Below are 56,818 nucleotides of genomic sequence, written 5' to 3'. Positions count from 1 at the left end.
ATAGGTGGGCAAACCTGCAGGGCCGAGTCCGCGTGCGCGTGCCCAGTGCTCAGTCACCTGCACTGCTTGCCGACGACGTCATTACCACCGGTGCCACCCTCGCCGCGAGCATCGCCGCCCTGCGGGCCGCGGGAGTAGAAGTCTGCGGGGCATTGGTCTTTGCGGATGCCTAGATAGGGGTGGTACCCACCCTCGAGGTAGGGGAGTTGCCTAAAAATCTCTCGCAAAGGTCATAACCAGTGCTATCATGAGGAGTGTCACAGAGAGATAGTTACTGTGATTAATTCTAGTCCCCACTACTCAAGGGAGGCATCTCAATGTCCCAGCCAAACAAAGCTCAGGTAACGATTACGGGCCGCAATGTCGAGGTCCCCGATCACTTCCAAGAGCGAGTCAATGACAAGCTGGCCAAGATTGAACGCCTTGACCCCACCCTGACCTTCTTCCATGTGGAGCTACAGCACGAACCAAACCCGCGCCGTGACTCCGAAGCGGAGCGCATCCAGATCACCGCTACCGGTAAGGGTCACATTGCCCGCGCTGAAGCCAAGGAAGATTCCTTCTACGCAGCGCTCGAAACCGCCTTGGGCAAGATGGAGCGCTCCCTGCGCAAGGTGAAGGTGCGCCGCGAAAACGTCAAGAGCGGTCACCGCGCGCAGAAGGGCACCGGTGAGATTGCCGCTGAAATGGTAGCTCAGGCCGAGGCTGAGCGTGCAAAGGAAGAGCGCTACGTTGACCCTTATGCTGAGACCGTTGAGGACATTCGGCCAGGCCAGATCGTCCGTACTAAGGAGCACCCGGCTACCCCGATGAGCGTGGATGATGCCTTGAGCGAGATGGAGCTGGTGGGCCACGACTTTTTCCTCTTTATTAATGAGGAAAACAATAAGCCGTCCGTGGTGTATCGCCGCCACGCCTACGACTACGGCATTATCTCCCTCTCGGAAGACGCCGAAGCTTAAAGAAGCTTCTACTTCTCTTAGTTAATGACCCTGCTGCGTGTATGCAGCGGGGTCGATTTTTTGGTTAGGGGAGGGGCGCCGGCAAGCAGGTTCCGGGGATATACAGGCTGAACGGAGGCTGTGTGCCTGCCTTATGTGCTAGGCGGGAGGTGCTTTGTGAAAGCGAGTGAGTACAATAGCGACGAGTTAACTTTATTGTCGCGACTAGAAGGACTAACTAACCGTGTTTGGACTTTCCAAGCTGCTGCGCGCGGGCGAGGGCCGTACGGTCAAGCGCCTGGGCAAAATGGCAGACGATGTAATTGCCCTTGAGGATAAGTACGCGGAGCTTTCGGACGACGAACTTAAGGCAAAGACCGACGAGTTTAAGACTCGCCTGCGAGACGGCGAAGAGATGAATGACATCTTGCTCGAGGCCTTTGCCACCGTCCGTGAGGCTGCCTGGCGCGTCCTCGATCAGAAGCACTACCGCGTGCAGATCATGGGCGGTGCGGCCCTGCATTTCGGCAACGTCGCCGAGATGCGAACCGGTGAGGGCAAGACCCTGACCTCGCTGCTGCCGGCCTACCTCAATGCCCTTGATGGCAAGGGTGTCCACATCGTCACCGTTAACGATTACTTGGCAAAGCGCGACGCCGAGATGATGGGCCGTGTCCACCGCTGGCTTGGCCTGTCCGTGGGCGTCATTCTGTCCGAGATGCGCCCACCAGAGCGCAAGGCTGCCTACGATTGCGACATTACCTACGGCACCAATAATGAGCTCGGCTTTGACTACCTGCGCGATAACATGGTCCGCTCCCTCAACGATGTGGTGCAGCGCGGCCACAACTTCTGCATCGTGGACGAGGTTGACTCGATTCTTATCGATGAAGCCCGTACCCCGCTCATCATCTCCGGTCCGGTAGATGGTTCCTCCCAGTTCTATGGCGTCTTCGCCCAGCTGGCCCCGCGCATGCGCGAGGGTATCCACTACGAGGTGGACCACAAGAAGCGCACCATCGGCGTGCTGGAAGAGGGCGTGGAATTCGTAGAGGATCAGCTCGGCATCGATAACCTGTACGCCCCCGAGCACTCCCAGCTGGTGTCTTACCTGAACAACGCCCTGAAGGCCAAGGAGCTGTTCACCCGCGACAAGGACTACATCGTTCGCAATGGCGAAGTCATGATCGTGGACGGTTTCACCGGCCGCGTGTTGGCCGGACGCCGCTACAACGAGGGCATGCACCAGGCCATTGAGGCCAAGGAGCAGGTGGAGATCAAGAACGAGAACCAGACTCTGGCTACCGTTACCCTGCAGAACTACTTCCGTCTGTACGAGAAGATCTCCGGAATGACCGGTACGGCAGAAACCGAGGCTGCCGAGCTGCACTCCATCTATGGCCTGGATGTGGTGCCGATTCCTACCAATAAGCCGAATCAGCGTGCTGATCACTCTGACCGCATCTACAAGACGCAGGAAGCTAAGTTCGCTGCCGTAGTGGACGATATTGCAGAGCACGTCGAGTCCGGCCAGCCAGTTCTGGTCGGTACCACCTCCGTGGAGCGTTCCGAGTACCTGTCCCAGCTGCTGTCTAAGCGCGGCATTAAGCACAACGTGCTCAACGCTAAGCACCACGAGGAAGAGGGTCAGATCATCGCCCGTGCGGGCCGTCCCGGCACCGTTACCGTGGCTACCAATATGGCCGGCCGTGGTACCGATATTGTGCTCGGTGGCAACCCTGAGGTCATCCTCGATGAGAAGCTGCGCGAGCGCGGCCTCGATCCATTCGAGGATGAAGAGAAGTACCAGGAAGCCTGGGAAGCAGAAATCGATTCCGAGAGGGAGCGCTCCAAGAGGCTTGGTGACCAGGTACGCGAGGCCGGTGGCCTCTACGTGCTGGGTACCGAGCGTCACGAGTCCCGCCGCATTGATAACCAGCTGCGTGGTCGTACCGGCCGCCAGGGTGACCCGGGTGAGACCCGCTTCTACCTGTCCATGCGCGATGAGCTGATGGTGCGCTTCGTGGGCCAGTCCATGGAAAACATGATGAACCGCCTCAACGTGCCGGACGATGTCCCCATCGAGGCCAAGATGGTCTCCAACTCCATCAAGGGCGCCCAGGCGCAGGTGGAGAACCAGAACTTTGAGATGCGTAAGAACGTCCTCAAGTACGACGAGGTGCTTAACGAGCAGCGCAAGGTGGTCTACGCTACCCGTCACGACATCCTTGATGCCGGCGATATTCAGGACAATATTCGCGGCATGATTGATGACACCGTGTCCGCTTATGTCGCCGGTGCTACTTCCACCGGCTACGTCGAGGACTGGGATCTAGACGCACTGTGGAATGCGCTGGATTCCCTCTACGGCCCCACCATTTCCCATGAGGAGCTGGTGGAAAGCTCCGAGTATGGTTCCCCAGGCGAGCTTTCTGCCGAGCAGCTTCGCGACGCCCTGGTGCAGGACGCCAATAATGAGTACGACAAGCTCGAAGAATCTGTGACCGCTATTGGCGGCGAACAGCAGATGCGCAATACCGAGCGCATGGTCATTCTGCCGATTATTGACCAGAAGTGGCGCGAGCACCTCTATGAGATGGACTACCTCAAGGAGGGCATTGGCCTGCGTGCGATGGCGCAGCGTGATCCGCTGGTGGAATACCAGAAGGAGGGCGGCGAGATGTTCAACGCCATGAACGATGGCGTGAAGGAAGAGACCGTCCGCCAGCTGTTTATGCTGCGCAAGCAGTTCAAGCAGCAGGAAGAGGAGCAGGCCGGCGAATCCGCTGCTACCGCTTCCGGCAACGGTGAGGGCACCGTAGAAGCCTAGGCCTCGGCGTCCTTCCTCCCAACCCCGCCTCGCCCCCGCTTGTGATAGTGGGAGCGGGGCGGGTTTCTTTTCAGGAAAAAATGAGTAGAATATAAGGAACCTGTCCATCCTGCTTATTTCCTGTGAGGAACTCCACTGACGATGCGCCGCCGCTCTTTGCGTCTCGGTATTACGACGCTCCTGTCTGCCACCTTGCTCGGTGGCGCCACGCCGGCCGTGGCCTATGAGGTGCAGCGTGATTCTGCCACCTCGTTGCGCATCATTTTGGATTCGGGCGAAAAAATTGAGCAGGATAACGCAGCTGCGGCCATCCTGGCCATTGCTACCCAGCGCAAGGAAGCATTGGTGGCCGATGGAATTTTGTCCCAGGATAAGGCGGACGCCGCCTTCGAGTACTACTTTGGCAAAGCCCGGCTCAATACCGCGCGCACCGATGGCAATATCTATTCCACGCCGCTGGACTTCCCGTGGGAGCCAGAGGAGCGGACGCAATCCCTAGACGGCAAGCAGTACACCGAAGCGGCCGTACTGGATTACCTCGACATGCTGGGCGCCAATTACGCCCAGGCGGTAATTCGCGCCGAGCTGGGTGAATTCACCAAGGATGTGCCGCAGGCCCCCGCCGGCAAAGCAGCGCCCTCTCCGCGTGCCCAGCTGCCGACCATCGGGGATACAGGCTCCGCGTTTCCAGATGAGTTTCCGGCCTATGCGGCGGCGCTGCGCGATATTGTCACCATCACCAAGCAGGTCAATGCGCCTCTGGAGCAGGCCGCCGCATCGCACCGTGATGCGGGAACCGTGCCCGCGGATGCGACGGCGAACGAGCATTCCGGTCTATCCGCCCTCGAAGGCGGCCTCCTGGCCACCGGTTTGGCGGCACTGACCAGCGCCGCCGGCTTCGGATGGTCCGCACTCGACTGGTCCGAGATCCTTGCTCACTTGGGCCAGTTCTTTTCCTAGGCGTTAAGCCCTGCCCGCAGGGCTAGAGCAAGCGGAACGACGTTAAACCGGTGGGGCTCGCCGAACCCGTAAATGCATGCTGTTGTTGGCCTATGTAGGCGGAGCCAAAGTACTCGCCATTGGGCCGCGCGTGCAGGCTAGTCAATTGCAGTCTGTCTGTGGCATAGGGGCTTGTGCGCCGCCGCACCCACGATCCAATGTGCAGGCGGATGGCATCGGAATAGCGCGCGGAATTGAGATGGGCTAGCGGGCGATAACCGGCGGCTACCTCGAGCGCAAAGACTACCCAGCCTTGGATGCGGTGTTGGGCGGCGACTTCCGCGGACGTCGGCAAGCGGCCATAGCGCACGCGGTGGGGCGCAATGAAGAGTTTGAGGTGCGAGTAGCCGGGGATGGGCTCGTACATGGTGGGGAAGTAATGCTCCTGCATAAGGACAGGAGGCGGACGCGTGATAATTGTCTCATGCCCGCCCCAACCCCGCCATTTCTGAGGGTTTCCTGAAAGGGGTGGGCGCGAATGCGCGCGCGGTTCGCTATACTCTCGGGGAGTTAAAGAGAATCGTAACCAAAGGATTTAAGTACATGCGTGGTCTAATCGTTGACTATGTCGGCGTCCTTGACGGCACCGAAGAAGACAACCGCCGCTGGAAGGCGCTGCTGGCCGCCGCCAAGGCAAATGGCGCAGCAACCGCCATCCTGTCCAATGACCCAGGCGGACCAGGCGCGGAGCACATCCGCGAGTGGGAGTACCGCGGAAATGTCGACGCAGTCGTTCTCTCCGGCGAGGTGGGGGCGGAAAAGCCAGAGGTTGCAGCCTTCCAAGCGGCAGCGGATGCCCTTGAGTTGCCGCTCAATGATTGTGTCATGGTTGATGATTCCATTCTCAACGTTCGCGCGGCCGTAGAGGCAGGCATGGTCGGCTTCTTGTACACGAGCTTCGACCGCGTGTCCGTAGAAATTCAGGCAGTCTTCGATATTGAAGGTGAGTTTTAGTGGCTAAAGCCCGCGTTTACATCCCTGCTACCTACGCCATGCTGGCGGAGCTGGAAGAAACCGGCTCCCTGTCCGCGCGCTCGGGTTGGGGCTTTATGGTAACCCCTGCGCTGCAGGAGTTTTATACCGAGGGTGATGAAGAAGAAATTGCCTACTCGGCTTTCCTTGAGGCTTCTATGGCCTCCATGCGCCTTTTGGCCATTGGCGATGAAGAGAAGTTCCCGCACCGCCGCGTGGTTATCTCGGTAGACCTGGATGATTCTGTCCTCACCCCGCGCCCGGATATGGGCGAGCCGGTGGTAGAGCTCAAGCCAGCGCAGATCAGTAAGGATGACCTAGCAGCCATCCACGTGGATATTGCGGAGTCCGAGGAAACCACCGCGAAAGCCATCGAGGCTATCGATACCGCAGACCTTGGCGATGAGGATGCGGAGCTGGCTGTAGGCGATGCACTAGATAAGTTCATGGCTTTTTATCACCCCACCGAGCTGCCGTTCCTCGTAGAACTGCTCTAATTTCTTAAGGAGACAATATGACTCAGCGCTTCAAGAACCTCGCTGCGGCCACCGTTACCGCAGGCGCAGCCCTCAGTGCCGCGCCGGCCGCCCTGGCAGATACCACCCCAGCTGCGGATGCGGCTGCCGACGCCGTGCCCACCACCCCGTGGCTGGCGCTGCTAGAGACTTCGTCCCAGGGCACCTGGGGCCAGATCCTCGATGTATTCTTCGGCATCGTGGATGGCATTTTGGGTGTTATGGCCGATACCGGCTTCCACCTCTAATTTTCCCACTCCACGTTGGTGCGCAGGGCCTCGAGTAGGCCGCGCACCGCGTCGCGCCGCCGCGCACTGGCGGTATCAGGGGGAATCAGCGCAGGATCATCGAGGCCGCATTCTGGGTCCGCAGGCGGGCCCATATGCGTACAACCGCGGGGGCAGTCCTCGATGGCGGCGGCAAGGTCTTCAAAGACGCCAAGCACGTCATCGGCATCCACGTGTGCGAGGCCAAAGGAACGGATGCCTGGGGTATCGATAATCCAGCCGCCGGTGAATGCATCCTCGGCGGGGAGGGGGAGCGCCACCGATTGGGTGGAGGTATGCCTGCCCTTGCCGACGCCCGATACTTCCCCCGTTTCCCTATCCGCATCCGGTACCAGCCGGTTGACCAGGGTGGATTTGCCCACGCCGGAATGTCCGATGAGCGCGGTGACGTGGCCGTCGATGTGGTTGCGCACCGCCTCAAGTCCGTCTTCGACGCCGGCTTCCACCACCGTGATATCGAGATCGGCGAATTCGGCCGCGAAGGGGGCAGGATCCGTGAGATCGGTTTTGGTCAGGCACAGGATGGGGTGGATATTGCCCACAAACGCAGCGATGAGGGCGCGCTCGACAAACCCAGAGCGCGGCGGCGGATCGGCCACGGCGGTGACGATGAGCATCTGGTCCGCATTAGCCACCACGATGCGCTCATAAGGGTCGGTGTCATCGGCCGTGCGCCGGAGGACGGAGGTGCGCTCTTCCAGCTTCACAATGCGCGCTAGGGTGTCCTTCTTGCCGGAGGTATCGCCCACCACGCCCACGCGGTCGCCTACCTCGATGGCGGTGCGGCCCAGCTCGCGGGCGCGCATGGCGGTGACCCGCGGGCCGTCGTCTAGCGCTACGCCCCAGCGCCCGCGGTCCTTGGTGATGACCATGCCAAACTTGGCATTTTTGTGCTTGGGGCGGTCCTTAGTACGCGGCCGCGAGCCCTTGCCGGGGCGCACGCGCACGTCGGATTCATCGAAAGAACCGAAACGCCTAGCCATTGCTCTCCTGTTGCTCGGGGTCCACCATCGTCTCCCACATGCGGTCGAAGCCGGGCAGGGTCTTCGCAGTGGTGGAAATGTCTTCTACCTCTACGCCCGGTACCCGCAGGCCGATAATCGCGCCCGCGGTGGCCATGCGGTGATCCGCGTAGCACGGCCACTCCCCGCCGTGGAGAGGGGCGGGGTCGATGTGCAGGCCGTCGGCAAGCTCGGTGACCTTGCCGCCGAGGGCGTTGATATTATGCGCCAGCGCCTTCAAACGGTCGGTCTCGTGCCCGCGCAGGTGCGCAATGCCGGTCAGAGTAGAGGGGGTGTCCGCCAGGGCGCACAACGCCGCGACGGTGGGGGTGAGCTCGCCAATATCGCCCATGTTGCGCTCGATGCCCTGCAGCGCGCCGTCTTTGGAGCCCTTGGCAGTGACAAAGCCCGGCTCTTGGGTGACCGTGACGCCCATATCCACCAAAATATGGCGGATGGCGTCGCCCGGCTGGGTGGTATTGGCAGGCCAGCGCTTAATGGTTACCCGGCCGCCGGTGACGGCAGCGGCGGCAAGGAAGGGCGTGGCATTGGAGAGATCTGGCTCGATTGCCCATTCCCGCCCGGCAATCGGGCCAGGATGCACGGTCCACTTATTCTCGCCGGAATCCACGCGTACGCCGGCTTGGCGCAGCATGCCTACGGTCATCTCCACGTGCGGCATGGAAGGCAGGGGACCGCCCTCGTGGGTGACGGTGATGCCTTGTGCAAAGCGCGCACCGGCCAGCAGGAGTCCGGAGACGAACTGCGAGGAGCCAGAGGCGTCGATAGTAACCTCGCCGCCTTCCGGCACTCCATGCGAGCGGACGGTAAAGGGCAGGCTATCGCCGTCCACCTCGACGCCGAGCTGGCGCAGTGCATCCAGGGTGGTGGACATGGGGCGGGCGTAGGCCTGCTCGTCGCCGTCGACAAGCACGGCGCCGTCCGCCAGGGCCGCAACCGGCGGGATAAAGCGCATGACCGTGCCGGCTAAGCCGCAGTCCACCGTGGCGCCCTTAAGCGGGCCGGGGGTGACGTGAATATCCTCGCCTTCGTGCTCGAAGCGCACGCCCATAGATTCCAGGGCCTTTTCCATCAGCTGCGAATCGCGGGAGACCAGCGGCGCGCGCAGGGTAGAGGGGCCATCGGCCAACGCCGCCAGAATGAAAGCGCGGTTGGTAATAGACTTCGAGCCCGGCACGTGCTGGGCCCACGTAATGGGGCCTGCCGCTTGCGGGGCGGACCAAGGTTGAGACATATCGTCCATAATAGAGGGCATGTGCGGAAGATTCGTTCTTTTTACCGAGTCCCTTCTCGATGAAGTGGGCGCGCTGCCCGGAGTTACTGAGGTCCACGCCCCACAAGGCACCCCAGGCCCGCGCTACAATATTGCACCCACCCAGCCGGTGGCGATGGTGCGCGTGCACGAAAGCCTCGCCCAAGTCGACCCTGCGCGGTGGGCACTGCTGCCGCACTGGAAGAAGGACCTGGACGGCCCGCCGCTGTTTAACGCCCGGGCAGAGACGGTGGCCACCAAACCCTCCTTCCGGCATGCCTTTAAGGGGCAGCGCTGCCTTATCCCCATGAACGGCTACTACGAGTGGCATCAAGAAGAAGGCGGCAAGCAGCCCTATTACGTTCACGCGGAAGAGGGCCTGTTGTGGGCGGCAGGCCTGTGGGACATCGGCCTGGACCGACTTTCTGCCACGATTGTCACCACCGCCGCCACGGAAGAAATGGAGTGGCTGCACCACCGCCTGCCACGCTTCTTGGCGGCCGAAGAAATGCGTACCTGGCTGGAGGGCAGCCCCGAGGAAGCCGCTGAGCTGCTCTTGCCGACGCCCCTGCGGGGCTTCCACACCCACCCCGCCGACAAGGCTGTGGGCAGCGTATCCAACGATTATCCGGAGCTACTCGGCGAGTAGATCGGCAAAGCTGGCAGAGCACAGCTCTGCGAGGTCCTCCGCATTGAGTTCGATATCGAGTCCGCGGCGCCCGCCGGAAATAAAGACGGTATCGAAAAGGACGGCGGTTTCTTCAATGACCGTGGGCAGCGGGTTTTTCTGGCCCAGCGGGGAAATGCCGCCGGGAATGTATCCGGATGACTTGGATGCGTCATGCGGATCCGCCATGGCGGCCTTAGAAACGCCGTGGGCGGCCGCGGCCTTCTTGAGGCTCAGGTGGTGGGTGGTAGGGATAACGCAGACTGCCAGCTTGCGCTTTGGTCCCTTGCCCGCAGTTAAATCGATGACCAGGGTTTTGAGCACGCGATCCGGCTCTACCTCTAGGGCAGCCGCGGCGTGATCACCGAAGTGATCCTTGCCCGCCTCAAAGGTATACACGTGGTGGTCTACGCCGGCATCTTCCACTACTTTGAGCGCTGGGGTAGCTGCATGCGGGGACTTTTTAGACATGCCTGGGATTCTAACGCTACGCGTTAGGATAGAAATTGTGGCTAAAGAAACAATCAGCGAAAAGGAGCTGCAGCGCCGCTTCGAAGCGGAAGCGCTGCCCCTGCTAGACCAGCTCTACGGCGGTGCCCTGCGCATGACGCGCAACCCGCAAGATGCTGAGGATCTCGTGCAGGAGACCTACCTCAAGGCCTATAAGTCCTTTCATTCCTTCAAGCAAGGTACAAACCTTAAGGCTTGGCTGTATCGCATCATGACCAATAACTACATCAACTCCTACCGCAAGGCGAAGCGCCGCCCCACGGAGTCCTCGGCCGATGACTTGAGCGATTTTCAGCTCTATACCACTGCTGGGCACGATTCCACTGGCCTGGAATCCGCCGAGGTATCAGCGCTTAAAGACATGCCGGACGCCACCATTTCAGAGGCCATGAATGACTTGCCAGACGACTACCGGATGGTGGTGTACTACGCGGATGTAGAAGGCTTGGCGTATAAGGAAATTGCAGAAATCATGGATACTCCGCTGGGTACGGTGATGTCCCGATTGCACCGGGGAAGAAAATTGCTCCGGAAAGCGTTGAAAGACGTGGCACGAGAACAAGGCATTGGATTAGAACACCCAGACATGGAGGAGAAGTAATGGACCGCGCAACGGAACACAACTGTGGTGCGTGTAGCTCCCCAGAGGTACAGGCCCTCCTGTGCGAGCTTCTCGATGAATCAACCACCTATGCCCGCGCACTCGCCATCCGCGAGCACATCGCCCAGTGCGATTTCTGCCAACAGCGCCTCGAGAGCGAGGAGATTATCCGCTCCCTGGTGCGCAACTGCTGTAACGGCCAGGCCAAGGCGCCGCAGGCGCTGCGCCGCCGCATTTCGGTAGAGATTACCCGCATCGACACGGCGTGGTAGGCACTGTTGCTCACCCGCTGTGGTGGGGTCTGGTCTCATGATCTTCCAACTTTTTGCTTGAGCCCATACTGATCGGGCCGAATTGAGGGCGGAAGGGCCGAATTGAGACCCCAATGTGTTCAATTCGGCCCGATCACATTGGACTTAAGGCACGGAGAGGTCAAGCGGGGAGCTAGGAGACGACATCGATGTGCGTCTGACATAGCAAAAGCCCGGTTCTACGGTCGAAGTGACCGAGGGAACCGGGCTTTGAGTAATGCTGTGCGTTATGCGCCAGGACGCTTGCCGTGATTAGCGGACTTCTTGCGGCGATCCTTGCGCTTGCGACCACGCTTGCTCATTGCGCACTCCTTCGTTGAGGGTATCTGAACTTTATTCAACTGTAGCGGCTAAGGGCGCCGAAACGAAAATTGGGGGCTGCTTATTAAGCGGAAACGCGAGCGCGGCCACGGCCGCGGTTGCGGCGGCGCTTGAGGGCGCGGCGCTCCTCTTCAGACAGGCCGCCCCAGACGCCGGCGTCCAGGCCGGATTCCAGTGCCCACTTCAGGCAGGAAGAGGCAACAGGGCAGCGGTTGCAGACCAGCTTGGCCTTAGCGATTTGGGTAAGTGCGGGACCAGAATTGCCTACTGGGAAGAACAGCTCGGGGTCTTCGTCGCGGCAAACAGCTTCGTGGCGCCAATCCATGATTGATATCTCCTAACAAAAATTCGACAGCAGTAAGCACAAGCGCTTTTCATGAGAAATGAAAAGCAACCAATGCCAGGGTGGGTGGTTGTGTGAACTGGTCTGCGTGCAGTGGGGCCCGGTCTCGAGGTCGGGCCAGCGTCGCCGCCGCCAATGGTTCACATTGTGGTTGCTTGAAGTTTCCTTCAAGTTAAGAAGAGGTTTACGTCCTCTTTCTTTTTGCTACCCCAGAATCATGACATGTTTACTCAGACTCCGCTAGGGGTAGAGGCGAAATTGTGGTCAACCTCACTTGAATGAAACTGGTGTGGGGGTCATTTGGGTTCACGATCGAGTTGAAAGAAGCCTGTGAGAAACGCGCTGAACTGGCGTATTGTCCAAAAAACATTGAGTGCGGTGACTGAAGAGGCGTCAAATCTACCCGGCTAACCCCTGCCCCCGCGAAACCTGAGTGGCGCACAAGGAAATGCCCTTGACCGGTGAGTAGACTGTGGGTTTGTGTCTAAGCAGAAGAAAAAGCAGGTAAACAAAAAGCAAAGTACGACCTCGGCGCAGCCGGCGCGTGAAGCGAAGACCCAGCAGGGCGCGCCACAGCCGGTCCTGGTGGCCGCAGCGCTCGCCGTGGTTCAGTCCATCGCCGTCATCTGCTTCGGTATCTTCCTGATTGTGCGCGAGGTGACCGGCGCAGAAAATGGTTCCATGGTGTCGGATTCGGGCTCCGGAAGCTTTGTAGGGCTGGGCACCGCACTATTTATCTTTATTGTCTTTGGCTTTGTCATCGTCGGTGCTTGGGCCATGGTTAAGGGAAAGCGCTGGGGTAGGGGAGCCATTATCCTGGTGGAGCTCATCTTGGCAGCGAGCTCCTTCCAGATGTTCAGCGGCGGATCGCCGCTACTGGGTGCGGTGACCTTGGCGAGCGCCGCAGTAGTCATTTTCCTGCTGATGTTCGTCCGCGCTTCCACGGAGTGGGCGGCAGCAAACTTCTAAATTCGCTGCCACGCACAAGGGCCGCGCCCCGGATAAATCCGGAAGGCGCGGCCCTTTCTGTAGCGGAGGGTGTTAACCGGCGCTTAGGCCCACGACCTGATCGCCGCGGGTTTCCACGATGGTCTCGCCCGCCAAGGTGAGGTAAACGGGACCGCGGTAGCTGCCGCGATCAACCGGGATGGTTCGCAGAGTTTTGCCGGTGGACCAATCCATGACAGCAATGCCTTCTTGGGTAGGTACCAACATGTGCTCGTCGACGGCGATGGGGGTGCCGATGGCATCGTCTACCACGTGATCCACTGCGAGGTTGCTCGGCTTGAAGAGGTAGAGGCGGGAGCCATCAAACCAGGTCATATGGTGTGGCAGGTCCGCGGTTGCCGGGGCGAATGGGGAAGCACCTGCGTCAATATCTGGAGAGGGCTCTGCCGAAGTAGAGTCCAGCTTTTCGCCCTTATTGTCGTAGGACTCGATCGTGGGATTCGGGCCTGGACGGTAGACGGCGGCGGCCTTTTGCCCCACAGCGACAAGCCGGGCGCCGTCGGTGGCTATGTCCACATCGGCGGCGATATCGGGCTCACGGGAATCATCAGGGGTGGTGTCCTGGAAGCGCAACCAGGTGGTGCCCGGCTTATCGGGGCAGGACTCGGTCAGTGCCAAATTCTCGGTACGGGTAAGGGCGGAGCTAATGGTGCAGTCTTCATGCGGTTGCTTGTCCGGCTCCTGTTTAGCCTCCACATCACCGTATTCCACGGTGCGCACCATATCGGAGCGCCACAGATCGATGCGGTCGGTGGAGACCGTTCCTACCCGGTCATTGGAGGAAACGGGTACTACCTCTTCCGAGCTGACGGCGCTGCGGGTGCTGTCATACTCGCCAGTTGCGGCGTTTATCGCCACGGTATCCCCGCAGCCCACGCCGGTTTTATACGACGCCACGATCTTGCCCCATGCTGTAGACAGCGAGCACAGATCCGCGTCCGTGCGCTCATAAGTCCACGCCTCGGAGCCGTCCGGGTTGGTGGCAGTGAGCGTGTGATCGGCGTGCGTGATGGTCAGGCCGTGTGCTGAAACCGCCCGGTATTGGCCAGGCACCGGTTCGTTGGGGAGGCTGAAGGACTCGTGGAGTGCCTCGGGGACGTCGGCAAGCGCGGGTGCATCCTTATCCCCAGGAACGGCCGCTTGGCTAAGATGCGCTTGATTAATATTGGCGGTGATAGCCGCGCCGCCGACCGCGATGGCGCAGACCACGGCAATAACGCCGGTAGCCTTCCAATCGGTGGGCGTCGAGCGCAAAATGGGAGCTTTAGTCATCGGCGGCCTCCTCGCCGGCGCCGGGAGCTGCCGCGGCGCGCGGTGGTACGGGTGGGGGATTTTTCGCGGACAGGCACCTGGCCCACGACCTTGGTCTCAGGGCCGACAGTTTCCTCTACCTCCGCGGGGATGTCTAGCGCCTGGGCCAGCTCCGGGGACGTGGAGAACCACTGCGGCGGATTCGGCTCACCCAAATCCAGCTCATCATTAATAACCTGCCATTTGGCCAGCTCATCATAGCCCACCATGGTGATAGCGGTGCCGGTATGGCCGGCGCGACCCGTGCGGCCGATGCGATGGACAAAGGTCATCGGATCATCCGGAACCTGATAGTTGATGACGTGGGTGACATCATCAACGTCGATGCCGCGGGCGGCAATATCAGTGGCGACCAAGATATCCACCTGGCCGGTGCGAAAAGCATGGAGCGACTTCTCGCGCGACTTTTGCCCCAGATCGCCGTGGACCGCGCCCACATGGAAGCCGCGCCGGGCTAGGTCATCGGCCAGCTGGGCGGCCGCGCGTTTGGTGCGAGCGAAGATGATGGTGCGTCCGCGGTCGGCGGCCTGTAAGGCGTGGGCGACAACGGCAACCTTATCCATGCGGTGGGCCTGGAAGGTGACCTTGCGAGTGGAGGAATGGGTGAAATCCTGCTCGCCGGATTCGGCGCGGATATGGATGGGTTTTTCCATAAACCGGCGGGCGAGCGTCAAAATTGCGCCCGGCATCGTGGCGGAAAAGAGCATGGTTTGGTGGGCATTGCCATCGAGTGCCTTGAGGATGGCCTCCACCGAGGGCAAAAAGCCCAAGTCCAGCATCTCGTCGGCCTCATCGAGCACCAAGATAGCCACGCGATCGAGCTGCAGATCGCCGCGTTCGTGGAGATCGATCAAGCGGCCGGGCGTGCCGATGATGACATCGACGCCCTTGTTGAGCTTTTTGATCTGTTCCTCGTAGGGACGGCCGCCGTAGATGGAGGCTAAGCGCACGGGTAGGTGGGCGGCAGCCACCTGCAGGTCCTCGGTGACCTGCTGGGCAAGCTCGCGGGTGGGGACCACCACGAGGGCGCGCGGGGTGCCATCGAGCTCGTCGATATCGGCGTCATCAAAGACGCGGTCCAAAAGCGGCACGCCAAAGCCATAGGTCTTGCCCATGCCAGTGCGCGCTTGGCCAATCAAGTCCTGGCCAGATAGCGCGATGGGCAGGGTTAATTCCTGGATTGCAAAAGTACGCGTGATGCCACGAGTGGCGAGACCATCGCAGATTTCGGCCGCAACGCCGAGTTCCGCGAAGCTCGGTGGCTGGGATTTTATGTCAGACACACCTTGATAGTAGCCGGGATGGTTATAGTGGGGCCATTGACAATAAAACTCTAGTTAGAGGAGGAATCTTCATGGATATCAAGTTTGGCTTCGCGGATACCGCTCGCGAGCTGGTCATTAGCGCTGCAGGTGACCAAGCCGAGCTGACGCAGAAGATCAACAGTGCCCTGGCGGATAACTCCACCTTGGAATTGGAAGATGACAAGGGTCGCAAGTACCTCGTGCGCACTGACCGCGTGGTCTACGTCGAGGTCGGCATTGCAAAGAAGCACGCCGTGGGATTCGCCGGCGCCTAAGGCGAGCACATAGGGCTGCTGATTCAGCTTTTTTAAATACAAGCGGGTAACCTAAGGCCCCATGGAAAAAAGGGAGATTCGCCACGCCCACCGGAGCCAGGGCCATTCGCCGGACGACCCCAATGCGGTGGTCCGGTTTGCGCGTCAATATGGCTGGTGGCGCGTGGTGGCTATCCCCCTCATGATCGCGCTGACCATTTGGTTCATCGTCGATATTGCTACCGGAAATTCCCCTGAAGAAAAGGCGGAAGCCACTAGCGAGGCTGCCCCAACGAGTACGGAGAAGATGGGCCCTGATCCTGCCGATTCTGCAGCGGTCAAGCGGGAAATCAGCGAGATGCCGCCCGGTGGTTCCTATACCAAGCAGGGAAAGGGCACCTTCCACGAGGTAGGTGAGCCTGGCGCCGTCACGGGTAAGGGCGGCAAGCAAAAGGTGCGCTATTCCATCGAGGTAGAAGATGGCCTTAATACCGCACCGTATGGCGGCGATGAGTCTTTTGCCGCCATGGTGGAGGCCACCTTGTCTGACCCGCGCGGCTGGACCGCGCATAAGGACTTCGAGTTCGAGCACGTGGCCGCTGATGCGGAACCGGATACCCGCATCCAGCTGACTTCGCTCGGCACCGCCGCAGAGCGCTGCGGCGAGAAGATTGAAACGGAAACCTCCTGCCACACCACTATTACGGGCGAGTCCACCACGATCATCAATGAGGCCCGCTGGGTGCGCGGCGCCACGCCTTTTGAAGGCGATTTGGGCAATTATCGCCAGTATGTCATCAACCATGAGTTGGGTCATGCCATTGGCTATGCGGCCCACCAGCCGTGTGGTGGCCAGGGCAAGCTAGCGCCGATCATGATGCAGCAGACCTTGGACCTTAACAACAAAGAATTGCACGATCGCAAGCCCAGCGAGGTCTATCCTGATGAGGACGTGACCTGCTCACCAAACCCGTGGCCTTATCCGAATCCGGATAATAAGGATCCCCACCAACCCGAATAGGAGTTAAGGATGCCGCTTCCCCCAGAGCATGTTTTAAGCGCCTTCCACGCGGAAACCGGTGCCACTGGTACCCGCCGCGCGCAGGGCGATCAATTGGGCCCGGTGTGGGATAACGGCATCAAGGTGGGCGACGTGGTCTATTCCCAGGCCGGTCCGTTTGCCGCCTGGTCCGCTAAGGTGCGCGAGCGCCTCAGCGTGCAGGGGGCCCGCGTTTCCCGGCCGGTACTGTCTAGCGATGGTCGGCACACGGCCGCAGGGTGGAAAGCTACCCAGTTTATTCCGGGCCAAGTACGCGGGCGAATTGATGAAACCGCACAGATGGCGTTGCGCCTCGACGCGGCTATAGCCGAGGTACCCCTTCCCAACGGGCAGCGTAGCGATGCCTTCGCTCGTGCAGAGCGCGCCGCCTGGGAGGAAACGGGCGAGGCTTATCGCCCAGCCCTGCTTGCCGACGTCCCCCTTATCCCCGCCCACACCGCTCTTCTCACCACTACGGTTTACCACGGCTCCAACCCGCCGGGCATTGTGGACATTGTGCCGAGCGGATCCCCGCGCCCAGCCGGCTGGACGGCCGCTTTGGTTATTGTGGATGGGCTCATTGGCCAAGCGGTCGATGATGGGATCTGCCAGCGCTTTAGTCATGTACCCGGTATGCCGGAATTGCTATTGCGCGCTGTGTCGTATCGCCGTCATGTCAATGACCTGCACCCCGCGTCGCGTTCAAACACGCGTTCGCACATTGAGCGGGTGGAGCAGCATCTGGTGTCGCGGGCATCTGCCATACTGGAGCGGTGAGTTACGACCCCCATTCCACCGCGCGTGCGGGAGTGGTCCTTCCACCGTCCCCGCAGGTGCGCCTCGTTCCCCGTACCCAGTCCGCCACGACCCGCAGTTGGCCTGTTGACCTGCCCGAATCCGGCACCTGGAAGGTAACCGGTGCCGCCGGCACCGGCGTGTCCAGCTTCCTTATCGATACCGTCATTCATGCCTTGGATAAAGCCCGGGAGACCGGCGCGGATCCCTCCGGCATCCTCGTTATCGCTCCCTCGAAGGAATCCGGCGCCCGGCTGCGCCGCGAGCTCTCTGAGCGCCTCGAGGATTACGCCGCACAGACCTCCATGGTGCGTTCCGTACACTCCCTAGCATTCGCGTTGCTGCGCACAGCGGCCGAGGAGGAGCTGCGACTTATTACCGGTGCCGAGCAAGACGCCGTTATCCGCGAGCTGCTCACTGGCCAAGCAGAAGACGGACACGGCTCGTGGCCCGCGGAGATGCGGCCCGCGCTGGAATATGTGGGATTCGCCCGGCAGCTGCGCGATTTCCTTTTGCGTTCCATTGAACGCGGCCTGGGTCCGGGCGACCTAGAGCGCCTCGGCGCCGAGCACGGCCGCCCCATGTGGTCCGCGGCGGGTGAATTCCTGCGCGAGTACGAACGCGTGCAGCTCCTTTCCCGCGCCCATTCCTATTCCGCTGCGGAATTGGTTACCGCGGTTCTTCAGCGCCCCCAGCTACTGCGCGAGCACCCCTTCCACACCATCATTGTCGATGATGCGCAATTGCTCGATCCCACTGCGGGCAAGCTCATTCGCGAAATGGCCCCGCAGGCTAATCTCGTGGTGGTGGGTGGCGATGCCGATCAATCCGTCTTTGCCTTCCGTGGTGCTAGCTCGCGTTTCCTGCGGGACTTCCCAGCTGACCACGACATTGAGCTTACCGAGCCTCACCGCACACCCGCTCCGGCGTGCATCTCCATCGTGGATTCGGACGGCAGGCTGCGTGACGTCGTAGCCAATACCGTGCGGCGCCGTCACTTAGAAGACGGCGTGCCCTGGCGCGATATCGCCGTCATCGTTCGTTCAACCGGTGATATCGGCCAGATGCGCCGCACCCTTTTGTCCGCCGGCGTGCCCGTGCACATTAGCCCTACCGACGTCGTCTTAGCCGAACAGCGTTTGGTTTCCGCCGTGCTGCTCGCCCTGCGTGCCTTGGAAGAAGACCTATCAAACTCGGAGTTGGAAGAATTACTCACCGGCCCCGTGGGTGGCGCTGATCCCGTCACCCTGCGCCGCCTGATCCGTGGATTGCGCCGCTGGGATTCCACTACCCGGGGCATCGATAGCCTGCGCGGTCTTCTCTACGGCGAGCTCCCAGACTTTAATGGACAACTCACTGAGCGCGAATACTCCATCCTGGAGCGTGTACGCGCGGTTCTAAGCGCCGGCCGGGACGCACTCGCCTCCGGGGACTCTGTGGAGGAGATCCTCTGGGCCGTGTGGAGCGCAACTGAGCTTGATAACCGCCTGCAGGCTTCGGCGCTGCGCGGTGGTGCGACCGGCTCGCAGGCCGACCGCGACTTGGATGCAATGATGGCGCTTTTTGACGCCGCAGGCGACTACGTCGAGCGTCGCCCTGATTCCTCGCTGCGTGCCTTCCTGACGCATATCACCGAACAAGAACTTCCCACCGGTGTGCGTGACCGCCGCACCGCCATTCCGCAGGCAGTAGAGATCCTGACCGCACACGGTGCCGTGGGCCGCGAATGGGATACCGTCATCGTGGCCGGCGCGCAGGAAGGAAGCTGGCCTTCGCTAGGGGAGACCGGCTCCATCTTTGGGCAAGAAGATCTCATCGATCTCCTCGACCACGATATTGATCCCGATACCCCCGTCAGCCACGTTGCCTCCCGCTTGGCAGAGGAGCGACGTCTCTTCCACGTCGCTACCACGCGCCACCGACAGCGCCTTCTCATTGCCGCCGTGGAAAACCCAGAGGGCGATACGGTCTCTGAGCCTTCTCGCTTCATCAGCGAATTCGCCGGCCGTGGCGTGGACGTGCCTGGCCAAGCTGCGCGTCGGCAAGCAAAGCGGGCGCTGCGCCGCACCCAACTCCCGCGCGAACTGGGCCTCGATGTGCCCGAACCCGCACCCGTGTCATTGCGCGATGGGCTCGAAGTGGATCCCCTTGATGTGGCGGTGCTGTCCGTGCCGGCCTTTGTCGCACAATTGCGCCGCGTAGTTACCAATCCGGAATCCGGTGAGGTTGAGCGCAAACAAGCAGCGCGCCAGCTCGCTCGGCTAGCGGCAGCCGATATCCCTGGCGCCCACCCGGAGCAGTGGTGGTCTGCGCGCTCCGTTGCGGCTGAAACGCCGCTGCATACCAGCGGTAGTTTGTCGCCTTCCCGTGTGGAAGCATTGCTCAACTGTCCGCTCAAGGCCGTGCTCGGCAATGTAGCCGAGGACCCAAGCACCGAGGAACACCTGCTCCGCGGTACGTTGGCGCACGCCTTCTTTGAAGCCCTTGGCCGCGGCATGGACGCGGAAAAGGCCAAGCTATTGGTGATGGAGGCTTTCGAGCGCATTCAGGATGTACCGCAGTGGCAATTGCGATTCAAGCTCGATGAGTTTTCCACCCTGTTGGACCGCGCCCGGGAATGGGCGCGCCAATCCGAGGTCAATCAAGAGCTTGCCGGTGTGGAAATCCCCGTAGGCGTACGCGTCAGCGAGGAGGTGCGCATCGGCGGCTATATGGACCGTCTGCTTCGCGATGAAGAGGGCAATTACTTGGTGGTGGACCTCAAGACAGGTAGAAGCATGCCGGCTAAGAAGGAAGGCGAAGACCATGTGCAGCTGATGACCTATCAACTCGCGCTTGCCCACGGCGCATTTGACGGCCACCAGGTTCACGACGGCGAAGGCATGCCGCGCCAGGGCGGTGTGCTGGTGTATCCGGGGGTGACCACCAAAAAGATTGGTGAGATTTGGCAAAGCGATAAGTCGCCGGAGGCCCTGGAAGAATTCGCCGCACTTCTACCCCCGCTGGTGGAGGAGATGCGTGGCCCGCGCATCACTGCGCGCACCAATAAAGACTGCGATAAATGCCCAATTCGCTCTATCTGCCCCGTGCAGGAAGAAGGAAGGATGACCACCGATGCCTAAGAGCAACTTTTCCCCACAGCAGATCGCTGCAGCCTTGGGCAAGGACTTTCCGCCTACCGAGGAACAAGCCCACGTCATCGAAGGCCCATTTAGCCCCAAACTCGTGGTTGCCGGCGCTGGTGCCGGCAAGACAGAAACCATGGCCTCGCGCGTGGTCTATCTTGTAGCCAATGGCTATGTGCGCCCGGAGCAGGTTCTCGGCCTGACCTTCACCCGTAAGGCCGCGCAGCAGCTGGAGCAGCGCATCCGCCGGCAGCTGATTAAATTGCGCGATTCCGGTCTCATCCCACCAGGCGGTGAGGTGGCAGAAGCGCTAGAAAACATTGCGCCGAAGGTAGCCACCTATGACTCCTACGCGGGAGAACTCGTTCGCGAATACGGGCTCTTGGTTCCAGTAGAGCCCACCGCACGCATCATCACCGAGGCCGAGCGCTATTCCTTGGCCTACGATGTGGTGCGCAATTACACCGGCCAGCTGGAAGACGACCGCGCCCTAGCCACGATTACCGAGACCTTGCTGAAATTCAGCCAGGACATCGATAACGGGCTCAAGGACACGAGTCACATCGCCCAGCATGCCCGCGATTTTCGGGCGGACATCGATAACCTCGATAAATCCCAAAAGAATGGCCCCGAATACTCGCAAAAGTTGCTGGAATATATCCAAACACAGGAACGCCGCGTGCAGTACGTGCCGCTGCTGGAGGCCCTGAAAAAGGAACAATCTGAGCGACAAGTCATCACCTTTGGCGAGCAAATGGCCGTCGCCGCCCGCGTCGCGCGCGACCATCCTGTGGTGGGAAAGCAGCAGTCCCAGCGCTATAAGGTCATCATGCTAGACGAGTACCAAGACACCTCCTATGCCCAGCGCGTGCTTCTACGCAGCCTATTCGGAGGGGACCAAGAGGACCTGTCGGTTACGGCCGTGGGCGATCCAATGCAGGCCATCTACGGGTGGCGTGGTGCTACCTCTGAAAACCTCACTGCCTTCGTGGAAGACTTCCCAGTCGCGCCGGGCACACCCGCCCCGAAGGACCAGTTGACCACCTCTTGGCGCAACCCCTCTGGTGCGCTGGATTTGGCTAACTCAGTGGCGGAGGGAGTATTCGAAGGCGTTGAACGTCCCGTGGACGAGCTGTCTGCCGCCCCGCATAAGGGCGAAGGCGATATCCAGTTGGCGTACTTCGACAGCGAGGTTCGCGAGCGTGAATTCGTTGCCGAGTACCTGAAAGAGCAGTGGGAAAAGCGCGAGGGAGATACCTTCAGCGCGGCGGTTTTGGTGCGCAAAAATAGGCACTCCGCACCCATCGCTGCGGCCCTCGACAAAGCGGGCGTACCCAATGAAATCATCGGTCTCGGTGGCCTGCTGTGGCAGCCAGAAATCCAGGACCTCGTAGCTATTGCCACCATGCTCGTGCGCCCAGAAGACTTGCCTGCGGCAGTGCGGGTGCTGGCAGGGCCGATTTGTGGCCTGGGAATCAGTGATATTCAAGCGCTCGCTTCCCGCCAACGAAACCTGGCCGGCGCGAGGGAGGAGCGCTTGCGCTGGGAGCCGGGGATGGACCCGGAAGAATACTTGCGTGCGCAGCTGGAGGATGTCACCGCTGAGGAGCCGGATCAGCGCGTCGGCCTTGCTGACGCCCTGGCAGATTTGGGTGAAAGAGACCGCTATACCCCGCAAGGCCTCGCCCGTATGGAAGAGGTTTCTGCCAAACTGCGACACCTGCGTACTTATTCTCTTTCCAAACCGCTGGTGGACATCTTCGCCGATATTGAAGCATTGTTTAATATCCGCACCGAGGTACTAGCTCGTGGAAGCGCAGGGGGCGCGACACATCTGGATAAATTTGCCGATATCGTCGCAGGCTTCCACGGTGATTCCTTGTATGCGCTCTTGGATTACTTTGCGTTAGCGCTCGAAAAGGAAGATGGCCTAGACCTCGGCGAGGTTCCCGCCGCCACTGACCGCGTGCAGATTATGACCGCGCACAAGGCCAAGGGTTTGGAATGGGAACACGTCTGCGTGGTGCATGCGGATTCGTCTAGTTATAGTGCGAAAGCAGAGACTTTCCTGTCCAGGATCGACAAGGTCCCAGGGGACGATGACTATATTGAGGTCCCGGAGGATGCCCAAAAGCGCTCGCATTTTCAAAACGCGTGCGAGGAGTTTAAGAAGGCAGATAGCGCCATCAAGGCGGAAGAATCGGCGCGCCTTTTTTATGTGGCGCTGACGCGTACCGAATCCACCCTGACCGTTACCGGATCGGGCACCAATAACGCTCCCGGAAAGAACAAGAAGGCTCCCTATGAATACCTAGAGCGCCTGAAAGAGCAATTCCCGCAGTACGTGGTGGAGTGGTCCGTCCCCGACGAGCCTTCCGAGGATGATTTTGGGGAGAGCGCACAATTCCCAGCGCTTGAGGCTAGCCCAGAGGCAGTCGCCGGTGCGGACCTAGTCCTTGCAGCAATGGAGGAACTCCCAGATTTGAGCCGGGGTGAAACCTTTGAGTTATGGGAGCAAGAAGCTGGCGCGCTCATTGAGGAGTACAAGGCCCTGCAACAGCCGGTGGTAGACGTTGAGCTACCCAGCGAGCTGACCGCCTCCGACATGGTTGCGCTGCGGGCAGACCCGCTTCAGTTTGCCCGCAGGCAGCGCCGCCCCGTGCCGTTTAAGCCGAATTCCTATGCCAAGCGCGGTACCGCTTTCCACGCGTGGCTGGAGGACCGCTTCGGCAGCCCGGCGCTATTGGGCGAGGAAGAACTTCCGGGAATCGATGAGCCGGAGGACTTCGATTTGGAAGAGCTCAAGGAAGCCTTCCTGAACTCCGAGTGGGCCGAGCGTCAACCGGAGCACGTGGAAGCGCCCTTTGAGATCACCATCGGTGAGGCCGTGGTGCGCGGGCGCATGGATGCGGTATTCCGCTTGGAGGATGGCACCTGGATGGTGGTGGACTGGAAGACCGGCCGCCCACCCCAGGGAGAAGCCATGGATGCTGCCAAGATACAGCTAGCGGTGTATGCAGAGGCCTGGCGCCGCATCCACGGCGGGGAAAAGATTCGTGCCGCATTTTATTATGTGCACGATGGCTATACCTTCGAGCCTGCCCGCCTGCCGCGTGGGGAAGAGCTGAAGAAACTCCTTGAATCGTCAGTAGAGCACCACAAGGGCTAAGGTATGTGGGCGGTTGCGTAAGCGCGCAATCTCTTGAGCAATCATTCGAGATCAGAAAAGAAGGCTGGGCTAGTGGGCAAAAAACGTGCGCAGGCAATGAAGTCACGCTTTAGAAGTCGCTTCTTGCCGCAGGTCGAGCTGTCCTCGCAGCCGGACCACGCGCTCATTGATGTCATTACGGTGCCGAGGGATGAAAATTCCAGCCCGTGGCGTCAGTTGGGCAAGCGTGTGCTGTGGGCTTTTGGCATTGTTGTCTTCGTGACCATCGTGGTCTATGTGGACGGCGGTGGGTATAGCGAGGACATGTCGTTATTGGACTCCGCCTACTATGCGGCGGTGTCGCTGACCACTGTGGGTTACGGCGATATCGTGCCCGTGTCCCCGCAGGCCAGGCTCATTAACTTAGTGCTTATTACCCCTGCCCGCCTGATCTTCCTTGTTTTATTGGTTGGCGCGACCTTGTCCGTGTTGACGGATAAGGCCCGCCGTACTTTCCAAATCCAGAACTGGAGAAAGCAATTGCGTAACCACACCGTCGTTATCGGTTATGGCACCAAGGGTGCCGGAGCCGTGGCCGCGCTGCTGGCCGATGATGTTCCGTCCTCCCAGATCGTGGTCATCGATACCAACCGTGCGTCCCTCGCTCACGCCGAGCACCACGGATTGGTCACCATCTTTGGTTCCGGCACCAAGCAGGACGTGCTAAAGATCGCTGGGGTAGAGCACGCCAGCTCCATCGTCGTTACCCCATCTACGGACGATACCGCGGTGCTGTGCTGCCTCTCCGTGCGAGAGCTTGCGCCCAAGGCCAAGATCGTGGCGTCGGTGCGCGAGTCCGAAAACCGTCACCTGTTGCTCCAATCCGGTGCAGATTCCGTGGTCACCTCCGCTGAGACGGCCGGCCGACTGCTAGGCCTGGCCACCGTCACCCCGACGGTGGTGGAGATGATGGAAGACCTGCTCTCACCCAACGAAGGGTTCTCCGTAGCCGAGCGCGCCGTGCGCGAATTCGAGGTGGGCTCCAACCCACGCCACCTGGCAGATATCGTGCTGGCTGTCCTGCGCAATAACGAGCTGCACCGCGTGGATACCGCGGATGCCTCCGCGCTGAAGCCGGGTGATCGCCTGCTCTACATCAAGCATGAGATGGAACAGCCCATCGAGGTCATGGACGATGATGATGAGGATTAAATGTTCCTCCCAGTAACCCCCCACGGCCAGGTTCCGGTTACGGCAGCGGGGGAACCGGTGCTGGTGGAGAAGGTTCCCGGGGGCGTCGGCAAGCACGCAGTAGTGGACCTAGGTACCCTGCAGGCGTGCGCGTATCCGGAGGACGGTGCTAGCGAGCTGGGCCGGCTAGAAAGCGCAACGTTCTTTGCGGACCAGCCGGTGATTTTGCAAGCCATTGCGCTGATCCGCAATCGGCGCGAGCAGCGCTTTGATCCGCGAACTGGCCACAAGCTGGATTACCCAGCACCGGGAATCGTTGGGCGCGATCCCTTGGACGAGCGCCGGATGGTTTTCCCACGCCTAGATCCTGCCGTCATTGGGCTTATTCGCCTCAGCGGCACCGACCGGATTTTGCTGGCGCGCAATCGCCGCCGCACTAGCTTCTTTTCGCTGATCGCCGGCTACGTTGAGCCGGGCGAGACCGCAGAGGCTGCTTTTGCACGCGAGGCCCTGGAAGAAACCGGGCGCAAGGTGGAAGATATTCGCTATTGGGGCTCGCAGGCGTGGCCGCCGAGTGGCTCTCTTATGCTGGGCTTTTGTGCGCGCACGGCTGATGTCCACCCCACCTGCCATACTGATGGGGAATTGGAAGAAATCCGGTGGGTGGAGCGCGCCGAGCTGCCTGAGCTTAAGCTTCCTCGTCCGGGTTCAATTGCACACACGATGATTATGGAGTGGTATCACGGTGACTAAGCCGGATTTGTCCCTGCTGGATGAAGATCAGCTGCGCGCGGCCACGGCGCCGCGCGGGCCCGTGTGCATCTTGGCTGGCGCGGGTACGGGCAAGACCCGCACTATTACCTATCGCATTGCCAATTTGGTGGACCAAGGCTTTGTGAGCCCGCAGCGCGTGCTTGCGGTGACCTTTACGGCGCGAGCGGCCGGAGAAATGCGCGATCGCCTTCGCACCATGGGCGTGGCCGGCGTGCAGGCGCAGACCTTCCACGCGGCGGCGCGCCGCCAGTTGAAGTATTTCTGGCCGCAGGTAGCAGGAGATCTTCCGTGGCAGCTGCTGGATAATAAATTCCCGCTGGTTGCCCGCGCGGTGCGCTCGGTGGGGCTGGATAATTCCAAGGACATGATTCGAGACGTCCTGGCGGAGATCGAGTGGGCTAAGTCCGCGCTGGTCAGCGCCGAGGATTATGAGTCCGTGATCGCCAATACGGACCGCAGTGCGCCGGCCGATCCTGCCAAGGTGGCAGAGGCCTTCCGCCGCTACGAGCAGTCCAAGGCCACGCCGGACATGATGCACTTGGACTTCGATGACCTGCTCATGCACATCGCAGGTGCCATCGAGAATGTGCCGGCGATTGCGGAGACCTTCCGCGAGCAGTACCGCACCTTTGTCGTCGATGAGTACCAGGATGTTACCCCGCTGCAGCAGCGGGTGCTCAACGCGTGGTTGGGAGAGCGCGATGACCTTACCGTGGTGGGCGATGCCAACCAGACCATCTATTCCTTCAACGGTGCCTCCCCGGACTACCTGCTCAATTTCTCCCGCACGTACCCGGATGGCACCGTGGTCAAGCTGCAGCGCGACTATCGCTCCACGCCGCAGGTAACGGACCTGGCCAACCGGGTCATTGGCAAGGCCACCGGCCGCGCGGCGGGCACGCGCTTGGAGCTGCAGGGCATGCGCGAGCCCGGCCCAGAGCCCACCTTCAAGGCCTATGAGTCCGAAGAAATTGAGGCCCAGGAGGTGGCCGGCCAGGTCCTTACTCTGCTGGATCAGGGTGTGCCGGCCTCCGAGATTGCCATCCTTTATCGCATCAATGCCCAGTCGGAGCAGTTTGAGCAGGCGCTTGCCGACGCCGGAGTGGTCTACCAAGTCCGCGGCGGCGAGGGCTTTTTCCGCCGCCCGGAAATCCTGGAGGCGATCCGCGTGCTCATCGCCGCGACCCGCCGCGAGGACCTGCCGGATGACCCGGTGGCTATTGCCCGGGCCGCGTTTGTCGAGTTGGGATTGAGTTCCACCGAGCCGCAGGGCGCCCAGGCCCGCGAGCGCTGGCAGTCCCTCAACGCACTGGTTGGGCTCATTGAAAAGATTGTGGAATCAACTCCTGGCATCGATCTCAACGGGGTGCTGGGGGAGTTGCGCCGGCGCTCTACCGATAAGCAGGCCCCGGCCATGGAAGGCGTGACGCTGGCTACCGTGCACGCCGCCAAGGGCTTGGAATGGGACGCGGTATTCCTCGTGGGGCTGACAGAAAAGCTCATGCCCATCAATCACGCCATCAAGGCCGGCGACGAACAGGTGGAAGAGGAGCGCCGCCTGTTTTACGTCGGCATTACCCGCGCCCGTGAGCACCTCGCGCTGTCGTGGGCGCTGGCGAAGACTACCGGCTCGCGTGCCTCGCGCGAGCGCACCCGCTTCCTCGATGGCATCGTCCCGGCGGCCGAAGATGCCTCCGGCGGTGGGTCTCGCTCGCGCCGCCCGAAACGCTGCCGCGTGTGCTCCGGCCCGCTGGGAACACCGGCGGAAAAGGTCATCGGCCGCCATGAAGATTGTGAAGGCGGCGGCGATGAAGAGGTCTTTGCCGCTTTGCGCTCGTGGCGCTCCCAGGTTGCGCGTGAGGAAAAGGTGCCGGCTTATGTCATCTTTTCCGATGCCACCCTGCAGGCGATTTCGGAGGAATTGCCCTCCGATGAAGCAGAGATGCTCTCCATCTCCGGCGTAGGCCCGAGCAAACTGGAGCGCTACGGTGCCCAGGTGCTAGAGGTTATTCGTTCGGTTCGCAGCTAGCCAGGTTGGTCTTGCCGCCGAAGCACACCGGGCAGCGTGGATGCGCTATGACGGTGCGCTTTTGGTGGTGTCCGTAGATATCGACCTCCCATTGCTGTCCGGGGCGCGGCTTGGCGGTTGGCGCGCCTGGCGGCAGCGGGCGCCCCATCAGTCGCCGGATAGTCACTTGCGTATGTGCCGCAACTGCATCGAGCACCACGGTTTCTGGCGTGCGGCGCACGCGGGTGAGCTGGGTGCTGATGATATTCCAGAGTGGGTCCATATCCACGCGCGCCAAGTGCGCACACAATGGGCATGGGCCTTGGCCGCGGATACGTACCGGTCCAATGACGCCACGACTGTCCAGCAAAGACACCGGAATCCACGTGGTTGCTGTGCCCGCGAGTGCATTCGCGCAATCCAGCGGGCAGTGCAGCTGGTCCACGGCGAGGACCGGATACATGCCGTCGAGGTCGTGGATATAGGAAAAGGCATTGTCCTCCTCCAGCGGGATGCGCACTTGGAAGCCATCCGCCTCCAGGCGCGCGCGAAGGCTGTGCGCCAGGGTGGATTCTCCCATGAGGACAATGGTGTCTGTCTTTTCGGCGGCCTCCCTGTGCGGCCAGAGGATGCCGTAGTCCAGCGCGTCTTCAATCAGGCTCAGCGCCGCCGCCTCCTCTAATCCTGCTGCCCGCAACCGGTCAGACAGTTCTTGTGGGGACACTGGCTCGCGAGCGGTGTTGAAAGCCGTCGCGATGGCGAGCGCGCTTCCTGTTTCCGCAACCCCAACGCGGGTGGCATCCATGCCAAATTGGATCACCGTTTCCTCGCGGCAAAACACTGCGCTGCCGGGTGCTAAGACCACCTGGGTGGCAGAAATCCCCACGCCTTTAACCCCTTCCCCCGAAGTATGTGGTCTCCATTGCACCACAGGTACAATCACCTGTCATGTCGAGCACGCAGCCAACCGCACCGCAGCCCCCGGAGGTCAAAGTCATTCGCTCTGCCAAGCGGAAGAAAACCGTGCAGGCGCGTATGGTATCCGGGGTGCTCGAGGTACGCATTCCCGCGTGGATGTCCGCGCGCGATGAGCACGAAGCAGTCGCAGACATGTTGGCGCGGGTGGAAAAGAAACAGGGCAGTGGCCGCCGCACGGACGCCCAGCTCGAGGAACGTGCGCGGCGGCTCAACGCGGCGTATTTAGATGGTCGTGCGACCATCGGCTCTATTCGGTGGGTGAGTAATCAAAATACGCGGTGGGGTAGCTGTACTACCTCCACCGCGGATATTCGGCTGAGCGACCGGCTGCAACACGTGCCGGACTATGTGCTGGATTCAGTAATCATTCACGAGCTCACCCACACCTTCATCCCGCGCCATGGCCGGGATTTTTGGCAGTGGGCGGACAGGGCGCCCCACGCCGAGCGGGCGAAGGGCTATCTTGAGGCCTATCAGCGCTGGGGCTGTTAGTTCTCCTCGTCCTCGTTGCCCTTGTCCTTCTTCTCGTCCTTGCCTTCCGGATTCTCGGGCTCCTTGGACTCGTCATCCTGTGCCGCAGAAGAATCCTCGCCGTTCTTCAGCATTTCCTCCAGCTTGGCAAACTCTTCTTCAAAGCCCTCATCTGGGCCTTCGTCCAGCAGGGAGTCGATAAAGGCGGCCGGGTTATCGAGGTGCTCTGCAGTGGGCAGGAAGTCTGGGTGATCCCAGGCCTTATCGCGCTTGTCCGCGCCCACGGCGACGGTGGCGCGGCGCCATAGCTCAGCGGCCTCAGAGACCTTCGGGGCATTAAGTTCGATGCCGACCACCTTGCTGAAGGCGTTCTCGGCGGAACCGCCGGTGTTGCGGCGATGTGCCCATGCCTGGGTCAGCTTCGAGGTCGACGGGATGCGCTCGCCCAGTGCCTCAGTAACGACGTGCTCGGCCCAGCCTTCCACGAGTGCCAACAGGGTCTCGAGGCGGGATGCGGCCGCAGTGTTCTTGGAGGTAATGCGCGGGGAGAGGTCCATGCCCTGCAATTTGCTCATCGCGTCCTGGATCGCCTGTGGATCGCCGGACTCGAGGTTGAGCTCGCGGGTGACTTCCTCCAGGTGGGAGGTATCAATAACCAGGCCGATGGCATATTCCTCCACGGAGGAGACGATGCGCTCTACCAGCCAGGGCACGTGCTTGAACAGGCGCTGGCGGGCAGCCTCGCGGGCGGCAATATAAACCAGCACTTCCTGGCCAGGAACATTAAGCTCGCGGGCGACCTTCTGGATGGTCTGTGGCAATAGTGCCACAGTATTGGCTGGGGCGATGGGCAGGCCGAAATCGGAGCCGGTCAGCGCCTGGGAGGCCAAATCGCCCAAGGCGTGGCCAAGCTGCATGCCAAAGTTCATGCCAGACATCTGGTTCATCATCTTGGTCATGGGGCCCATCATCTCGCGGGCCTCTTCCGGCATGGAGTCCAGCTGAGCATCATTCATGTGCTCTGCCACCGGGGTGACCATGCGCTGCCACGCCGGCATGGTCTCTTCCAACCACTGCTTGGAATCCCAAGCCTTGGCCGTGCCGGAGGCGGTGGGCAAATAGGTGGCGTCATCAAGCCAGAGCTCCGCCAAGCGGACGGATTCCTCTACAGCCTTGGTATCGTCCGCGCTTACCGCCTTGGACTGCGAGATCTGCTGCAGGGCGATGCGCTTAGCCATGTCGTAATTGACGGGGCCGGAGTTTTCCGGCGAGTTCATGGAAGAGCCCATGCCGGACAGCATCTGACCGAACTGGTTCAGCATGTCACCCAGGCCGCCACCATTAGCGCCGCCGAATGCGCCGAACGGGTTCTGGTCACGACGTCCGTCATTATCGTCGTCATCGTTATTGGGGAAAGAAAAACCGAATCCGTTGCTCATGCGTACTAATCTACCGGCACCGTCCGGCTACTTTCCATGATCCCCGCTACGCTGACAGCGAACACTACGGCAAAGGTTGTAGGGTATTGATCCGTGAATTCTCCTGCTAGCCGTCGCGTCCGCACCATTGCTTGGGGTGCCATCCCCGTCGTCCTCACCGGTGCGTTGGTATCGCTTGACCATATCCCTGGCACTGATGTGTCTTTGACCGTGCCTTATGCCGCTGAGGGGCCAGGTCCCACGGTGGACACGTTGGGGGAGGTCGACGGCACTCAGGTCGTCGATGTCCAGGCGCCGAAAACCTATGACACCGACGGCCACCTCAACATGACCACGGTCTCTGTGCGCACCAATATGACCCTGGCGCAGGCGCTGGGCCGCTGGATGATGACCGATGACACCATCGTGCCCATCGATACCGTAATTCCGCAGAACATGAGCGATAAAGAGGTAGAAGAGTCCAATAAGCAGGCCTTTACCCAGTCCGAGTCTGCAGCCACCGTCGCGGCAATGGATTACCTGCACCTGCCGGTAAAGATCACCATCGCGGAAGTTTTGGATGAGGGCGCGGCGCAGGGCACGCTGAAAAAGGACGATGTCATTACCGCGGTAGAAGGCAAGGAGGTCTCGGAGCCGGGCGAGGTCCAAGACGTCATCAAGCAGAAAAGCCCGGGCGATAAGGTCACGCTGACAGTCAAGCGCGGCGGCAAGAAGCAAGAAGAAGAAATAGAGCTAGGGGAGAACCCCCAGCAGAAGGGGCAGGCAATGCTGGGCATCGCCATGCTCTCGGTCCCGCAAGACGATATTGAGGTCAAATACAACCTGCAGGATATTGGCGGTCCCTCCGCTGGCATGATGTTTACCCTGGCGGTTATCGATAAGCTCAACGAGGAGGACCTCACCGGCGGCAAGTTCGTGGCCGGTACGGGCACGATTCAGGAAGATGGCAAAGTAGGCCCCATTGGAGGTATCCAACATAAAATCGCCGCGGCGCACGAGGCGGGCGCGGAGCTCTTCCTCGCGCCGAAGGACAATTGCTCCGAGGCCGCCGCGAGCGACCACGGCGATATGCCCATCGCGGAAGTTTCCACCTTGGATGAGGCAGTGTCCACGATGAAGGACTTCGCGGACGGCAAGGATATTAAAACCTGCCAGTAGCCAGCCTACTTAGCTAGGCCCAGCTCCTTGATCTTCTCTTCTGGGTCTTCTTGGTCGGAGGAGATCATCTGCTGCATGACCATGCCTTCTTTATTGTCCACCACGGTGATGACCGCGGTGGTTCCCAAGGTGGACCAGCCTACGACGCGGTCGCCATCATCCTCAATGACCTGCGAGCTACGCAGCTCGGTAAGCACCTGCGTGGTTTGCTTTGCCTTGGAGTGCGAGCGGAAGAACTGGAACTGGCCTACCTTCGGCCCAGAGCAGTTATAGGAATCGTCCCCGCCCGTGGAATCGCAGCGGTCGAAGTGCGCGAAGAGCTCCTTGGGCGCTACCGGAGCAAAGATGTCATAGGCTTTGGCCACCGACTTCTCCAATTTTTCGCTGCCGGGTTCCTTGCTTGCCGACGCCCCCTCAGACACCCCCGAGCTCTCCGCCGCGCTCGATTCCGCGCTGGACTCAACGGTGGAAGAGGAGCTAGGGGCGGTGCTGGTTTCTTCAGCGGTATCCACCTCTGGGGCGGTGGACTCGGCGCCGGCAGGGGAGTTCTCCACGGGGGCGTCGGCAGGCGCGGCATCGTCCGAGGAACAAGCGGCAGTGCTCACGCCTACACCCAGCAGAAGCGCTGCTGCGGTGGCGCGGGTGGCGGTCAGGCGAGTGAGAGTAATGCGTCGCACGGTAGGAAAATGCTCCTTAGTCGCAGGCGAGAATTGTCACTTCAGTCTAATCTAGCTCATCCGGGTCTTGGTTCAGCCCATAGCGCAAGGCCGCAATAACCCCCGGTGCTACCTGCGGGCCGCCGCGCAGCTGGATGTCATCTTCTGCAAACGGTCCGGCCGCTTCCAGCTCTTCCTCGGTGGGGCGCAGCTGCAGCAACGTGGTTTCAATGCCTTCCTCGCGCAGCGCACCCGAATAAAGGCGCGCCGGGCGAGGGGAGGGGTCCTCGCTGGAGGTATCGCGGAACTTAATTTCTTGGGCCAAGATGACGCCGGCGACCTCCCGCGGCCAGGCCAGGCGGGAGACATAATCGGCCAGCTGCTCAGAACCGGGCTCAATGTTTTCGGGCACATTATCTTGCACGATAAGGGTAAGCGGCGCGGCATCCTCTTCATCGAGCGCGGCAAGCTGATCGGCTACCAAGTGGGTGGGAACCAGCGCGAAGATGGTGGGCCGAGCGTCCCAGCCTTCGGCGTGGACGAATTCCACGGCTTCGGTTATCGCGCGGTTTAAAGCTGGCTGTGATAATTCGGGGGAACTCATGGACATCCTTATTCGTTATCTGTGTATTGCTTCCTTAAGCTGGAAGAAGTCTACAGGTTTTAAATTCGCACTATTTGATTGGAGCTGGCGTTGTCCTTTGGGTCATCCACACCAGCCGCCCCGTTGAAGCGGCCCCCGCGGGTCGCGACAATCATTGCGGCCATCATTGCCGTCCTCTTGTTCTTCGGCCCCATGCTCGTGGGCATGTACACGGATTGGAGGTGGTTTGGTGCGATTGAATACCGGAACGTCTTCACCACCGCGATTATTGCGCGGATAGTCCTCTTTATCATCTTTGGCCTTGTCGCAGCTGCAGTGGTGTGGGCCGCCGGCTACTTTGCCTGGCGCGGGCGCCCGGATTCGCTCGACTTGGGAGACCTGAACTCGCCGGTGTATCAGTACCGCAAGTCCATTGAGAAGTCCATGGGCGTCTTCTTCAAGGTCATCCCCGCCGTCGTGGGCGTCATCGCCGGTTTCATCGGCCAGTCCAATTGGCGCACGGTACTGCTCTTCCTCAACGGCCAGGAATTCGGCGAACAAGACGCCCAGTTCCACCACGACCTAGGTTTTTATGCCTTCACGTTGCCAGTTCTAAAGATGGTGGTTAGCACCCTGTCCATCTTGTTGATCCTGGCCTTCCTCATCGCGCTTTTTGGCCACTACGTGCTGGGCGGCATCCGCATTGGCAATAAGGCCGCCGGTGTGCGCGGCTCCATCTCCCACCCCGCTCGTCTGCAGCTGGCTATTACCGCCGGCCTGTGGATGGTAGTCCAAGTCATCGGCTACTGGCTGGAGCGCTATGAGCTGCTTAATACCCAGCACGACCTCTTTACCGGTGGTTCCTATACCGATATTCACGCCTACCTGCCGGCGAAGATCATCTTGATGATCATTGGCGTCTTTGTGGCCGTGGCCCTGTTTATGGCCGTTGTCATCAAGGACCTGCGCATCCCCGGACTGGCCGTGGTGCTGATGCTGCTGTCCTCGCTAGTCATTGGACAGGCATGGCCGCTGCTGATGGAACGCTTTTCCGTCCAGCCCAACCGCCAGGCTAAGGAAGAAGAATCCATTGCCCGCAATATCGAGGCCACCCGCTATGCCTATGGGCTCACGGATGACCACGTCACCTATGAAGACAACTGGGGCGGGGATGATGTCTCCGATGACAAGGTGGCCTCTGATAACGCCACCATCAATAACCTCCGCCTGCTGGATCCGGAGATCCTTTCTCCTACCTTCACTCAGATGCAGCAGCTGAAGAACTTCTACGGCTTCCCAGAGACGTTGTCGATGGACCGCTACGAGATCGACGGCAAGAAGCGTGACTTCGTCGTCGCCGCCCGAGAGCTGGATCCGAACGAGCTGCGAGAGAATCAGTCGGACTGGATTAACCGCCACACCGTTTACACTCACGGCAACGGTTTTGTGGCAGCCCAGGCCAACAAGGTCGACGAGGTAGCTCGCGATGCAGGGTCTGCCCGCGGTGGCTTCCCCATCTTTACCGTGTCTGACCTACAGACTCAGGCCGGTGAGTCCGAGGGCGAAGGCGAGACCCAGGACGCAGAGAAGTCCCTTGGCATTAAGGTAGACCAGCCGCGCATCTACTATGGCCCGGTCATTGCCGGTGCGGCCGACGGCATGGATTATGCGATTACCGGCCAGACCGGCGATAACCCGGTCGAGTACGACACCGATAGCTCCACCTACACCTATGACGGCAAGGGTGGCGTTGGTATCGGCAATATCTTTGACCGCACCATGTACGCCGCCAAGTACCGCGAGCTGAACTTCCTGCTTTCGGATCGCGTCGGCAGCGAGTCCAAGCTGCTATATGACCGCGACCCGCGCGAACGCGTGGAAAAGGTTGCTCCGTGGCTGACCACCGATTCCGCTACCTACCCGGCCGTGGTCGATGGTCGCCTGAAGTGGATTGTGGATGGCTATACCACCTTGGAGTCCCTGCCTTACTCCCAGCGTGCCTCGCTTTCCGACGCCACCCAGGACACCCTCAACCCTGATGGCACCACCCAGCGCTTGGTCAATGACAAGGTCGGCTATATCCGCAACTCGGTCAAGGCCACCGTCGATGCCTATGACGGCACTGTGGACCTGTACGAGTTCGACAAGAATGACCCGGTGCTCAAGGCTTGGGAGGGAGTCTTCCCGGACGTCGTCAAGCCTGAGGCGGAGATCTCTGATGAGCTGCGCGAGCACTTCCGCTATCCGGAGGATATGTTCAAGGTGCAGCGTGACCTGTTGGCCCGCTACCACGTGGATGACCCGAATGTCTTCTTCAATAATGATGCCTTCTGGTCTGTGCCGAATGACCCCACCGCGGAGGAATCCCGCCAGCTCAATCAGCCGCCGTACTATGTAATGGCCGCAGATCCGAAGACCGGCAAGCCGACCTTCCAGCTGACCACGTCTTACCGTGGCCTCAACCGCGAGTTCTTATCTGCACACATGGCCGTATCCTCCGATCCGGAAAATTACGGCGATATCACCGTGCGAGTGCTGCCCACCAATACGCAGACCCAGGGTCCGAAGCAGGCCCAGGATGCGATGATGTCCTCCGACCAGGTCGCCCGCGACCGTACCCTGTGGGAGGGCACTAACGACCTGCACAATGGCAACCTGCTAGCCCTGCCAGTAGGTGGCGGCGAAATCCTGTACCTCGAGCCGATCTACTCGCAGCGCAAGGACCAGGCCTCTGCCTTCCCGAAGCTGTTGCGCGTGCTCGTGTCCTATAAGGGCCGCGTAGGCTACGCTCCGACTATTGGTGATGCGCTTGAACAAGTTGGAATCGATGCCAAGGCTGCCCAAAACATTGAGGAAGTCGAGGGCGATTCCGAGGACAAGGACGGTGCCAAGGACGACAAGAATAAGAAGGATGCCAAGGAGGACAAGCCTTCGGCCCCGGCCTCTGCGCCTTCCTCTTCCGACCAGGCCGGCGCCATCGATGACATCAACAAGGCTTTGAAGGGCCTTGAGGATGCACGCGATGGTTCCTTCGAGGAATACGGACGCGCCTTGGATGAGCTCGACAAAGCAGTCGAGTCCTACCAGTCGACGGAGAAGTAGTTCCGGCTTATAATCGCGATGGATTAGGCACCTGCCCAGCGGATTTGGGTAGGTGCCTTTCCCTATGTATAGTTACATGAGTCGCCGGGACAGAGCGAATACATTTTGTGTTAACGCACTGTTCAAGCGCAGATGATGGAAGTCATCTCGACGCGGGGTGGAGCAGCTCGGTAGCTCGCTGGGCTCATAACCCAGAGGTCGTAGGTTCGAATCCTGCCCCCGCTACCAACTTCCAGGCCCTCATCGGTTCGCCGGTGAGGGCCATTTTTTATTTTTGCTTACTGGGTGGAATCTAGTGAACGTGCGGCGACATGGTCTGTAGCGGGAAAGTAGCAATCAGGCTCTAGACAGCAAACCCTTACCTAGGTAAGGTAAGCCTATGCAAAAGAAAGACTTCATGAATGTGCGTGCAGTTATCGCACTCGTAGCCACCTTAGCTCTAGGCGCTGGCCTTGTTGCGTGTTCTTCTGATTCTTCTTCCAAGGAAGGAAACGGAGAAAAGAAAATCGAGCGAGTTGTGGCGCTCGATTGGCGCTATGAGGAAATTCTCAAGGCCCTCGATGTGGACCCAGTGGGAATCGTGGAAATCGGTAAGTCGGAGGCACCGACCACTTTGAAAGGGCAGCTGGGTCAGGCGACCTCTGTGGGCCAGGCCAAGCAGCCGAATCTAGAGGTTATCCAGTCCTTGGAGCCGGATCTGATCCTGGCTAGCCCTACCCGTCAAGCCGATATCATGCCGCAGTTGGAAGAGATTGGGCAGACCGAATCCTACCCAGATGAGACTTACTTGGACGTGCTGGACTCGATGGATGAGATCGCGGCCAAGCTAGGTAAAGAGGAAAAGGCCAAAGAAGTCCGTCAGCGCATCGAGGACAAGATTGCTCATACCAAGGATGCGGTAAAGCCGGGGAGCCGTGCGGTCGTGGCTGGCTGGTCCAGTGAGATGCTCTATACCTGGGTCAACCCTTCCTTCCCCCAGTCGCTACTGAGTAAAGTGGGCTATGACTACGCCTTCGAAGGTGAGAAGTCTTCCATCGAATCTAAGACTGATGTAGCGGAACTGACCGGCGATAAGCTCCCTGGAATGAAGGCTGACCGAGTCTTTATGTACAAGGACGTCGAAGCGTTTAAAAAGACGCCCTATGCCAAGGGCAGCGGTGACATCGTAGAGGTAGACCAAGATATCTGGTCGCGCGCTCGCGGGCCACTTTCCGCCGAGCATATGCTCGATGACATTATCGCCGCTGAAAAGTAGTGGCACCTCGAACTAAAGCCAGCGCCTGCTTGGTCCTTGCAACCGCTGCCGCTGCCTTTGTGTGGTGGTGGCGGCTCCGCCATGTTCAGGTGCCAGTTGATACCCCGTGGTTAGAAGAAGAGCTGCATAGCGTGGCTTTTGACCGTCTCCTTGCTACCACGGTGGTCGGTATTGCACTAGGTGTAGGTGGGTTATTGCTGCGCACGGCAACTGCGAATCCGCTAGCCGATCCGTCCATCACTGGTGTGAACTCCGGTGCGGCACTCGGCGCAGTCGCAACAGCAATGTTTATAGGAAGCGAAACCTCGAGGGTTGACCAGTTGCCCGGTGCGCTGTTGGGTGCGGGGATTGCTGTGGGGGTGACGGTGGGCGTCGGTAAGAGCGGTGCGATCCAGCGCATGGTACTCGTTGGCGTTGCTGTTTCCGCGCTGTGTAGCGCATTGACCTCCATTTTCTTGGTAGTAGATGAAGCTCAACTGGCTACGGTGATGTCATGGCTTTCTGGTCGGCTTGCCGGTGTGCGCCTAAGCGGTATCATGCCGGCGCTGATTGCCGTGCTGGTCGTGGTTCCCTTGACCTTAGTCGGTGCAAAAACGCTGGACTTGCTCGTAGCAGGCGATGCCGTGGCTGGTGCTGTCGGCGCGAAGCCGGAGCGCATTCGGTTGGCAGCCATTGTGGCGGCGGTAGTGCTTATTGCTCCGGCCGTAGCTGCAACTGGGCCGATTGGCTTCTTGGGGTTGATGGCCGCGGCCGTAGCGTGGCGGGTGTGCGGCCCGCACCACCGCATGGGGCTGTGCGTGGCTGGAATTGTTGGAGCAGCGGTGCTTCTGGTGGCCGATTCGGTTGGCCAGGGAATCTGGGCACCGGCCGAGACCCCAGTGGGCATCGTGACTTCTTTGGCTGGCATGCCATTAGTGTTGTGGTCCGTCCATGCGCTGGGGAGGAGGAAGCATGCGGCATAAGAGATTTGTTGGGGTGCTAGTAGGTCTCATCCTGGCGTTGGCGTTGAGCGCAATCATCGGCATGGGCGTCGGTGCGGTGATGAAACCGCCGGGCGAGGTGATCACCGCCTTCGTTACCGGAGAGCCGCTCATCTGGAAGTACCGCGCGCCGCGGATCTTGGTGGGAATCTGCGCCGGTATTGCCATGGCCGTTTCTGGCTGTCTATTGCAGTCCGCGCTACGCAATCCTTTGGCCGCACCAGATACGGTGGGTATTACCTCCGGCGGCGGACTCGCGGCCGTTGCGGTACTCATGGGATCAGGCGCCCTGCCGGCCCACCTGCTGACTTTCATAGCCTTTATTGGAGCGTTGGCTGGAACTGGGCTGGTTCTTCTCCTCGCCGGGCGCGGGGCAAGCGATCCGGTGCGCCTGCCCCTTACCGGGGTGGCGGTATCTTTTGGGCTGGGCGCCATCACCGAATTGCTCCTGGTGCGGTCTGCCCCAGAGGCAGGAGCGGCCATGACATGGTTGAAAGGTTCGCTTTACGCCCGCTCGCTTGGCGATGCCACCATTGTCGCCCCCTTTATCCTTCTCGCCCTAACCGCCGCGATGGTGGTGGCAAAACACCTGGATATGCTCGCGCTGGATGATTCCACCATGGCCGGCATCGGCGTGAGCACCAAGATATGGCGCCTAATAGCAGTAGTCTTAGCCGTCATCCTCGGTGCCGCGGGAGTCGCCGCGGCCGGGGTCTTGGGCTTCGCCGGACTCATCGTCCCCCATGCTGCTCGCTTGGTTGTTGGCGCGAACCTGCGCTGGCAAATGCCCGTGGCGGCCCTAGGCGGCGCGGTCCTTGTGACCGCATGCGATACGCTCGGTCGCTGGGCCTTCGCACCCACGGAAATCCCCGTTGGCGCGCTCATCGCGCTGATCGGTGCACCGTATTTCATTTTCCTATTGACTCGGCTGACCCGAGTGCGAAACGGAGGCTAGACATGACACTGACGTGCAGCGGATTAACCGTGGGCTACGGTGGACCCGATGTGGTCAAGGATGTAAATCTTCACTTATCCAGCGGTCAAGTAACCGCTCTGATCGGGCCGAATGGCTGCGGCAAGTCGACGCTTCTCAAGACATTGGGCCGCCAACTTACGCCCAGCGCAGGTGCGGCGTACCTCTCGGACCAAAATATCAGCACGTATTCCTCGCGTGCCTTTGCCCGTGAAGTTTCTTTTCTGCCACAACATCCCGTGGCTCCGGAAGGGGTATTAGTGCGCGACGTCATCGGTTACGGCCGCTATCCCTATACAGGGGCGCTAGCGACGATGCGGGCCGGAGATCATGCAGCGGTTGAGCATGCTGCCTCGCGTGCTGGGGTGAGCGAGCTTCTCGACGCCCCCGCGGCAGACCTTTCCGGCGGTCAGCGCCAGCGCGTCTTCCTCGCCATGACCTTGGCCCAAGAAACACCAATTACCTTGCTTGATGAGCCAACTACTTACCTCGACCCCGCGCACCAATTGTCCATTTTGGATCTGATTCGAGACCTCAATGGCGCTGGGACCACAGTGGTCATGGTGGTCCACGATATGGTCCATGCCGCGCGTTATGCCGATCGAATCGTAGCCATGCGTGAGGGACGCATTGTGGCCGAAGGGCCTACCGAGGAGGTAATGACCGCTGAACTCGTACGCGAAACCTTCTATGTTGAGTGTTTAGAGATGACTGATCCATCCACCGGTCGACGCTTTCCCATACCCATTTCCGTGCACGCTCCTGAACTTTCTGGAACCCTAGAAGGGAGAAGATAAATCTATTTAAAGGAGTACGTAGCAATGGCGAATAACCTAGGCCACGAAGTCGACTTGGACCGCAACGAATACAAGTACCTGGCGTCTGAAGACACCGTATCTTCGGCAGCTAAGTCTGGCGCCTCCGCTCAGTCCGGCGCGGCTGCAGCGGCTGCAGCGGGTGCAGGGGCTGCAGCGGCAGGCGCCGCGGGCGCTGCCGGCCTATCCACGCCGGTAGGCAAGCAGGCTGCGGATAATGCAGAATCCACCGCCAGCAAGTATGAGCCGCAAAACCACGTAGTCGCTGGTGCCGACGAAGAGCATGTAGGCTCCGCTCCGCAGCAGCCAGATCTGCAGGAGAAGCTGGACGAGGATAACTCTGACTACGCCCCGAGCCAGCACATCGTAGGCGGGGCACAAGAAGAGCACATCGGCTCCGCCCCGCAGCAGCCGGACCTGCAGGAGAAGCTGGACGAGGATAACTCGGACTACGCGCCAAGCCGGCACATCGTAGGCGAAGCAAACGAAGAGCATGTTGCTACTGCGCCGAACCAGGACAACGTCAACGGTCAGCAGTCCTCTGAGCGCCTGGATCAGCTAAAGGGCAAGGCATCCGAGGCCGGTAGCGCCGTCGGCGATGCTTTCCAGCGCGCTAAGGGCTTCGTGGAGGACAAGGCACACGAGTACCAAGAGGAGTCCACGAAGAAGGGCGGCTTCTTTGACCGCGTCAAGGGCGCTGTCCGCGATGCTCGCGAGTCTATTGAGGACAAGCGCAAGAACTAACCAGCGCTGAGATTGAGCCGCTTTCCCGGGTTCGGGGAGGCGGCTTTTGTCGTGTATGCAATCCTGCTAATCGTCCAAGGCGCGAAGATAGAGTCGGCTAATCAGCAGGCGCCTTGGCACGTCCACAAGTGGGCGCAGGAAGGGGAGGAAGGGCTCGGAGGCGGCGTCGATAAGCAGCAGCGTGCGACCATCGCGCAGGCGCTCAAGGGTGAAGGTTTCCTCGCCGCGCTCGAGGTGTCCGGGGAGGGTGCCGTAGGTGAACCCGCAGCGGCCGTCTTCGTGGAAGACATCGACCACGCGACAGCAAAAATCCCATGGGCCGAGGCCCATGGTGACCTCCGCGCCGAGCTCCACAACGTCATGGGTGGGGCGCACGCGGAAAAGGCCGCTGCGTTGGATTGACCAGCGGAAAAGCCGGTGTGCGGCGGTATCAAAATCAGCGTCGATGACTCGTGACATGTGCAGCTGCGGGAAGCCAGAGGTATCGGAATAAGACAGCGGTGTGACCATGCGCCCAATGATAGGGGAGGGGTGATTACCCCCGAATTCTGGAAGAAATATAACGGCTTGGACACAGTCACAGGAGTTTGCTGATTCCACAATTTTTTCGTGCCAGTATCGAGCTTGCACGATGTTGACAACTGAAAGTAGGTACCTTGATGCTTCGCATTCCGCACCTTAAGAAAGTCCTGGTGGGCTCGGCTTTCGCTGGTGCGTTTTTCCTGGGATCCCCGGCCGCAGGCGCCCAGGAATTGCCCCAACCGGATTTCGACTCCGCAGGGATTATTAACCAGGTCCGAGATGGCCTGGCGGGGGTTGGTATCCAAACCCCGCAGGTGGATAAGAACGTCACCGACGCCGTAGATTCCTCTGTGCGCAACGCGCAGCAAGCCGTGCAGCACACGGCGCAGCAGGCACAGTACGCGGAGCCGATGACCAACCCGAATCCCATCGGCCTAGCGGAGCAGGCCACCCAGCCGGAATTTAAACCTAAGGGCACCAATCCGAATTACAAGTGGAAAAATGATGGATTTTCCAAGGTAGCTGCGGGCAAGCCACAGGCTGACTACGTGCTGCACCGCGTGCCGGGCTCCTTCTTTGATGCCCCACGCATTCCAGAAGAATCTGTTGCAGCCATGAATGAGGGGGAGTCCCTCTATGGCCCAGGCACTCCGGTTTATGTCAATGAACAGATGATGTGCACGCTGACCGTGGCGGGCAACGATAATGCTGGCCGCAAGGTTGGGCTCACCGCCGCGCACTGCGGCAATGTGGGAGACCCTGTTACCTCCGCTGATTCTGAGCAAATCGGCCCTACCGGCACCGTAGTGTCTAAGAACGAGGACTTGGACTACGCCGTTATCGAGTTCGGCTCTAAGGCCAAGGTGTCCCGCTCCTACAATGGTGTGACCGTCAACGAGTTGGGCGGTGGCGTTAAGCCGGGGCAGCAGGTGTGCAAGCAGGGCGTTGCCACCGGAAAGACCTGCGGTGTGACCTATCAGCAGGCAAAGAAGATTCAGGTTAACCAAGTATGTGCCATGATGGGCGATTCCGGCGCTCCATTGTTGGTCAATGGCCGCCTAGTTGGCTCGATTACCGGTGGTTTCCTGCCGGTGAATTTCCCGTGCCGTACCCCATTGCAGGGGCCGGTCCATAACCCAACCGCCGCAACCACCATGGATGCAGTCCTGGCGGATATGAATCGCCGTGGCGGCGTGGGCGCTGGTTTCGCGCTACCGCAGGACTAACCTCGTCCCTGCTCTTTGCCCGCTCCCGATGTACTGGGAGCGGGCACTTTTATGTCTCTGTTTATTGCTGATAATCACAACTAATCGGCGCTTGTGTGAAACCCTTTTGCGGACTAAGGTTAGCCTTATCTAGAAGCTACTTAGGTGTGGCTAACAACACCGGCAGTAGCCGGTCAGAGAGAACCGAGGTAACCGCGCGATGTTTCAGCTGTCCTTGTCGTCCCGCACCCGTACCCACCAGACCTGCGAAAGGTCCGAATGTATGCGTGCCGATCAAGCCCCAGTGGACGCATTGGTAGAACTACCTGAATGCTGCCTGCGGCATGCGATTGAGTCGCAGCCGGCGTTGGCGCTGCGTATGCGTGAGCTGGGCTTCCGTCCAGGGGTGCGCGTGCAGATCGGACGCAAGGTGGCCGGCGGGGCGCGCCTGGTCACCGTGGGTACCGCCCGGTACGCGGTGGATGCAGCTACGCTCGGCCAGCTGGAAGTCATCCCGGTGGCGGCATAATGGCACGCAAAACCGCAGCGCCAAGCTGTCACTCCGCATCCTCCATGCGTATCGCCGCGGAGGGAACGCCTGTCCTCGCCTTGGTCGGGACTCCAAATTCCGGCAAATCTACCTTGTTCAACGCGTTGACCGGAGCGAAGGTCCAGACCGGCAACTGGCCGGGTACCTCCGTAGAAGTCAGCCGTGGTTTGTGGAATGCGCAGCCAGAGGCCTTCGACATCATCGATCTGCCCGGTGCTTATTCCTTGGATCCAATGAGTCCGGACGAGGAATTCACCCGAGATATGCTCGTTGAGTGCCCGCCGTGTGAGCGCCCAGATGTGGTTGTGGTGTTGGTGGATGCCACTGCGCCGGCGCGAGGGCTTAACCTCGCATTCCAAATTGCGGAATACCCGTATCGAGTGGTGGTGGGGGTGACCAAAGAGGACGTCGCCAAGCAGCAGGGCATTAGCATCGATACCTCCGCGCTATCGCGCGCCGTGGGCATGCCGGTGGTCAGCGTCAATGGTCGCCGCCGAGAAAACCTCGATGCGCTGGAGGGTGCCGTTGCAAAAGCAATGCAGACGGAGCCACAGACTATCCGGCCCAACGCCGATGTGGACCAACGCTTTGCGGATTTGGATGCGGCCGAGAAAGTTGCAGTCAGCCATGAAAATGTGGGGGAGCCACTTAGCCAGCGCGTGGACCGCGTGGTGCTGCACCCAGTGCTCGGCCCGATTCTATTTCTGGCGGTGATGTGGGCGGTCTTCTTTATCACCACTACGGTTGCGGGGCCGCTGCAGGACGGATTGGAGGCGTTCATTACCGGCCCTGTATCCGATGCAGCGCGCAGCATCCTCCCAGACCATTGGCTGGTAACGGGCCTGCTGGTAGATGGGCTCATCGGTGGTGTGGGCATGGTGCTGACCTTCGCGCCGCTGTTGGCCCTGATGTTCCTGTGTCTAGCCGTGCTGGAGGATTCCGGTTATATGGCGCGCGCGGCGGTGGTCACTGACCGCGTTATGCGCGCCATTGGCCTGCCGGGCAAGGCCTTTATCCCCATCGTGGTGGGCTATGGCTGCAATGTGCCGGCGATCTCGGCAACGCGCGTGCTTGGCGACGTCCGCCATCGCATCCTCACCTGCCTGCTTATCCCCTTCACCTCCTGTTCGGCGCGACTCATCGTGTTCATGATGCTGGCGCAGGTGTTTTTCCCCGGTCATGCTGGTTCTGCGGTATTCGCGATGTACCTGCTGTCTATCGCCCTCGTGGTGTTGGTAGGCCTCGCCTTGCGCCGCACGGTATGGCGGGCCATGCCGTCCGAAGCCCTCGTTATCGACCTTCCGGCTTATCAGTTGCCTACGTTGAAACTCACCGTGTCGGTCATGTGGGTAAGACTCAAAGGATTTTTGCACACCGCCGGAGGCATCATTGTGGCTACGGTCGTGGTCATCTGGTTGTTGATGTCTATTCCGGTCACTGGTGGGCACTCCTTCAACGAAGAGGCGGTACCGCCGCAAGATTCCGCCTACGGTGCGGTGTCTAAAGCGATGTCCCCGGTCTTTGCACCTGCTGGGTTTGATTCTTGGTCCCTCACCGGGCCGCTTGTCACCGGGTTCGTGGCGAAGGAGACGCTCATTTCCACTTGGGCTCAGACGTATGCGGTAGAAGACGTCACCGATGATGCCCCTGAAGCGCAGGCCGAATCCCCGTTGGCTAGCCATATTCGCGCCGACTTCGATGCGGCCTCAGGTGGGCACGGGCTGGCTGCGGTGTGGGCGTATATGGTCTTCCTTCTGGCCTATACCCCGTGCGTGGCCACGGTGGCCGCACAGCGGCGAGAAATAGGTTGGAAGTGGACGCTTATCGGTTTTGCCCTCCAGCTCGCCACCGCCTGGATCCTCGCGGTGGGTGTATTCCAAGTTCTCAAGGTTTTCCTATGAGCCCGACGGAGAAGGTGAAGGAGGCGATTAGGCGGGGAAATACCAATCCTGCCGAGATCGCGAAAACTACCGGACTGGGGCAGGGGACCGTTGCAGTGATCCTTGCCCATCTCGAGCGCAGTAAGGAGCTAGTGTGCGAATCGCTCACCGCGTGCCCTAGCGGTGGCTGCGGGAGTTGCGCGCAGGCGGGTGGGTGTTCCGGAGCGGCGGCGAAGCACCGCGGTCCAGTCCTGCTCCAGCTGCAGAGAAATCCCTAGCGTTGCAGTGCCGCTAGGGCGTGCTTGTGGAGCAGGCCGTTGGAAGCGACGCCGGATCCGCCGTGGGGGCCGGGGTTTCCGTCCAGATCCGTGAACGTGCCGCCGGCCTCGGTCACGATGAGGGAGGGCGCAGCGAGGTCCCACAAGGACACCTCGGGTTCGGCGGCGATGTCTACCGCGCCTTCGGCCACGAGGCAATAGGACCAGAAATCACCATAGCCGCGCAGGCGCCAGGTCTTGTCCGTGAGCGCGAGGAACTGATCGCGCAGGCCGCGTTCGGCCCAACCGGTCAGCGAGCTCATGGCCAGCGAAGAATCGGCAAGCTTTTCCACGTGGGATACGCTCAAGCGCTTCGGCTCGCCGCCGAAAACGCGGAAGGCACCAGCGCCCTTGGCTGCGTACCAACGGCGGCGCAGGGCGGGTGCGGAAACTACCGAGACTACCGGTTCGCCATCTTCCAAAAGGGAGATGAGCGTGGCCCATACGGGGACGCCACGCACGAAGTTCTTGGTGCCGTCGATGGGATCGATGACCCACTGGCGGCCCTTATAGCAGGCCTCGCCGCCATATTCCTCACCCAGCACTTCATCGCGCGGGCGGGAGCGCTTGAGGGATTCGCGGATATGCTTCTCACAGGTGAGATCCGCATCCGATACGGGAGACATATCTGGCTTTTCCTTGACGGAAAGGTCCGAGGCCTCGAAACGATGCATGGTCACTACATCGGCATGGCCCGCCAGCTCGAGCGCGAGGCCCAAGTCTTCTTTGAACTTACCCACGGAGCCAATCCTCCATCTGATCCACTACCTGTTTATTTCCAGCGAGGCACCATTCGACGCCGCCGGCTTCTACCTTGCGGGCAGCACCGCCGGCCGCCTCCACGAGGGCTTTGCCGGGGAACCAATCCCAATCCGCCACCGAATGCTGCATCCATGCGCCCCATGTGCCATCGGCCACGGAGGACAGATCGACAGAACCGGCACCGAGCATACGGACTGTAGCAAAGTTTTCCGCCACGCGCTGCCATGTCCCGCGGATATCCGCATCCACCAGCGAGGTTGGGTGCAGATACGTGGATAGCGAAATCTGCTCGGCCGGCTTTTCCTCCAGACGTGCCACTTCTTTCCCGTCGAGGGAAGTGGGGTAGTCCCGGCCGCCGAACCAGGTATAGCCCATGGCGGGGCGGTGGACGGCGCCGAGGATGATCCCCGTGGCGTCGGTAAGCGCGAGGGCAGAGCACCAATAATCGGAGCCGGAAGAGAAGTTGTAGGTGCCATCGACCGGGTCAATGACCCAGGTGCGGCCGGACTGGGACTCGCGGGCCGCACCCTCTTCGCCGAGGATGCCGTCTTCTGGGCGTACGGCCTCGAGCACGCCCGCAACGAAGCGCTCGGCCGCCCTGTCCGCATCCGTAACAACATCCGAGATAGAAGTCTTGTGCTCTACGTCGACGCCCATCTCGCGCAAGCGCCAGGCCAGGCGGCCGGCGTTATAGACAAGGGCCTGCGCTAGGTGCGCATCCCCGTCATCCGCGTGCGCGACAATGAAGGTCTTGATGACCGCGTCGATCATCTCCTGCAAGCTCGGCTTTTGATCCATGCCCACCATTGTCACCCTAAACGCGGCCGATGGCTAATTATGCAGTCCGGGTGGGTAGGATAGGGGCCTATGCGTCCCGAAGTAACAGCACGGCTCAAGCAATTGGAAACCACCCTGACCACCATTGAGAAGGTTATGGACCCGGAGGCTTTGGCTGCCCGCACTCGGGAACTAGAGGCCCAGGCCGGAGACCCGTCCTTGTGGGACGACCCCGCCCACGCGCAACAAGTCACCTCCGAGCTTTCCGCAGCGCAGGCTAAGGTCCGCAAGCTGGAATCGCTGCGCGGGCGCTTAGAGGATATGCCCGTGATGTACGAACTCGCGGAAGAAGAGGGCGATACCTCCTTGGCGGATGATGAGCTTGGTTCCCTGGAGTCGGCCATCGAAGCGCTGGAGGTCACCACCATGCTTTCTGGTGAATATGACCCGCGTGAGGCGGTTATCAATATCCGCTCCGGCGCCGGCGGTGTGGACGCGGCCGACTGGGCTGAGATGCTCATGCGCATGTACACGCGCTGGGCAGAAAAGCACGGCCACAAGGTTGACGTCTATGACATTTCCTATGCAGAGGAGGCCGGCATCAAGTCCGCGACCTTTGTCGTCCACGGTGAATACATGTACGGCCAGCTTTCCGTGGAGCAGGGAGCGCACCGCCTGGTGCGCATCTCGCCCTTTGATAATCAAGGGCGGCGCCAGACCTCCTTCGCCGAGGTAGAGGTGCTTCCGGTGGTGGAGCAGACTGACTCGATTGAGGTGCCGGATTCAGAGGTGCGCGTCGATGTCTATCGTTCTTCTGGTCCGGGCGGCCAGTCCGTCAATACCACCGACTCGGCGGTGCGCCTGACTCACATTCCCACCGGCATTGTGGTGACCTGCCAGAACGAAAAGTCGCAGATTCAAAATAAAGCTTCGGCCATGCGCGTGCTGCAGGCAAAGCTACTGGAGCGCAAGCGTCAGGAGGAACAAGCTGAGCTCGATGCTTTGGGTGCCGGAGGTAACGCCTCCTGGGGCAACCAGATGCGCTCCTACGTGCTGCACCCGTATCAGATGGTTAAAGACCTGCGCACCAATTTTGAGGTGGGCGATCCCTCCAAGGTGCTCGATGGCGATATCGATGGCTTTCTTGAATCCGGTATCCGCTGGCGCATGCAGCAACAAGAAGTCCAAGATTAGGTCCAGACTGATCGGGCTGAATTGAACGCGAAAAGGCCGAACTGAGGGGAGAAATTCCTCAGTTCGGCCTGATCTATATGGACCTAACCCGCGTAGTCCATCGGCGCGCCCGGTCCCAGCGGGATGCCGATGAGATACCAGATGACGAAGAAGATGAACCAACCCACGAGCATGCAGAGGGAATAGGGCAGCGCCAGTGACATCAAAGTACCCACGCCTGCTGGCTTGTAATAGCGCTGCAGGAAGGTCAACGCCAAGGCGAAATAGGGCGACATTGGGGTGATGATATTCGTCGGAGAGTCACCGATACGGAAGAGCATCTGGGAGACCTCCGGTGAGACGCCCACATACATCATCATCGGCACGATGACCGGGGCCATCAGGGCCCACTGGGCGGAACCGGAGGTGATGAAGAGGTTGAGCAGTGCAACCATGGCCACCAATGCCGCAAACATGACTAGCGGCGGCAGGGACCAGTGCTGGAGCAGCTCGGAGCCCTTGATGGCGGTCCATACGCCGAGGTTGGACCACTCGAACCAGGCGAGGAACTGGGCGACGGCGAAGAAGAGGACCAGCATGGGAACGAGGGTCTCGATGCCCTTGGCCATAAACTCCGGCACATCAGCAGCTGACTTCACGGTGCCAGCTGCCAAGCCGTAGACAATGCCGCATACCAAGAAAGCCAGGGCAATCGGCACCGCGATGGCGCTAATCAGAGGCGATTCCATGAAGCTATCCCCTTGGCTCGCCAGCGGGGAGCCGGGAATAAATAGCAAGGCAAAGAAGGCGGCAAGGAAGAGCACGAGCGCGATGCCGGAAGCGATCAGGCCACGCTGCTCGTTGGGCTTGATGCGCATTGCCTCTTCATCATCGGTGAAGTCGTACTCCTCATCCTCTTCTGTGTCCGCGGTGGCACCACCGGCGGCCTTGGAGAAAGATACCTCTTCATAATTAATGTGGTCGTGGTCCACGAGCTCGCGGGCCTTTTTGACCATGAGGAATTCCGTGACCGCGGTAATGATGAGCGAGAGCACCACGGCGGAAGGGATGACAAAGAAGATATTGGCCAGCGGGCTGACCTCATATTCTGGGTCCACAAACTGTGCGGCCGGGGTAGAAATTCCCGCCAGCAGGAGGTCGGTGATATTGAGAATCAGCGAGGCATTGAAGCCGGCAGACGATGCTGCGAAGGCCACCATCGCGCCCACGATGGGGGAGCGGCCCACGGCGTGGAAGGCCATTGCGCCCAGCGGGATCAGGATGACGTAGATGGCATCAGAGGCCACAGAGCCGGTCACACCGGCCAGCGCCACCACGAAGGTCAGCATCTTGGCGCTGACCTTGGTCACCATCGCGCGCACCAACGCGGAAAGCAGTCCAGACTGCTCCGCCACGGCCACGCCGAGCATCACGGCAAGGATGACGCCGAGCGGTGGGAAGCTGGTGAAGTTCTCCACTGCATCAGTAACCATGCGCGAGATATTCTCGGTGGTCAGCAGGGATTCCACTTCGATGGTTTCGCCGGTTTTGGGATCCTCTGCGGTCATGCCGATGAGGTGTCCTAGCCAAGAGGTCACAGCGACGATGGCTGCGAGGATGACGAAGAGCCAGAATGGATCCGGTAGCTTATTGCCAATCTTTTCTACAGTGCCCAGGAAGCCGCTTGCAGAACGTGGTTTTTCTTTAGTTTCGGTTTCGGCCATTGTATCGGCACTTTCTGTCGATTGGGTCGGAACAAATTAGTGTCTTAGACCACATTACTTAAATACAGTTCACAGCGTGGTGTCAACTTTAGTTGCTACAGTGATTCGCGTGATTAGATTCGACAACGTGACTAAGGCTTACTCCGCCGAGTCTCGCCCAGCGCTCGACGGGGTGTCCTTCGAGATTGCGGATGGCGAATTCGCCTTCCTTATTGGTCCGTCCGGCTCCGGTAAGTCCACCTTCCTGGAGCTTATGGTGCGCTATAGCAACGTGACCAAGGGCGATATTTATTTCGATGATTTCCACGTCAATGAGCTTTCAGGCAAGCAGATCAACGCGCTGCGCCAGTCCATTGGCTATGTATTCCAGGACTTCCGCCTGCTTCCCAAGCTGACGGTATATCAAAACGTGGCCTTTGCGCTCGAGGTTATTGGCAAGAGTAAGTACCGCATCTCCACCTCGGTCCCGCAGGTCTTGGACCTGGTGGGCCTAGAGGATCGCCGCGATGCTTATCCGCATGAGCTCTCCGGTGGCGAGCAGCAGCGCGTGGCCATTGCCCGCGCGGTGGTCAATCGGCCGAAGCTGCTGCTTGCCGACGAACCCACGGGCAACCTCGATCCTTCCACCGCCGACGAGATCATGGACTTGCTGCTGGGCATCAACCGCCGTGGCACCACCGTGGTCATGTCCACCCACAACGCTCGCGCCGTCAATAGGGCACGCAGGCGTGTGCTGGAGCTGCGCAATGGAGTCCTCGTGCGCGATGAGCACGAGGCGATGTACGAGGGGGAAGCATGAAGCTAGGTTTTATTTTCCGCGAGGCCACCAAGGGTCTTGGCCGCAACCTGACCATGACCATCGCCATGATCATCACCACCGCTATTGCCGTAGGCCTCGTTGTCGCCGGCATCATGGTGACCAACCTGACCAAGGACACGAAGGAGATCTATCTCGACCGCGTTGAGGTCATGGTCCAGCTCAACGAGGACATTTCCGCCGGCGACCCGGATTGCGCAGCTCCTGCCTGCGCGGATCTCAAGAAGCAGCTCGACGCGGATGATTCCGTCGAGTCCGTGGAGTACCGCAACCGCGCGGAATCCTATGAGCGGTTCAAGGAGCTTTTCCAAGACACCGATCCCATCATGGTGGAACAAACCTCGCCCGACGCACTGCCGGCAGCGTTCCACGTGCGCCTGAAGGATCCAGAAGACGCTTCTGCGATCGATGCGATTAGGGATAATCCGGCGGTAGAGGATGTCGTCGACCAGCAGCAAGAGGTGCGCAATGCCGCTAGCAACCTCGACTCCATTCGCAATGCCACCTTCATCCTGGCCATCGTGATGTCTGTGGCGGCCATCTTCTTGGTGGCTAATATGGTGCAAATTGCCGCATTCCACCGCACTCGCGAAACGGAGATCATGCGCATGGTGGGCGCGAGCCGGTGGATGACGCAGGCGCCGTTCGTGGTGGAAGCCGTGCTGGCCTCGCTCATCGGCGTGGTCTTGGGTGGTGCCGGAATCTTCCTGGGCAAATCCCAAGTGGTGGACCCATCCCTGCAAGGCCTGTATGAATCCCAGCTGCTTGCCCCCATGAAATCCGGCGACCTCTGGATTGCCCTGCCTCTCGTGGGCTTGCTGGCGTTGGTGGTCACCGCCGTCACGGCACATATCACCCTGCGGTCCTATGTGCGCAAATAGCCCGTTTGCTGGGGCAGCCAAAAGGGCACTACACTGCCATAATTATGGCTAAGAAGGGCAAGAAGAATAAGAAGGCGGCGTCCGGCGAAGCAACGCTCGCTACCAACCGCCGGGCCCGGCATGATTACAAGATCCTCGAGGAAATCGAGTGTGGCATCGTCCTGCTCGGCACCGAGATCAAATCCCTGCGGGAGGGCAAAATCTCGCTCAATGATGCCTTCGCCACCATCGACGATGGCGAGGTGTACCTGCGTAACCTGCACATTCCGGAATACTCCATGGGCTCGTGGACGAATCACAGCCCGCGGCGCACCCGCAAGCTTTTGCTGCACCGCCGCGAAATCGACAAGCTCTACGGTCAGGTGCGCAACGGCAATAAGACCTTGGTCCCGCTCAAGGTCTACCTCAAGAATGGCTACGCCAAGCTTTCGCTCGCGCTGGCCCAAGGTAAGCAGGACTATGACAAGCGCGAGGATATTAAGCGTCGCGACCAAGACCGCGAAATTTCCCGCGAGCTCGGCCGCCGCGTGAAGGGAATCAATGTTTAAGACGGCAAAGGTTCATGACGTAGTCAAGGGCGAGGACACCGTCCATGGCACTGGGGTGCTGGTGGATCGGATGTGGCCCCGGGGTGTCGCCAAGAGTGACGTGGCCTACGACGAGTGGTTCAAGGACGTCACGCCGAGCCCCGAGCTGCGCAAGTGGTGGAACCACGACGAGGATAGCTTCGACGAGTTTGCCTGCCGCTACAAGGCTGAGCTCGATGACAACGATTCCGACGAGCTTGCCCAATTGCGTGCGCTTTCCGACGCCACCCTCCTCTTCGCCGCCGCCAACCGCACGGTCAACCATGCGGTCGTCCTCAAGGAGTGGTTAGAGGAGCACTTGAGGAAATAAAAGCGGGTGGGGTAGTGTTGAACGAACCGTAGGGAAGATGCACTATCCCGTCCCTACAGCATGGGGTTGATTTGGTTTCGACTTCGTGCACTGCGCCAGGGGAAGCGTGCCGGTGCAGGCTAACGACCACCGTATAAGCGTCGTAGCAACCAATAAACGCAGAGAAGAACTCTCAGCGTGACTACGCCCTCGCTGCCTAATTACAGCGACGCGTGTCTGTCAGCCTAGGTTTCGTTCCTGACCTAGAACCTGGCATCGACTAAGGAACTAGCCGGCTGGCCGGGTCATCAGGGCCAGTCGGGACTCTTACTGGTGACTGGGCCCATCATCCGGACGTGTTCGCCCGATCCGGAGGGCCGAGCAGAGATTCTGTGCGGACTGCGCACGGAGAAGCCCTGGCAAGGTGACGAAGGACCCGGGTTCAATTCCCGGCAGCTCCACCGATAGGCCCCCGAGAAATCGGGGGTCTTTTTCTCGTTTTAGCCTCGTCCGCATCAGCCTTTTTGCCGTTTTGTTGGGGGTAAGGTGAACCTAACCATTGATAATTAAGGGGAACCTAAGTTAAGTTAGGCGGGTATTTGTTTCTCCGTTCAAAAGGAATTCATCGTGAAGAATATTCAACGCTCCCTTGTTGCTGCGGTTATCGCCGCTTCTTTGGCAGTGACTGCCTGCAGTCCCGCAGAAGATGGAGCAGTGGAGGAGGAAAAGGGGGCGTCGGCAAGCGCGCTCACGTTGCAGGACAATAACGGGGAACAGGAACTTCATCCTCCGTATGAGCGCGTAGCTGTAACTGATAACCGTGCCTTCGAGATTCTGTCAGATTGGGGTGTCAATATCGTGGCTGCTCCTCTCGATTTGGTGCCGGATACCCTTTCCAAAGGCATCAATGAGGACAGCGTCGAGGCCAACCTAGGCTCCCACCGCGAACCAGACTTGGAAGCATTGGTGGCTGCAGAGCCAGATATTGTGGTTAACGGTCAGCGCTTCAGCCAGTATCAAGATGATCTGGAATCCCTCGTTGATGGAACCCCAGTGGTGGACTTCACCCCACGGGACGGCGAGGATATGGCGAAAGAGCTAATCCGCCAGACAGAGGCGATGGGCAAAGTTTTTGGACACGAGGAGGACGCCAAAGCCCTGGTCGATGACTTCAATGCTGCCTTGGAACGCGCCAAAAAGGCCTATGATCCGAACAAGAAGATCATGGCAGTAAATACCTCTGGCGGGGAGATTAACTACATTGCCCCAGGTAAGGGACGCTTCTATGGGCCACTCTTTGATCTAATCGGTATGACCCCAGCGCTCGAGGTAGACAATGCCAGCGATGACCACGAGGGTGACGATATTTCGGTGGAGGCGATCGCCAAATCCAACCCGGACTATATCCTCGTCATGGATCGCGATGGCGCCATAGCCAAGGATGAAGAAGGATATACCCTAGGTCAAAAGCTTGTAGAAGACTCCTCCGCGCTGAAGAACGTGACCGCGGTCAAAGAAGGCCACATCGTTACCGCTCCGCAGGACACCTACACCAACGAAAACATCATCACCTACACGGAAACGCTGAACGCGATGGCGGAGGCCTTCGAAAAGAATTAGCCAGCGCGCACGCCAAGGCCGGAGGGGAGGGGCCCTCCGGCCTTTGTCTGCTAGAGGAGAAAGATGGAAACTACCACGCGTCCTACGCTGTGGGATTGGAAGCTCGGCCTTGCAGTGCTGAGTGTTTGTGCCCTGCTCGCTGCCTCCTTGTTATTGGGGCAGTACGACGTCTTCGGCGCCGAGGACGGTGCAGCCATGTTCGGCATCACTCGGCTTCCGCGAACCATAGCGCTCGTTCTCGCTGGTGCCGCAATGGCCATGAGCGGGCTGGTCATGCAATTGTTGACCCAGAATCGCTTTGTAGAACCTTCTACCACGGGAACCACTGAGTGGGCGGGCCTTGGCCTGCTCTTCGTCTTGTGGATCGCTCCGACCGCGTCAATTCTGGTCAAGATGATGGGAGCCGTAGCCTTTTCTTTCATCGGCACCATTGTGTTCTTCCTCTTTCTGCGCCGCGTGACCTTGCGCTCCTCGCTCATCGTGCCCATCGTCGGCATCATGGTGGGAGCTGTGATTTCTGCAGTCTCCAGCTTCTTTGCCCTGCAGGCCGATATGCTGCAGCAGCTGGGAATTTGGTTTATGGGCTCTTTTACCTCTGTGTACAAGGGGCAATATGAAGTTCTCTGGCTGGTGTTAGTGGTCCTTGCCGCCGTATTTATTTATGCCGACCGGCTTACGGTTATTGGCTTGGGTGAAGATATCGCCACCAACATTGGGCTCAACTACAACCGCATGCTCTTGCTGGGCACGAGCTTGATTGCCGTGGCCACCGGTGTTGTCACTGTCGTCGTTGGCTCTTTGCCATTCTTGGGGCTCATCGTGCCTAATGCGGTGTCGATGGTGCGTGGGGATGACCTGCGCTCTAACCTGCCGTGGGTCTGCCTCTTGGGCATAGGCATCGTGACCGTGTGCGACTTAGTAGGCCGCATCATTATCGCACCGTTTGAGATGCCAGTTTCAGTGATTCTTGGGGTGCTGGGTGCAGCTGTTTTCATCGTGATGATCGTGAGGTCCACTCGTGCACGCTAAGCTTTCGCGGAAAAGGTATTGGCTCACTCTAGCCTGCGTATGGGCGCTGGCCTTGGCCTTTGCCTTCGCCTGGTTGGCATACGACAATCCGATGCAGTTCGGATCGCGCAAATTCTGGCTCATTGCGCAGCGCCGTGCGGACGCGCTCATCGCTATGGCAATTGTGGCGGTGTGCCAGGCGATGGCTACGGTGGCTTTTCACACTGTGACGAATAACCGGATTCTTACCCCATCCATCATGGGCTTTGAGTCATTGTATGTAGCGATCAATACTGCGACCATCTTCTTCCTTGGAGCAGCAGGGCTTAACGACGCCCGCACACTCCCCACATTCCTATTCCAAATGGCGCTCATGGTGGGGCTGTCCTTGGTGCTGTACTCGTGGCTACTGACCAATAACACGCACAATATGCACGCCATGCTGCTGGTCGGTGTGGTTATCGGTGGAGGCTTGGGCTCCCTATCTACGTTTATGCAGCGAATTCTTACGCCGAGCGAGTTTGACGTGCTCACCGCGCGCCTATTCGGCTCCATCAACAACGCGGAATCAGACTACTATCCCATCGTCATTCCCATCGTTGCGATCGTGGCAACGCTCTTGCTACTCAATGCGCGTACCTTGAACGCGATTTCCCTAGGCAACGATGTCAGTACGAATTTGGGAGTAAACCACAAAGGCCATGCAATCTATACCTTGATTTTGGTGTCCCTCTTGATGGCCACGACAACCGCCTTGGTAGGACCCATGACCTTCCTGGGATTTTTGGTTGCCACGTTGGCTTATCAGTTCACCGATACCTATGACCACCGTTTCATTTTCCCGATGGCCATTGGCCTGGCTTTCTTGCTGCTTACCGCCGCCTACTTCCTTATGCGGCACGTGTTCGACGCTCAAGGCGTGGTGTCCATCATCATTGAGCTCGTGGGCGGCTGTGCATTTCTCTTTATCATCTTGCGAAAGGGGCGACTGTGATCGAAGTAAAGAACGTATCCAAACGCTACTCTGGGGAAGTGGCTATTGGTCCGCTCAACCTGCGGATCCCGAAAGGCGGAATTACCGCCTTGATTGGCCCCAATGGAGCTGGCAAATCCACCATGCTCACCATGATTGGCCGTCTATTGGCCATGGACGAGGGCACGATCGAAGTCGCCGGACAGGACGTCCAATCCACGAAATCCGCGGAGTTAGCAAAAGTGGTGTCCATTCTGCGGCAAGAAAATCACTTCGTCACCAAGCTGACTGTGCGGCAATTGATTGGCTTTGGCCGCTTTCCCTACACCAAAGGTCGACTAACGCCGCATGACGAGGAAGTAATTTCCACATACATAGCTTTCTTCCACCTAGAAGAATTGCAGCACCGGTATCTTGATGAGCTTTCAGGAGGCCAACGTCAGCGTGCGTATGTAGCGATGGTCCTGTGCCAAGAGACGGAATACGTCCTATTAGACGAGCCGCTCAACAATCTGGATATTGCTCATTCTGTAGAGATGATGCGACATCTCAAAGACGCTGCGCAATCTCTTGGGCGGACCATTGTTGTGGTGCTGCATGACATAAACTTCGCAGCCCGGTATGCCGACTACATCTGTGCGTGCAAAGAAGGCCGCATCGTTGAATTTGGATCAGTGGATGACATCATTCGCGATGACATTTTGACGTCCATCTTCAACACCCCGGTCCGAGTCATCGATGGTCCAGACGGAAAGATTGCTTGCTATCACTAGAAGAACCTGGGTTGTCCTGCGGGTTTGTGTTGTGTGGTTGTGGTGGACTACATTAATCCGAGTCGCCGCGAGGTAGCCGGGAGGTTACTTCTTTGCGAATTTTGTACGGGCTTGGTACGATGATTTGACAGAGTTCAATGAGTTGAGTAAGTTTGTACGAGCCGCCAACGAGAGGTTAACGGAAAGTTAATTTTTTGTGGTGTGCGGATGATGTTTGAGAACTCAATAGTGTGCCAATGTACTTTTTATTTTTTGTGTGCATGGTTGTGTGTTGATTG

At 59.8% G+C, this 56,818-nt stretch carries 55 protein-coding genes, 1 tRNA gene and 1 other RNA gene (1 of these 57 cut by a window edge); 41 read left to right on the top strand and 16 right to left on the bottom strand.

Going from position 1 to position 56,818, the window contains the following annotated elements:
* The 4 genes from QP909_RS07365 to QP909_RS07350 form a co-directional block, all read left to right on the top strand.
* Nucleotides 1-173: the 3' portion of a ComF family protein gene (locus QP909_RS07365; protein WP_284766735.1), read on the top strand. Its footprint begins 349 nt before the window's first position; 173 of the gene's 522 nt are visible here — the last part of the coding sequence; the start codon falls outside the window, past its left edge; its stop codon occupies nt 171-173.
* A gap of 144 nt (nt 174-317) precedes the next feature.
* Complete coding sequence (gene hpf / locus QP909_RS07360) at nt 318-962, top strand: ribosome hibernation-promoting factor, HPF/YfiA family (RefSeq protein ID WP_284766734.1); 645 nt, start codon at nt 318-320, stop codon at nt 960-962.
* A gap of 223 nt (nt 963-1,185) precedes the next feature.
* Complete coding sequence (secA, locus tag QP909_RS07355; protein WP_284766733.1) at nt 1,186-3,771, top strand: preprotein translocase subunit SecA; 2,586 nt, start codon at nt 1,186-1,188, stop codon at nt 3,769-3,771.
* A gap of 141 nt (nt 3,772-3,912) precedes the next feature.
* Nucleotides 3,913-4,731, top strand: a complete 819-nt coding sequence (locus QP909_RS07350; RefSeq protein WP_284766732.1) for a hypothetical protein — start codon at nt 3,913-3,915, stop codon at nt 4,729-4,731.
* A gap of 22 nt (nt 4,732-4,753) precedes the next feature.
* Here the strand turns inward: QP909_RS07350 and QP909_RS07345 are convergent, their stop codons facing one another.
* A complete protein-coding gene (locus QP909_RS07345) occupies nt 4,754-5,161 on the bottom strand; it encodes a hypothetical protein (protein ID WP_284766731.1) in 408 nt (135 codons plus the stop codon).
* Nucleotides 5,162-5,313: 152 nt separating this feature from the next.
* On the opposite strand from QP909_RS07345, the gene QP909_RS07340 reads away from it, so the two are divergent.
* The 3 genes from QP909_RS07340 to QP909_RS07330 are packed head-to-tail and all read left to right on the top strand — an operon-like array spanning nt 5,314 to nt 6,505.
* A complete protein-coding gene (locus QP909_RS07340; RefSeq protein ID WP_239278750.1) occupies nt 5,314-5,724 on the top strand; it encodes an HAD-IA family hydrolase in 411 nt (136 codons plus the stop codon).
* Entirely contained in the window at nt 5,724-6,239 is a 516-nt protein-coding gene (locus QP909_RS07335; protein WP_448341378.1) for a DUF6912 family protein, read from the top strand. Before QP909_RS07340 ends, QP909_RS07335 begins: the two co-directional genes overlap by 1 nt.
* A 17-nt stretch (nt 6,240-6,256) precedes the next feature.
* Entirely contained in the window at nt 6,257-6,505 is a 249-nt protein-coding gene (locus QP909_RS07330; protein ID WP_239278752.1) for a hypothetical protein, read from the top strand.
* On the opposite strand, the gene rsgA is transcribed toward QP909_RS07330, so the two are convergent.
* Nucleotides 6,502-7,527 carry a ribosome small subunit-dependent GTPase A gene (gene rsgA, locus QP909_RS07325; RefSeq protein ID WP_269954201.1) on the bottom strand — a complete coding sequence of 342 codons (1,026 nt, stop codon included), beginning with the start codon at nt 7,525-7,527 and terminating at the stop codon, nt 6,502-6,504. The two genes, QP909_RS07330 and rsgA, sit on opposite strands and share 4 nt — an antisense overlap.
* Nucleotides 7,520-8,821, bottom strand: a complete 1,302-nt coding sequence (gene aroA, locus QP909_RS07320) for a 3-phosphoshikimate 1-carboxyvinyltransferase (RefSeq protein WP_284766730.1) — start codon at nt 8,819-8,821, stop codon at nt 7,520-7,522. The genes rsgA and aroA overlap by 8 nt, the downstream gene beginning before the upstream one ends.
* Here aroA and QP909_RS07315 point away from each other — a divergent pair.
* Complete coding sequence (locus tag QP909_RS07315; RefSeq protein WP_284766729.1) at nt 8,820-9,467, top strand: SOS response-associated peptidase; 648 nt, start codon at nt 8,820-8,822, stop codon at nt 9,465-9,467. The two genes, aroA and QP909_RS07315, sit on opposite strands and share 2 nt — an antisense overlap.
* On the opposite strand, the gene ybaK is transcribed toward QP909_RS07315, so the two are convergent.
* On the bottom strand, nt 9,453-9,956 hold the full coding sequence (gene ybaK, locus QP909_RS07310) for a Cys-tRNA(Pro) deacylase (RefSeq protein WP_239278756.1): 504 nt from the start codon (nt 9,954-9,956) through the stop codon (nt 9,453-9,455). The two genes, QP909_RS07315 and ybaK, sit on opposite strands and share 15 nt — an antisense overlap.
* Before the next feature lie 37 nt (nt 9,957-9,993).
* Here ybaK and QP909_RS07305 point away from each other — a divergent pair, with 37 nt between their 5' ends.
* Together QP909_RS07305 and QP909_RS07300 are read left to right on the top strand one after the other, a co-directional pair.
* A complete protein-coding gene (locus QP909_RS07305) occupies nt 9,994-10,596 on the top strand; it encodes a sigma-70 family RNA polymerase sigma factor (RefSeq protein WP_200436091.1) in 603 nt (200 codons plus the stop codon).
* Nucleotides 10,596-10,868 carry an anti-sigma factor gene (locus tag QP909_RS07300; protein ID WP_005326557.1) on the top strand — a complete coding sequence of 91 codons (273 nt, stop codon included), beginning with the start codon at nt 10,596-10,598 and terminating at the stop codon, nt 10,866-10,868. Before QP909_RS07305 ends, QP909_RS07300 begins: the two co-directional genes overlap by 1 nt.
* A gap of 266 nt (nt 10,869-11,134) precedes the next feature.
* On the opposite strand, the gene QP909_RS11920 is transcribed toward QP909_RS07300, so the two are convergent.
* Nucleotides 11,135-11,209: a 50S ribosomal protein bL37 gene (locus tag QP909_RS11920; protein WP_100067784.1), complete on the bottom strand. Its 75-nt coding sequence runs from the start codon at nt 11,207-11,209 to the stop codon at nt 11,135-11,137.
* An 83-nt stretch (nt 11,210-11,292) separates the two neighbouring features.
* The gene (locus QP909_RS07295) at nt 11,293-11,553 is read right to left on the bottom strand and encodes a WhiB family transcriptional regulator (RefSeq protein WP_005322377.1); all 261 of its coding nucleotides are present in this window, start codon (nt 11,551-11,553) and stop codon (nt 11,293-11,295) included.
* Nucleotides 11,554-12,051: 498 nt separating this feature from the next.
* Here QP909_RS07295 and QP909_RS07290 point away from each other — a divergent pair, with 498 nt between their 5' ends.
* The gene (locus QP909_RS07290) at nt 12,052-12,540 is read left to right on the top strand and encodes a hypothetical protein (RefSeq protein ID WP_284766728.1); all 489 of its coding nucleotides are present in this window, start codon (nt 12,052-12,054) and stop codon (nt 12,538-12,540) included.
* Nucleotides 12,541-12,612: 72 nt separating this feature from the next.
* Here the strand turns inward: QP909_RS07290 and QP909_RS07285 are convergent, their stop codons facing one another.
* Together QP909_RS07285 and QP909_RS07280 are read right to left on the bottom strand one after the other, a co-directional pair.
* The gene (locus QP909_RS07285) at nt 12,613-13,851 is read right to left on the bottom strand and encodes an Rv3212 family protein (RefSeq protein ID WP_284766727.1); all 1,239 of its coding nucleotides are present in this window, start codon (nt 13,849-13,851) and stop codon (nt 12,613-12,615) included.
* Complete coding sequence (locus tag QP909_RS07280) at nt 13,848-15,173, bottom strand: DEAD/DEAH box helicase (protein ID WP_284766726.1); 1,326 nt, start codon at nt 15,171-15,173, stop codon at nt 13,848-13,850. Before QP909_RS07280 ends, QP909_RS07285 begins: the two co-directional genes overlap by 4 nt.
* 71 nt (nt 15,174-15,244) lie before the next feature.
* Here QP909_RS07280 and QP909_RS07275 point away from each other — a divergent pair, with 71 nt between their 5' ends.
* The 8 genes from QP909_RS07275 (at nt 15,245) to QP909_RS07240 (ending at nt 27,549) form a co-directional block, all read left to right on the top strand.
* Nucleotides 15,245-15,469: a DUF3107 domain-containing protein gene (locus tag QP909_RS07275; RefSeq protein WP_005322370.1), complete on the top strand. Its 225-nt coding sequence runs from the start codon at nt 15,245-15,247 to the stop codon at nt 15,467-15,469.
* A gap of 61 nt (nt 15,470-15,530) precedes the next feature.
* On the top strand, nt 15,531-16,469 hold the full coding sequence (locus tag QP909_RS07270) for a DUF3152 domain-containing protein (RefSeq protein ID WP_284766725.1): 939 nt from the start codon (nt 15,531-15,533) through the stop codon (nt 16,467-16,469).
* Nucleotides 16,470-16,478: 9 nt separating this feature from the next.
* On the top strand, nt 16,479-17,264 hold the full coding sequence (locus tag QP909_RS07265) for a hypothetical protein (RefSeq protein WP_284766724.1): 786 nt from the start codon (nt 16,479-16,481) through the stop codon (nt 17,262-17,264).
* Nucleotides 17,265-17,296: 32 nt separating this feature from the next.
* Complete coding sequence (locus QP909_RS07260; RefSeq protein ID WP_284766811.1) at nt 17,297-20,404, top strand: ATP-dependent helicase; 3,108 nt, start codon at nt 17,297-17,299, stop codon at nt 20,402-20,404.
* A complete protein-coding gene (locus tag QP909_RS07255) occupies nt 20,397-23,576 on the top strand; it encodes an ATP-dependent helicase (protein WP_284766723.1) in 3,180 nt (1,059 codons plus the stop codon). The genes QP909_RS07260 and QP909_RS07255 overlap by 8 nt, the downstream gene beginning before the upstream one ends.
* A gap of 72 nt (nt 23,577-23,648) precedes the next feature.
* Nucleotides 23,649-24,767, top strand: a complete 1,119-nt coding sequence (locus QP909_RS07250) for a potassium channel family protein (protein WP_005322361.1) — start codon at nt 23,649-23,651, stop codon at nt 24,765-24,767.
* Complete coding sequence (locus tag QP909_RS07245) at nt 24,768-25,499, top strand: NAD(+) diphosphatase (protein ID WP_239194232.1); 732 nt, start codon at nt 24,768-24,770, stop codon at nt 25,497-25,499.
* Entirely contained in the window at nt 25,492-27,549 is a 2,058-nt protein-coding gene (locus QP909_RS07240) for an ATP-dependent DNA helicase UvrD2 (protein ID WP_269954211.1), read from the top strand. Before QP909_RS07245 ends, QP909_RS07240 begins: the two co-directional genes overlap by 8 nt.
* On the opposite strand, the gene QP909_RS07235 is transcribed toward QP909_RS07240, so the two are convergent.
* Nucleotides 27,527-28,414: a hypothetical protein gene (locus tag QP909_RS07235; protein ID WP_284766722.1), complete on the bottom strand. Its 888-nt coding sequence runs from the start codon at nt 28,412-28,414 to the stop codon at nt 27,527-27,529. The genes QP909_RS07240 and QP909_RS07235 overlap by 23 nt on opposite strands.
* 62 nt (nt 28,415-28,476) lie before the next feature.
* Here QP909_RS07235 and QP909_RS07230 point away from each other — a divergent pair, with 62 nt between their 5' ends.
* On the top strand, nt 28,477-28,998 hold the full coding sequence (locus QP909_RS07230; protein ID WP_284766721.1) for a M48 metallopeptidase family protein: 522 nt from the start codon (nt 28,477-28,479) through the stop codon (nt 28,996-28,998).
* Here the strand turns inward: QP909_RS07230 and QP909_RS07225 are convergent.
* A complete protein-coding gene (locus QP909_RS07225; RefSeq protein ID WP_284766720.1) occupies nt 28,995-30,416 on the bottom strand; it encodes a zinc-dependent metalloprotease in 1,422 nt (473 codons plus the stop codon). The two genes, QP909_RS07230 and QP909_RS07225, sit on opposite strands and share 4 nt — an antisense overlap.
* A 93-nt stretch (nt 30,417-30,509) precedes the next feature.
* Between QP909_RS07225 and QP909_RS07220 the strand changes: the two genes are divergently transcribed.
* Nucleotides 30,510-31,574, top strand: coding sequence for a YlbL family protein (locus QP909_RS07220; RefSeq protein ID WP_284766719.1), 1,065 nt, complete (start codon nt 30,510-30,512; stop codon nt 31,572-31,574).
* 5 nt (nt 31,575-31,579) lie between these two features.
* Here QP909_RS07220 and QP909_RS07215 read toward each other — a convergent pair whose 3' ends face one another.
* Together QP909_RS07215 and QP909_RS07210 are read right to left on the bottom strand one after the other, a co-directional pair.
* Nucleotides 31,580-32,251 carry a beta-N-acetylglucosaminidase gene (locus QP909_RS07215; RefSeq protein ID WP_284766718.1) on the bottom strand — a complete coding sequence of 224 codons (672 nt, stop codon included), beginning with the start codon at nt 32,249-32,251 and terminating at the stop codon, nt 31,580-31,582.
* Nucleotides 32,252-32,297: 46 nt separating this feature from the next.
* A complete protein-coding gene (locus QP909_RS07210) occupies nt 32,298-32,834 on the bottom strand; it encodes a PPA1309 family protein (protein WP_284766717.1) in 537 nt (178 codons plus the stop codon).
* Between the two features lie 123 nt (nt 32,835-32,957).
* On the opposite strand from QP909_RS07210, the gene QP909_RS07205 reads away from it, so the two are divergent.
* The 7 genes from QP909_RS07205 (at nt 32,958) to QP909_RS07175 (ending at nt 40,682) form a co-directional block, all read left to right on the top strand.
* Nucleotides 32,958-35,915, top strand: coding sequence for a UPF0182 family protein (locus QP909_RS07205; protein WP_284766810.1), 2,958 nt, complete (start codon nt 32,958-32,960; stop codon nt 35,913-35,915).
* A gap of 151 nt (nt 35,916-36,066) precedes the next feature.
* Nucleotides 36,067-36,143 (top strand) — tRNA-Met (locus QP909_RS07200).
* 151 nt (nt 36,144-36,294) lie between these two features.
* A complete protein-coding gene (locus tag QP909_RS07195) occupies nt 36,295-37,170 on the top strand; it encodes an ABC transporter substrate-binding protein (protein WP_284766716.1) in 876 nt (291 codons plus the stop codon).
* Nucleotides 37,171-37,199: 29 nt separating this feature from the next.
* Nucleotides 37,200-38,132, top strand: coding sequence for a FecCD family ABC transporter permease (locus QP909_RS07190; protein ID WP_502868628.1), 933 nt, complete (start codon nt 37,200-37,202; stop codon nt 38,130-38,132).
* Entirely contained in the window at nt 38,122-39,105 is a 984-nt protein-coding gene (locus tag QP909_RS07185; protein WP_284766714.1) for a FecCD family ABC transporter permease, read from the top strand. Before QP909_RS07190 ends, QP909_RS07185 begins: the two co-directional genes overlap by 11 nt.
* Nucleotides 39,106-39,107: 2 nt before the next feature.
* Nucleotides 39,108-39,920 carry an ABC transporter ATP-binding protein gene (locus QP909_RS07180; RefSeq protein WP_284766713.1) on the top strand — a complete coding sequence of 271 codons (813 nt, stop codon included), beginning with the start codon at nt 39,108-39,110 and terminating at the stop codon, nt 39,918-39,920.
* Between the two features lie 24 nt (nt 39,921-39,944).
* Nucleotides 39,945-40,682, top strand: coding sequence for a kinesin (locus QP909_RS07175; RefSeq protein WP_284766712.1), 738 nt, complete (start codon nt 39,945-39,947; stop codon nt 40,680-40,682).
* Nucleotides 40,683-40,748: 66 nt separating this feature from the next.
* Here QP909_RS07175 and QP909_RS07170 read toward each other — a convergent pair whose 3' ends face one another.
* Nucleotides 40,749-41,192, bottom strand: a complete 444-nt coding sequence (locus QP909_RS07170; RefSeq protein ID WP_284766711.1) for a DUF1990 family protein — start codon at nt 41,190-41,192, stop codon at nt 40,749-40,751.
* 149 nt (nt 41,193-41,341) lie between these two features.
* Between QP909_RS07170 and QP909_RS07165 the strand changes: the two genes are divergently transcribed.
* From QP909_RS07165 to feoB, 3 genes are all read left to right on the top strand, one after another.
* Nucleotides 41,342-42,430 carry a S1 family peptidase gene (locus QP909_RS07165; protein WP_284766710.1) on the top strand — a complete coding sequence of 363 codons (1,089 nt, stop codon included), beginning with the start codon at nt 41,342-41,344 and terminating at the stop codon, nt 42,428-42,430.
* A 262-nt stretch (nt 42,431-42,692) separates the two neighbouring features.
* A complete protein-coding gene (locus tag QP909_RS07160) occupies nt 42,693-42,938 on the top strand; it encodes a FeoA domain-containing protein (RefSeq protein ID WP_225745784.1) in 246 nt (81 codons plus the stop codon).
* On the top strand, nt 42,938-44,860 hold the full coding sequence (feoB, locus tag QP909_RS07155; protein ID WP_284766709.1) for a ferrous iron transport protein B: 1,923 nt from the start codon (nt 42,938-42,940) through the stop codon (nt 44,858-44,860). The genes QP909_RS07160 and feoB overlap by 1 nt, the downstream gene beginning before the upstream one ends.
* A gap of 253 nt (nt 44,861-45,113) precedes the next feature.
* Here feoB and hisN read toward each other — a convergent pair whose 3' ends face one another.
* Both hisN and QP909_RS07145 read right to left on the bottom strand, forming a co-directional pair.
* Nucleotides 45,114-45,896 carry a histidinol-phosphatase gene (gene hisN / locus QP909_RS07150; RefSeq protein ID WP_284766708.1) on the bottom strand — a complete coding sequence of 261 codons (783 nt, stop codon included), beginning with the start codon at nt 45,894-45,896 and terminating at the stop codon, nt 45,114-45,116.
* Nucleotides 45,889-46,725: an inositol monophosphatase family protein gene (locus tag QP909_RS07145; protein WP_284766707.1), complete on the bottom strand. Its 837-nt coding sequence runs from the start codon at nt 46,723-46,725 to the stop codon at nt 45,889-45,891. Before QP909_RS07145 ends, hisN begins: the two co-directional genes overlap by 8 nt.
* 60 nt (nt 46,726-46,785) lie before the next feature.
* On the opposite strand from QP909_RS07145, the gene prfB reads away from it, so the two are divergent.
* Complete coding sequence (gene prfB, locus QP909_RS07140) at nt 46,786-47,889, top strand: peptide chain release factor 2 (protein WP_284766706.1); 1,104 nt, start codon at nt 46,786-46,788, stop codon at nt 47,887-47,889.
* A gap of 83 nt (nt 47,890-47,972) precedes the next feature.
* Here the strand turns inward: prfB and QP909_RS07135 are convergent, their stop codons facing one another.
* Entirely contained in the window at nt 47,973-49,592 is a 1,620-nt protein-coding gene (locus QP909_RS07135; protein WP_284766705.1) for an AbgT family transporter, read from the bottom strand.
* A gap of 109 nt (nt 49,593-49,701) precedes the next feature.
* Between QP909_RS07135 and ftsE the strand changes: the two genes are divergently transcribed.
* The 9 genes from ftsE (at nt 49,702) to QP909_RS07090 (ending at nt 56,540) form a co-directional block, all read left to right on the top strand.
* The gene (gene ftsE, locus QP909_RS07130; protein ID WP_284766704.1) at nt 49,702-50,391 is read left to right on the top strand and encodes a cell division ATP-binding protein FtsE; all 690 of its coding nucleotides are present in this window, start codon (nt 49,702-49,704) and stop codon (nt 50,389-50,391) included.
* Nucleotides 50,388-51,290, top strand: a complete 903-nt coding sequence (gene ftsX / locus QP909_RS07125; RefSeq protein WP_284766703.1) for a permease-like cell division protein FtsX — start codon at nt 50,388-50,390, stop codon at nt 51,288-51,290. The genes ftsE and ftsX overlap by 4 nt, the downstream gene beginning before the upstream one ends.
* A 44-nt stretch (nt 51,291-51,334) precedes the next feature.
* Nucleotides 51,335-51,838: an SsrA-binding protein SmpB gene (gene smpB, locus QP909_RS07120; protein WP_239282793.1), complete on the top strand. Its 504-nt coding sequence runs from the start codon at nt 51,335-51,337 to the stop codon at nt 51,836-51,838.
* Nucleotides 51,831-52,187 carry a DUF488 domain-containing protein gene (locus QP909_RS07115; protein ID WP_284766702.1) on the top strand — a complete coding sequence of 119 codons (357 nt, stop codon included), beginning with the start codon at nt 51,831-51,833 and terminating at the stop codon, nt 52,185-52,187. The genes smpB and QP909_RS07115 overlap by 8 nt, the downstream gene beginning before the upstream one ends.
* A 62-nt stretch (nt 52,188-52,249) precedes the next feature.
* Nucleotides 52,250-52,630, top strand: a transfer-messenger RNA (tmRNA) gene (ssrA, locus tag QP909_RS07110).
* A gap of 160 nt (nt 52,631-52,790) precedes the next feature.
* Nucleotides 52,791-53,786 carry a siderophore ABC transporter substrate-binding protein gene (locus QP909_RS07105; protein WP_284766809.1) on the top strand — a complete coding sequence of 332 codons (996 nt, stop codon included), beginning with the start codon at nt 52,791-52,793 and terminating at the stop codon, nt 53,784-53,786.
* Nucleotides 53,787-53,849: 63 nt separating this feature from the next.
* Nucleotides 53,850-54,815, top strand: coding sequence for an ABC transporter permease (locus tag QP909_RS07100; RefSeq protein WP_284766701.1), 966 nt, complete (start codon nt 53,850-53,852; stop codon nt 54,813-54,815).
* Entirely contained in the window at nt 54,805-55,788 is a 984-nt protein-coding gene (locus QP909_RS07095; RefSeq protein ID WP_284766700.1) for an iron chelate uptake ABC transporter family permease subunit, read from the top strand. The genes QP909_RS07100 and QP909_RS07095 overlap by 11 nt, the downstream gene beginning before the upstream one ends.
* Complete coding sequence (locus QP909_RS07090) at nt 55,785-56,540, top strand: iron ABC transporter ATP-binding protein (RefSeq protein WP_284766699.1); 756 nt, start codon at nt 55,785-55,787, stop codon at nt 56,538-56,540. The genes QP909_RS07095 and QP909_RS07090 overlap by 4 nt, the downstream gene beginning before the upstream one ends.
* Nucleotides 56,541-56,818 lie beyond the last annotated feature (278 nt).

Source organism: Corynebacterium sp. MSK195 (assembly GCF_030228885.1).
GTDB lineage: Bacteria > Actinomycetota > Actinomycetes > Mycobacteriales > Mycobacteriaceae > Corynebacterium.
Note: the sequence above shows the minus strand (reverse complement) of the source record. Positions and strands in the feature narration are given on the sequence as shown.

What these genes read in the sequence shown, in the direction of transcription:
- hpf (WP_284766734.1), top strand. Translation starts at nt 318, where the DNA reads ATGTCCCAGCCAAACAAAGCTCAGGTAACGATTACGGGCCGCAATGTC.
- QP909_RS07350 (WP_284766732.1), top strand. Translation starts at nt 3,913, where the DNA reads ATGCGCCGCCGCTCTTTGCGTCTCGGTATTACGACGCTCCTGTCTGCC.
- QP909_RS07345 (WP_284766731.1), bottom strand. Translation starts at nt 5,161, where the DNA reads ATGCAGGAGCATTACTTCCCCACCATGTACGAGCCCATCCCCGGCTAC.
- QP909_RS07340 (WP_239278750.1), top strand. Translation starts at nt 5,314, where the DNA reads ATGCGTGGTCTAATCGTTGACTATGTCGGCGTCCTTGACGGCACCGAA.
- QP909_RS07330 (WP_239278752.1), top strand. Translation starts at nt 6,257, where the DNA reads ATGACTCAGCGCTTCAAGAACCTCGCTGCGGCCACCGTTACCGCAGGC.
- rsgA (WP_269954201.1), bottom strand. Translation starts at nt 7,527, where the DNA reads ATGGCTAGGCGTTTCGGTTCTTTCGATGAATCCGACGTGCGCGTGCGC.
- QP909_RS07315 (WP_284766729.1), top strand. Translation starts at nt 8,820, where the DNA reads ATGTGCGGAAGATTCGTTCTTTTTACCGAGTCCCTTCTCGATGAAGTG.
- aroA (WP_284766730.1), bottom strand. Translation starts at nt 8,821, where the DNA reads ATGCCCTCTATTATGGACGATATGTCTCAACCTTGGTCCGCCCCGCAA.
- ybaK (WP_239278756.1), bottom strand. Translation starts at nt 9,956, where the DNA reads ATGTCTAAAAAGTCCCCGCATGCAGCTACCCCAGCGCTCAAAGTAGTG.
- QP909_RS07300 (WP_005326557.1), top strand. Translation starts at nt 10,596, where the DNA reads ATGGACCGCGCAACGGAACACAACTGTGGTGCGTGTAGCTCCCCAGAG.
- QP909_RS07295 (WP_005322377.1), bottom strand. Translation starts at nt 11,553, where the DNA reads ATGGATTGGCGCCACGAAGCTGTTTGCCGCGACGAAGACCCCGAGCTG.
- QP909_RS07285 (WP_284766727.1), bottom strand. Translation starts at nt 13,851, where the DNA reads ATGACTAAAGCTCCCATTTTGCGCTCGACGCCCACCGATTGGAAGGCT.
- QP909_RS07275 (WP_005322370.1), top strand. Translation starts at nt 15,245, where the DNA reads ATGGATATCAAGTTTGGCTTCGCGGATACCGCTCGCGAGCTGGTCATT.
- QP909_RS07270 (WP_284766725.1), top strand. Translation starts at nt 15,531, where the DNA reads ATGGAAAAAAGGGAGATTCGCCACGCCCACCGGAGCCAGGGCCATTCG.
- QP909_RS07265 (WP_284766724.1), top strand. Translation starts at nt 16,479, where the DNA reads ATGCCGCTTCCCCCAGAGCATGTTTTAAGCGCCTTCCACGCGGAAACC.
- QP909_RS07255 (WP_284766723.1), top strand. Translation starts at nt 20,397, where the DNA reads ATGCCTAAGAGCAACTTTTCCCCACAGCAGATCGCTGCAGCCTTGGGC.
- QP909_RS07245 (WP_239194232.1), top strand. Translation starts at nt 24,768, where the DNA reads ATGTTCCTCCCAGTAACCCCCCACGGCCAGGTTCCGGTTACGGCAGCG.
- QP909_RS07230 (WP_284766721.1), top strand. Translation starts at nt 28,477, where the DNA reads ATGTCGAGCACGCAGCCAACCGCACCGCAGCCCCCGGAGGTCAAAGTC.
- QP909_RS07225 (WP_284766720.1), bottom strand. Translation starts at nt 30,416, where the DNA reads ATGAGCAACGGATTCGGTTTTTCTTTCCCCAATAACGATGACGACGAT.
- QP909_RS07210 (WP_284766717.1), bottom strand. Translation starts at nt 32,834, where the DNA reads ATGAGTTCCCCCGAATTATCACAGCCAGCTTTAAACCGCGCGATAACC.
- QP909_RS07195 (WP_284766716.1), top strand. Translation starts at nt 36,295, where the DNA reads ATGCAAAAGAAAGACTTCATGAATGTGCGTGCAGTTATCGCACTCGTA.
- QP909_RS07185 (WP_284766714.1), top strand. Translation starts at nt 38,122, where the DNA reads ATGCGGCATAAGAGATTTGTTGGGGTGCTAGTAGGTCTCATCCTGGCG.
- QP909_RS07180 (WP_284766713.1), top strand. Translation starts at nt 39,108, where the DNA reads ATGACACTGACGTGCAGCGGATTAACCGTGGGCTACGGTGGACCCGAT.
- QP909_RS07175 (WP_284766712.1), top strand. Translation starts at nt 39,945, where the DNA reads ATGGCGAATAACCTAGGCCACGAAGTCGACTTGGACCGCAACGAATAC.
- QP909_RS07170 (WP_284766711.1), bottom strand. Translation starts at nt 41,192, where the DNA reads ATGGTCACACCGCTGTCTTATTCCGATACCTCTGGCTTCCCGCAGCTG.
- QP909_RS07165 (WP_284766710.1), top strand. Translation starts at nt 41,342, where the DNA reads ATGCTTCGCATTCCGCACCTTAAGAAAGTCCTGGTGGGCTCGGCTTTC.
- QP909_RS07160 (WP_225745784.1), top strand. Translation starts at nt 42,693, where the DNA reads ATGCGTGCCGATCAAGCCCCAGTGGACGCATTGGTAGAACTACCTGAA.
- feoB (WP_284766709.1), top strand. Translation starts at nt 42,938, where the DNA reads ATGGCACGCAAAACCGCAGCGCCAAGCTGTCACTCCGCATCCTCCATG.
- QP909_RS07145 (WP_284766707.1), bottom strand. Translation starts at nt 46,725, where the DNA reads ATGGTGGGCATGGATCAAAAGCCGAGCTTGCAGGAGATGATCGACGCG.
- prfB (WP_284766706.1), top strand. Translation starts at nt 46,786, where the DNA reads ATGCGTCCCGAAGTAACAGCACGGCTCAAGCAATTGGAAACCACCCTG.
- QP909_RS07135 (WP_284766705.1), bottom strand. Translation starts at nt 49,592, where the DNA reads ATGGCCGAAACCGAAACTAAAGAAAAACCACGTTCTGCAAGCGGCTTC.
- ftsX (WP_284766703.1), top strand. Translation starts at nt 50,388, where the DNA reads ATGAAGCTAGGTTTTATTTTCCGCGAGGCCACCAAGGGTCTTGGCCGC.
- smpB (WP_239282793.1), top strand. Translation starts at nt 51,335, where the DNA reads ATGGCTAAGAAGGGCAAGAAGAATAAGAAGGCGGCGTCCGGCGAAGCA.
- QP909_RS07115 (WP_284766702.1), top strand. Translation starts at nt 51,831, where the DNA reads ATGTTTAAGACGGCAAAGGTTCATGACGTAGTCAAGGGCGAGGACACC.
- QP909_RS07100 (WP_284766701.1), top strand. Translation starts at nt 53,850, where the DNA reads ATGGAAACTACCACGCGTCCTACGCTGTGGGATTGGAAGCTCGGCCTT.